Source organism: Pantoea sp. UBA6567, assembly GCF_002434165.1.
Classification (GTDB): domain Bacteria; phylum Pseudomonadota; class Gammaproteobacteria; order Enterobacterales; family Enterobacteriaceae; genus Pantoea; species Pantoea eucrina.
This window is the reverse complement of the sequence record NZ_DJJN01000006.1, coordinates 1,598,827-1,642,073: the sequence shown is the minus strand read 5'-3', so window position 1 is coordinate 1,642,073 and position 43,247 is coordinate 1,598,827. Positions and strand designations below refer to the sequence as shown.

Sequence of the window (43,247 nt, the reverse complement as noted above, 5' to 3'; positions counted from 1 at the left end):
GCTGACGATAAAGTCTGCGACGTGATCAGGCTGACTGATATCCAGTAGCGACAGCTGCTCCCTTCATCCTTTACTACCGCTTCTCATTCCGGAGCAGAGCCAATTCCCTTATCGGGCAAACTAATGTTTTACTACCCGCTTCGCGTTTTTTCTTCGCAAGGAAATGAGGTAAAGCATGACCCATCAGGAACATCAAAACAGCAGACCGCCTGTATCAGCAGCAGAGACGCGGCAACGGATCCGGGCAATTGTCGGGGCGTCGTCCGGTAACCTGGTCGAGTGGTTTGACTTTTACGTTTACTCTTTTTTCTCCCTCTATTTTGCTCATGTCTTTTTTCCGGCAGGTGATACCACCACACAGCTTCTGCAAACTGCCGGGGTATTCGCTGCAGGTTTTCTGATGCGGCCGATCGGCGGCTGGCTGTTTGGCTATATTGCCGATAAGCACGGACGTAAAACGTCTATGCTGATCTCGGTCTGCATGATGTGTCTGGGCTCTTTAGTCATTGCGTGTCTGCCAGACTATGGCGAAATTGGCATAGCCGCGCCGGTTATTCTGCTGCTGGCGCGTATGTTTCAGGGGCTGTCAGTGGGTGGCGAGTATGGCACCAGTGCAACCTATATGAGTGAAGTCGCGCTAGAAGGCCGCAAAGGGTTTTATGCTTCTTTTCAGTATGTGACGCTGATTGGCGGCCAGCTGATGGCGGTGTTAACCGTCGTGGTACTGCAGCAGCTACTGGATGATGAGGCGCTGCGCAGCTGGGGCTGGCGCATCCCGTTTTTCATCGGTGCCGGGCTGGCTATCGTCGCACTCTGGCTGCGACGCTCTCTGAATGAAACCTCTGAAAAGTCACATCGCGCGCATCGTGATGCGGGCAGCGTTATCGGGCTGTTGCGCAATCACTCACGCGCATTCTTTATGGTGCTGGGTTTTACCGCCGGCGGCTCGCTGAGTTTCTACACCTTTACCACCTATATGCAGAAGTATCTGGTCAATAGTGCCGGAATGGACGCGCGCAGTGCCAGCGGTCTGATGACGGGGGCGTTACTGGTCTTTATGGTGATCCAGCCTGTTATCGGTGCGCTATCAGATAAAATCGGACGGCGTGCTTCCATGATGATATTTGGCGCGGGCGCCGCAACCTGTACCGTACCTGTTCTGCTGCTGCTGCAGCATACTGAGAGTCACTGGGTCGCATTCCTGCTGGTTATGCTGGCGCTGATTATCACCAGTTTCTATACCGCCATCAGCGGGATCCTTAAGGCTGAGATGTTTCCGCCAGAGGTGCGTGCGCTGGGCGTAGGACTCTCTTATGCGGTGGCCAACGCGATTTTTGGCGGCTCAGCTGAATATGTCGCCCTGCTGATGAAAAGAGAAGGTATCGAAACCAGCTTCTTCTGGTATGTCTCAGCCATGGGCGCGCTCTCTTTCCTGGTCTCACTTATGCTGCATCGTAAGGGAAAAGGAATTGCGCTGTAGTCAGTGACGGATATTCCAGAGCATGATGCCGCTGGCAGCGCCGGCGGCATCCCATGCCAGGTCTTTCCAGCTCCAGCCGCTTCCTGCTGCACGGCTGTCATAGAGCTCTTTTGCCGCGCCAAAACTGAGTGAAAACATCAGGCCAAAAGCCATATTTTGGGCATTATCCTGCTGCTGATGACGGGAGATTTCGCTGCCGGCGGCGGCAAGCAGCGCTGAGGCAACATAGTGCTGCACTTTATCTTTACCGGTCCAGCGATCCTGCGCCTGATGCGCACATCCGCTACACAGCAATGCTATACAGAGGATGTACGCCCGCATGACTTTACAGCAGCCGGCTGATCAACCGATCGATGCGGATGCGCCGCAGTCGACGGATAAGCTTGCGCACTTTGGCAGGGTAGTCAGAGATACTTTCCAGCTCGCGAAAGTGAGTGACCACCGTCGTATGCTCGCGGATTAGCGTCAGCTCTTTCTCGCGCTGTTCCGCCAGCTGATTAAGCGGGTCGTGAATCAATACCGCGTTTTCCAGATCCAGACGCCACGCGCGCGGGTTGAGATTGTTGCCGGTGATCATCATCCACTCATCATCAACCCAGATGCCTTTCAGGTGATAGCTGTTTTCACCATCTTTCCACAGGCGTACCGTCAGCTGACCGTTATCAACATAGTACTGCAGGCGGCTGAGGAAGCGACGCAGGTTGATCTCATAAAGATAGGGCAGGGCGCCGATCACTTTGAAGGGTTCAGACGGCGGAATATAGAAATCGTTCGCCGTCTTATCACCGACAATAATCTCAACATCCTTGCCCTGACGCAGCAGATGGATCAGGTTACGCACCAGAATGGCAGGCAGATTAAAGTAGGGTGTGCAGAGCGTCAGCTTTTGCTCGGCGCAGGGCATCAGATGGAAAATAGTTTTGTTAAGTAAGCTGCGTTTGCCCAGACCCACCAGCGGCGTCACCGCCAGCGTATCGTTGCCGGCATCACCGGTAAAATGATAATGAAAACTGCGCAGCTCGCTGCGAAACTGACGCGTCTCGTTTTTGATTTCCGGGCTGGAAGGGCGCTCAGCCTGATCGAGGCGGTTGACCGCGTCAGACTGTTTCAGGTTTTCATCGATCCACTCATACATCGCATTCGTTAACTGTGGATTACGAATCAGCTGATAGCGATCGTAGCGGTACCGTTCATGCTGATGCAGATAGACATCATTCAGGCTGGCTCCGCTGTAAAGCAGCGTATCGTCGATGATAAAACCTTTGAGATGCAGGACGCCCAGCGCTTCCCGCGTATTAACCGGAATACCATAAACCGGAATAGCAATATCCGGATGCCGGGTAGCCATCTCGCAGTACCAGTCAGCATTGGTCAGGCCACGCGCTGCACCGATACGTCCACGCTGCGCACGATGCCAGTCTACCAGAATGGCGATATCCAGTTCCGGACGAGCCTGACGCGCCGCATACAGCGCCTCCATAATACTGCGGCCGCCATCATCATTTTCCAGATAGAGCGCAGCAATACAGATGCGTTTTTCTGCCGCTGCAATTTTTGCCAGCAGCGTTTCGCGAAACTCAGCGGGCGAAAAAAGCGTGGTCACATCCGACACAGATTGTGACAGTTTAGGCAGCTGTGCGAGGTGTTGTTGGTGTTTATTGCGTTTAAATTTAGACAACATCACAGTGCACTTCTTCTCTGTTCATTTGTATGGCCTTTTGCCATCAAATCATGATCCTAACGTCAAATAATAACATCAACTCACCTGTTGAGGAGGATTTTTACCGTTCTCTACAGGCGGCGTTACGACGTCAATCAACGGTAAATTAAGCGTGACAATGCCATCATCAAGCTGAATATTCACGCGAAAGTTAAGTTTGCGCGCCAGCGTAATCATGCCGCTATTGTGCGGCATGGTTATACCGTTCAATTGTTGCAGACCGTGATCGCGGGTATAGCGAATCATCTTCTCCAGCAGCCGTCGCCCCATACCCAGCCCTTTGAGATCGGAACGAACCAGCACTGAAAACTCCGCATCGACATTATCAGCGTCAGATATCGCGCGGGTAACGCCGATAATCTCCTCTTCAGCGCCTTCCCGCTGGCGTACCGCCACAATCGCCATTTCGCGGTCGTAATCTATCTGCGTCATATTGGCTAAATCATCGTGGGTGAATTCGCTGATTTCACTGAAATAGCGGTAGTAGAGATCCTCTTTAGTCACCTGCGCAATAAAAGCGCGCAGCTGCGGCTCATCCTCAGGCAGGATTGGGCGAAACAGGCAGTGCTGGCCATCTTTCAACTCAACCTGCTCCTCCAGATGCTGTGGGTAAGGGCGGATAACCAGCCGCGCCTCGCTGTCGCCGCTAAAAGGGGCCAGCTGCAGCGTGACGTCAATAAGGGTAAAAGTTTCTGCCGATGCCAGCAGCGGATGAATATCAAGCCGCTGGATCTCCGGACAATCCACCACCAGGTTTGATACCTGTACCAGCAGCTGGCTCAGCCCGGCGATATCGAGCGGATGCAGCGCGCTGCGGCTGCGGATCTTGCCGCTTTTTATCGCCTGAATCACCAGATAGCGCGCCAGCGTCATATTCAGCGGCGGCAGCGCTACGGCGGCCTGCTTATCAGGCTGCCATTCAGCCCCCCCTTCGCCGAGCAGGATAATCGGGCCAAACAGCGGATCCTGGTCTACCACTACGCGCAGCTCCTGAGCGCCAGCCCGGCTGGCCATACTCTGTACCAGCAGGCCATCGACGCGCGCCTGCGGATGCGTGCTGCGCACGCGCTCAAAAATAGCCTGTGCGGCCTGTTTCACCTCGGCAGCGCTGCGCAGATAGAGCATCACACCCTGTACCTCAGATTTATGGGCGATATCGGGCGAGCGCAGTTTGAGGGCGACCGGATAGCCCGTCTGCTCAGCAATAGTGACCGCTTCCTGACTGTCGCTTGCGATCCAGCCGGGCAGCGTTGTCAGACCATAAGCCTGCATAACAGGCTGCACCTCATGGGTATCCAGCGTGGTCACACCGCGGTCAAGTGCCTGCTGCAGCAGCTGATGCGCTTTAGCGCTGTTTTGCTGCAGCCCCGGTGGCAGCGCCGGCGTTTCCCGCAGCTGCTTCTGGTTACGGCGATACTCGACCTGATGCATAAACGCGGTCACGGTGCCTTCCGGGGTGCGCCAGGTCGGAATGCCGGCCTGGGTAAAGGCGCGCCGCGCCGCCTGGGATGAGGATTCACCGCACCAGTTAGTCAGCAGCGTGATCTGCCTGCCGCGCGGATGACGCGCGAGTGCAGCAATAATCTGCTCCGCCGTCTCGGTCGCTGGCGCAACCGCGCTGGGGGAGTGAATAATCATCAGGGCGTCAAAATCATGACTGTCGAGCAGCAGTTCAATGCAGGCAACGTAGCGGGCAGGTGTGGCGTCATCTTTTAAATCCAGCGGGTTTCCCCGGCCAGCGCCCTCCGGCAGTAGTGAGGCTACTCTCTGTCGCATCGCCTCATCCAGCGAAGCCAGCTTACCGCTGCGCGCATAGAGCGCATCCAGCGCCAGAGCAGCCGGCGCAGCGCCGTTGCTGACGATCATCAGGCGCTCGCCGCGCAGCGGACGCATGTGGCTGAGTGATTCAACCGCAGAGAAAAGTTCATGCGTATCCTGCACGCGCAGCAGGCCGGCGCGTTGTATTGCGGCATCCCAGGCGGCATCCAGGCCGCTCAGGGTGCCAATCATCGCCTGCGCCTCCCGGCTGCGTCCGCTTTTGATGACCAGAATAGGCTTATTGCGTGAGGCGCTGCGCGAGGCGGAGACAAAACGCCGGGCATCGCTCAGGTGTTCCAGGTAGAGCAGGATAGCGCTGGTTTTCGGGTCGCGTGCCAGAAAATCGAGCACGTCATCGACATCGATATCGAGGCTGTCGCCCAGCGCGATAAACCAGGAGAAGCCGAGATTCCGCTGCTGCGCCCAGTCGAGGATGGTATTTGAGACCGCGGCAGACTGTGAAACAAAAGCAATACGCCCTTTAGCGATGGGCACCGGCGAGAAGCTGGCATTCAGCCCCTGCCACGGGGCCAGCAGCCCAAGACTGTTAGGGCCGAGCAGGCGAATCTGCCACTGGCTGGCGCAGGTTTTCAGCGTCTCAAGCTGGCTGGCGGGTGAGGAGAGAATAATGCAGGCTCTGCAGCCTTTTTCGCCCAGCTGCTGCAGCAGCTCTGGATTGCGCTTTGCATGGGTGCAGATAATGGCCAGATCGGGAGCAAAAGGCAGACTGGCGATATCGGGCCATGCCAGCACGCCCTGTACCGCCTTATATTTTGGCGTAACCGGCAGCACCGGGCCGCTGAAGCCGCCCGCCAGCAGGTTGCGCATCAGAAAATAGCCGGCACGCCCCGGCGTTACCGAGGCGCCAATTACCGCAATCGATTTAGGTCTTAACAGCGCTTCCAGTCCACGTTGACTCATCATCCACTCCTGCTGTCGGGATTGGCATGATTGTAAACGCTTTTACGGCGAAAACCGATTTGCTGCTGTCAGGCTGCGAGCCAGCTTCAGTTTTCGCTGCTGTTTAACGCCTGCTGCGTATGAACCGGATGATGCGGTTTGCCTGCAAGGTAGGCGTGACGGAACCGTTCAAAGTGCTGCTGCAGGGCGCTGGCGGTCACGTTGTCACCTGCCTGAGCAAGCAGGGCCGCAGCGACCTCTGCCGTGCAGTGCTGTCCTTCGCCGTGCGCCTCCCGCAGGGTGTAGCGCGACGGGGTGTTCACGCTCAGCGACATCACCGGAAAATGGTCCAGCCACGGACTTTTACGAAACATTTTGCGCGCCTCAGACCAGGTGCCATCCAGCATAATAAACAGTGGCGGTTTACCGCTGACCGGCGGCGCAGTCAGCACCTCACGTCCGGGATCGGCATAAGAGGCGGGGAACACCACCACCGGCTGATAGTCGCTGCTCTGCACTGCTGCCAGCAGCGCCGGGTCAGGCTCTGTTCGCGACCAGCCGAAGGCGAGGGTATCCGGCAGCACATCGGCAATCAGGCGTCCGGTATTGCTGGGCTTCATGGGTTCAGTATCGAACATCACCAGGCAGAAGCGGCTGCGCGACTGCTGCGGCTGCAGCGTGGCACACAGGCAGTGCCTGTGCGGCAACAGACAGCGCTGACAGCGCACAACGCGATTACCGCGCGCGAGAAAGGGCCTCGTAGCGCGGGCCAGACGTTGCGCCCGTAAGCGCAGAACAGCATTTTCAGACATAGACAGGCAGGGCAGGAAAAACGTCAGTGTAATAGAAGGGGGAAAGCAAGGCCAGCAATCTGCTGGCCTTCAGTGACTACAGGGTTTCGTCGAGCCACTCATTAAACGGCGTTTTCGGCATCGCGCCATTCAGCATATCGACCATTTCGCCCCGTTTAAAAATCATGATGGTCGGGATCGTGCGGATACGAAAACGCGTGCTGAGCGCCTGCTCAGCTTCCGTATTGACTTTAATAAAACGCACTTTGCCGCTGCGTTCGGCCGCAACTTCTTTAAATACGGGCGCAAAGTTCACGCAGGGGCCGCACCACGGCGCCCAGAAGTCGATCACGACCGGCAGGTCATCCTGCAGATATTTATCCAGCGTAGCGGCCGTGGCATTAACCACCTCGCCGTTGAAAAGCGCTTCGCCGCAGCGACCGCACTTTGCACCGTCGGCCAGACGCGCTTCGGGAACGCGGTTAACTGCCTGACAGCCGGCGCATACAGTATTCATTGTCATCTCAAACCGGTCCTGTAAATCTGATGATAGAGTCGTATTATGAAAAGGCTGGATGCTATGCTCAATCTGGATTACCCAATAGGTTCAATAGTTGATAGCTAAGCGCTGGCACATCAGGTAATCTTCGCGCTCTCAATGCTGGAGGAACAGATGAACGACGAATTTAAAGGCAAAAGCGGCAAGGTAAAAGTGATGTATGTACGTGAAGAGGAGGGCGGCAGTAAGCCAAATCCGCGTACCGGCAAAGGCGGCCGTCCTGCTGCGCGCCAGGAAGATAATCGTCGCTCTGCTCCCCGCAGCAATCGCAACAATGACGAAAGCGATCGCGCGCGCGCGCCACGCAGCGGTGACGATTCCGGTCGCTCACGCAGCCGTGACGACGCTGGCCGCTCACGCGCGCCGCGCAGCAGCGATGATGCCGGACGCGGCCGCCGCACGGATCGTAATGACCGTAGCGAGCGCAGCAGCCGCCCTGAGCGTAACGACCGCGACGATCGCGGCTTCAGTGATTCGCCGTGGCGCACCGTATCCCGCCCGCCGGTTGCTGCTGCTGGCAGCCCGGCGGATGACGCCGCTGACGCGAAGCCGGTAATCGATTCCGAGCAGATCCGCCGTCAGCGTCAGGAAGAGACGCGCGTCTATGGCGAAAACGCCTGTCAGGCGCTCTTCCTGAGCCGTCCGGAGAGCATCGTGCGCGCCTGGTTTGTCCAGAGCGTTACGCCGCGCTTCCGCGAAACACTGCGCTGGCTGGCCGCAAACCGCAAAGCGTATCACGTGGTTGAGGAGGCTGAGCTGGCGAAAGCGTCCGGTACTGAACATCACGGCGGCGTCTGCTTTATTATCAAAAAGCGCAGCGGCATGGCGGTATCAGAGTGGCTGAAAAAGGCAGAGCACAAAGATTGCGTGCTGGCGCTGGAAGATGTGAGCAACCCACATAACCTGGGCGGCATTATGCGCAGCTGCGCGCATTTTGGTGTGAAGGGGCTGCTGGTGAACGACGCGTCGCAGCTGGAGTCGGGTGCCGCCGTACGTACTGCTGAAGGCGGCGCTGAGCACGTACAGGCGATCAACGGCGAAGATTTCGCTGCAAGCCTTGATGCGTTCCGCAAGGCGGGCTACACCATCGTGACCACGTCGAGCCATGAGGGCACGCCGCTGGCGCGCGCCGAACTGCCGGCGAAAATGGTACTGGTGCTGGGTCAGGAGCGGGAAGGGCTTTCAGACAGCACCTTCCGGCAGGGCGAACTCAACCTGTCGATTGGCGGAACCGGCAACGTCGAGAGCCTGAACGTCTCGGTAGCAACCGGTATTCTGCTGGCCGAATGGTGGCGTCAGAACGCATAAAAAAACGGGCCATAGCGGCCCGTTTTGCATGGTGGCGGCTAGTGTGCGCCACCCCCTCCGCCGCCTGCACCAAATGGCGGACGGGCAAACCATACCAGCACCAGCAGAATCACAAACACCCCCGCAGACGCCCAGAAAATCTCATTGGCTGAAATAATCAGGCCCTGATTAGTGATCTCCCGCGCAATCCACGCAGACGCCTGCTGGTGGCTCATGCCCATGCCTTCCAGCTGCGCATACATCTCCTGCGAATTCTGGTTGTAAGGATTGACGGATTCGCTCAGATAGCTGTGATGCATCGACTCGCGGTTGGTCCACAGGGTCGTGGTAATAGAGGTTCCGATCGATCCTGCCAGCGTACGCACAAAGTTAGAGAGGCTGGAGGCTGCGGCGAGGCGCTCCGGCGGCAGTCCCGACAGCGTAATGGTGGTCAGCGGCATAAAGAAACAGGCCACGGCAAAGCCCTGAATAAACTGCGGCCAGGCGGATGCGCCGAAGTCCATGCCGGGTTCAAAGGTGTAAGCGCGCCAGTAAAAACAGACGGCGTACATAATAAAGCTAAAGGTCACCAGCCGGCGCATATCGAGCTTGTGGGCGAACCGGCCAATAATGGGTGAGAGGATCACCGGAATAATCCCGACCGGGGCAGATGCCAGTCCGGCCCAGGTAGCGGTATAGCCGTAGACCTCCTGCAGCAGCTGCGGCAACAGCACAATGGAGCCGAAGTAGAGCATGTAGGCCAGACTTATCGACAGACAGCCAATGGTGAAGTTGCGCATTTTAAACAGCGACAGGTCAACGATCGGATGATCGTCCGTCAGCTCCCACACCAGCAGCACCGCCAGCGCCACCACGGCGACCACCGCCAGCACGATAATCTCTGTCGAGCTGAACCAGTCGAGCTCCTTACCGCGATCCAGCATCACCTGCAGCGCGCCGATGCCCACCACCAGCAGCACCAGACCGACAATATCGATCGGGCGGATCTCGGTTTTGGTTTCACGACCGCGCAGCGTCTGCAGCGTCAGCATCACTACCACGATGCCAATCGGCACGTTGATAAAGAAGATCCAGCCCCAGTGATAGTTATCGCTGATCCAGCCGCCCAGGATCGGGCCGCAGATTGGCGCAACGATCACCGTCATCGCCCACAGCGACAGGGCAATACTGCGTTTAGCCGGGGGATAGTTACTCAGCAGCAGGCTTTGCGATAGCGGGATCAGCGGACCGGCCACAATTCCCTGCAGAATACGGAAAAAGATCAGCATCTCCAGGCTTTCTGACATGCCACACGCCCAGGAGGCGAGCGCAAACAGAATGGTTGCCCAGGTGAAAAGCTTCACTTCACCGATGCGCTTTGCCAGCCAGCCGGTAATCGGAATCGAGATGGCGTTAGCCACCCCGAACGAGGTGATAACCCAGGTGCCCTGTGAATTCGACGCGCCCAGATTACCGGCAATGGTCGGGATCGCCACGTTGGCGATAGTTGAGTCGAGCACCTGCATAAATGTCGCCAGCGACAGGGCGATAGTCATCAGAACAAGTGGCGCGCCCTCAAGCGGTTTTTGTGCCATAACAGTCTCCGGCGGATCAGCCCGCGTTGGCACGAACGATAGCGGTAATCATCTGGTTGACCGGCGCAAGATCAATCGCCAGCGCGTTGCTCTCATAGGCGGCCTGCGGACGAACGGCGCCTGCCAGCACTGCACCCTCTTTGTTCTGCGTATCAACCTTCACCAGAGTCGAGAGTCCGATGCGCAGCGGATGCGCCGCCACTTCATCCGGGTTCAGTTCAATACGCACCGGCAGGCGCTGTACGACTTTGATCCAGTTGCCGGTAGCGTTTTGTGCGGGCAGCAGCGAGAAGGCGCTGCCGGTTCCCATATCGAGCCCCGCGACCTTGCCGTGATAGACCACATCATCACCATAGATATCGCTGACTACAGTTGCAGACTGGCCGATGCGGACGCCGGCAAGCTGCGTCTCTTTGAAGTTGGCATCTACCCACAGGTTGGTGGCGGGCACTACGGCCAGCAGCGGGGTGGTGGTGGAGATTTGCGAGCCTACCTGCACGCTGCGGCGTGAAACATAGCCATCAATCGGGCTGCGTATATCGGTACGCTGCAGATTAAGCCACGTGTCGCGCAGGGCAGCGGCGCTCTGCTGCACCGCAGGCTGATTTTCCAGACTGGTATTCAGGATCATCGCCTGGTTAGCGTTATATTGCTGCACAGCGACGTCAAGCTGCGCTTTCGCGGTCGCAACGGCATCGCGCGCGTGCTGCAGCTCTTCGCGGCCAATCAGATTGGAGGCACCCAGCGGTTCGCGGCGCTTCAGGTCGGCTTCTGCCTGCTCCAGTGCCGTCTGCTGCAGCTTGATCGTGGCCTGATACTGCCTGCCGTTGATCATCAGCTGGTGCGTCTGGCGGACGCTGGTGGCCAGCGCAGTTTGCGCTTTTTCAAAAGCCTGCTGCGCATCGGTTTTGTCCAGTGAGACCAGCACGTCACCTTTTTTGACGCGATCGGTATCATCAAACCATACTTTGTTAACGCTGCCGGAAACCTGCGCCATCACCTGCACCTGATTGCCTGCTACATAGGCATCATCAGTCTCCTGAAAATGACGCAGTACCAGATACCAGTAAGTCAGATAGCCAATACCGGCCACAATAAACACGACAGCCAGCAGGATCAGCGCAATTTTACGCTTCTTCTTCTTGTTTGCAGGCTGTTGCGGGCTTTGAGCTTCCGCTGTCGCACTCATGTCGTTCTCCACGTTTGCCATAAGTCGGGGTGTGCTGATCCATCAACACGGTAACCCGAATCGAAAAAGCCAGCGCAAAAGGCGCTGGCCAGATAAAGGAAAATTAAAATAGCGATTTCGGCAGGGGGTTGTGTCGCACTTCTTGCTATTAGCGAGAGAGTGAGGCGATAACCTGATCTTCGTCCATTTTGTCCAGACGGTTAAGCAGCTTGCGCGTGATGGCTTCCAGCTGCTCCTGCTCGGTGGCGCTCAGTGACGACCAGAGATACTGCAGGCTCTGGTGCTGGGGCGGCAGCAGCTGACGCAGAAACTCGTTGCCTTTTTCCGTCAGATGCAGATGCAGGCAGCGGCGATCGTTGTCGCTTTCACGGCGTTCGATCCAGCCGCGCTTTTCCAGTTCATCCGCAATGCGCGTGGCGTTGGTGCGTGAAGAGCCCAGTGCCGCACTCAGTTCTGATGGCTGAATGCTCTGGTTTTCCTGCGCATCCAGCGTGATCAGCGCCATAAATAAGGTTTCGTTAATTCCCTGTGCCTTGAGCATCTTGTTGCGATTATCCAGCAGCTTGCCCTGCATATGCATACACAGGCGGGTCAGGATAATTTCCTGCAGCGGAAAATCTTTATGACGATTTGCCCGGACGTTCAGCATCTGCTCAATGGGAGTAAACGAACTTTCCATCTAAAAAAACCTCTTGATTGCAACGTAGAAATATCACATTCAGCGCGCTAACCGCTTCGCTATGGGATAATTTCGAGAGTAAAAATAACTATGGTGAATAAGTACACTGCTAACGATATCAAACTCACCTGCTAATGGACAGCGCCGCTTACCGATTTACGCTGTTTTTCTTGCTCAGACAGGCTCTGCGCTGGCGTTACGCCACCAGATTATCAGATTAAGCAGCGTCGCCAGGGCACCCGCCGCGCAGACGCCATACCAGCCAAACAGATGAAAGGCGTTGGCCGAGATCACCGAGCCCAGCGCCCCGCCGGTGAAATAGCTGGTCATATAGCCGGACGTCAGGCGATTACGCGCTTCAGGCATAGTGCGATAGATAACGCTCTGGTTGGTGATATGTACGCCCTGAACCGCCAGATCCAGCAGCACAATACCGGCAATCAGCGCCAGCAGGCTGCTGCTGCCGAGTGCGGTAACGCCCCAGGAGATCAGCATGATCACCAGTCCGGCGCTGGTGGTGAGTTTTGCTTTGCCCCGGTCTGCCAGTCCGCCCGCCTGACGCGCCGCAAGCGCGCCTGCAGCTCCTGCCAGACCCAGCAGGCCGATCTCGCCCTCGCTGAAATTCCACGGCGGTGCAGCGAGTAGAAAGGCCATTGAAGTCCAGAGCATGCTGAAGTTTGCAAAACTCAGGCAGCCGGTCAGCGCCCGGGTACGTAACACCCGATCGGCGCTGAACAGGGAGAAAATTGAGCGCAGCAGCTGCAGGTAGTTAAGCGGCACGCGCTGCTGGTAGCGCGGCAGATAGCGCCACAGCGCCAGCGCCATCAGGATCATCAGCACGCTGGCGCACCAGTAAACGCTGCGCCATCCGGCAACCTGAGCCAGCGCGCCGGCAACGGTACGCGCCAGTAAAATGCCCAGCAGCAGGCCACTCATGACCGTACCTACCACTTTGCCACGCTTTTCCGGAGCAGCCAGCGTGGCCGCCAGCGGCACCAGAAGCTGTGCCACCACTGAGAAGAGACCGGTTACCACCGTACCCAGCAGCATCAGCGTCAGCGAAGAGGAGAGGGCGGTCAGCATCATGCCGCCCGCCGCCAGCAGGCTCATTGAAACAATCAGAGCACGCCGTTCCAGCATATCGCCCAGCGGCACCAGCAGCAGCAATCCGCAGGCGTAGCCAAGCTGCGCAGTGGTGACGATAAAGCCCGCTACGCTGACAGAGAGACCAAACTGATGCGCAATCGTATCGAGCAGCGGCTGCACGTAATAGTTACTGGCCACCGCCAGCCCTGTCGCGACTGACATCAGCGCGACTAATGGGGCACTGAGGCGTGCCGGGGATGAACTCATGAGCGGATACACAGTGAAATAATCATATGGGGATAATAGTAACCGAAAAAATTATTTCACAGTTGTGATAATTAACAGGACGTACCAGTACGTTATAGCGCACGCTGCGCTGACTTTTGCCGTGCGGGAAGAAGAAGATAGCACCACAGAGGCTCTCTTGTGGTGCGTAAAACAGACTGTGCGCCGCTAGAAATCCCAGTCCTCATCTTCCGTTTCCACGGCTTTGCCCATGACATAGGAGGAGCCGGAGCCGGAGAAGAAGTCGTGGTTTTCATCTGCGTTCGGCGACAATGCCGCCAGTATTGCCGGGTTGACTGCTGCTATCTCCGCCGGAAACAGCGCTTCATAGCCCAGATTCATCAGCGCTTTATTAGCGTTGTAGTGCAGAAAGGCTTTTACCTCTTCCGCCCAGCCCGATTCCCCATACAGCGCATCGGTATAAGCCAGTTCGTTTTCATACAGCTCCAGCAGCAGATCGATAGCGAACTGCTGCAGCGCTTCACGCCGCGCGGCATCGGCGTGCTGCAGCGCCTGCTGATATTTATAGCCAATATAGTAACCATGAACCGCCTCATCGCGGATGATCAGGCGGATCAGATCGGCGGTGTTAGTCAGCTTGCCCCGGCTGGACCAGTACATCGGCAACCAGAAGCCGGAATAAAACAGAAACGACTCCAGGAAAACGCTGGCGATCTTTTTCTTCAGCGGATCGTCCGCCTGATAGTGCGCCAGAATGATCTGCGCCTTTTTCTGCAGCGCGGCGTTCTCTTCGCTCCAGCGGTAGGCAGCGTCAACGTCTACCGTGTTGCATAGCGTGGAGAAAACCGAGCTGTAGGAGCGGGCGTGTACCGCCTCCATAAAGCTGATATTTGACAGCACCGCTTCTTCGTGCGGCGTGGCGGCGTCCGGCATCAGGCCCGGTGCGCCCACGACATTCTGAATCGTATCGAGCAGCGTCAGGCCGGTAAATACGCGGATAGTCAGCTGCTGCTGCGCCGGTGCCAGCGCCTGCCACGCAGGCAGATCGTTGGAAAGCGGCACTTTTTCCGGCAGCCAGAAATTACTGGTGAGACGGTTCCAGACCTCAAGATCTTTATCATCCTGCAGGCGATTCCAGTTAATGGCCTGAATAGCATTAAGTTTCATCATAACTTTACAGGGCGCAGGAGACGCAGCCCTCAACCTCCGTGCCTTGTAGCGCCATCTGACGCAGGCGAATGTAATAGAGCGTTTTAATGCCCTTTTTCCAGGCGTAAATCTGCGCTTTGTTGATATCGCGCGTGGTGACGTCGTCGCGGAAAAACAGCGTCAGCGACAATCCCTGATCGACATGCCGGGTTGCTTCCGCATAGGTATCGATAATCGCCTCAGGGCCAATCTGGTAGGCATCCTGATAAAATGCCTGGTTTTCATTGGTCATAAACGGCGCCGGATAATAGACGCGTCCGGTTTTACCCTCTTTACGGATCTCAATGCGCGACACAATCGGATGAATACTTGAGGTGGCGTGGTTGATGTAGGAGATAGAACCGGTTGGCGGGATCGCCTGCAGGTTCTGGTTAAACAGCCCGTGCTGCATCACCGCCGACCGCAGCGCCTGCCAGTCAGCCTGCGTCGGCAGGACAAGACCGGCATCGTCAAATAGCTGCGCAATGCGCGCGGTGCGCGGCTGCCAGCTGCACGTAATATATTTATCGAAGTACTCTCCGCTGGCGTAGTGCGACTGCTCAAACCCGTCAAAGCTGCGCTGACGCTCCCGGGCCAGCTGGTTTGAGGTACGCAGTGCGTGAAACGTGACGCAGTAAAAGTAGAGGTTGGTGAAATCCAGCGCCTCTTCTGAACCGTAGGCGATACCTTCCCGCGCCAGATAGCCGTGCAGATTCATCTGCCCGAGGCCAATGGCGTGTGAACGGCGATTGCCTTCGGCGACGGACGGCACCGACGCGATCTCACTCATCTCTGACACGGCGGTAAGCGCCCGCACGGCCACTGCCACGGTGCGGGGGAGGTCACGGGAATCCATCGCGTGTGCGATATTCAGCGAGCCGAGATTACAGGAGATATCTTTGCCCGTGCGCCGGTAGCTGAGATCCTCATTCAATTCGCTGGCGCTGTTAACCTGCAAGATCTCTGAACAGAGGTTGCTCATATTAATGCGCCCGGCAATCGGATTACTGCGGTTAACGCTATCCTCATACATGATGTAGGGATAACCCGACTCAAACTGAATCTCTGCCAGCGTCTGGAAAAAGTCGCGGGGATTGATATAGGTTTTGCGGATGCGATCGTCAGCCAGCATCGCGTCATAGTGCTCGCTGATGCTGATATCACCGAACGCTTTGCCATAGATGCGCTCAACGTCATAGGGCGAAAACAGCGCCATATCCCGGTTCTCTTTTGCCAGCTGAAAGGTGATATCCGGGATCGCTACGCCCAGCGAGAGCGTTTTAATACGGATCTTTTCATCTGCGTTTTCACGTTTGGTATCGAGGAAGCGTAAAATATCGGGATGATGGGCGTTCAGCCAGACCGCACCGGCACCCTGACGCGCGCCCAGCTGATTAGCGTAAGAGAACGCATCCTCCAGCATCTTCATGACCGGGATCACGCCCGATGACTGGTTTTCGATACGCTTGATCGGCGCCCCCGCTTCGCGCAGGTTAGACAGCAGAAACGCCACGCCGCCTCCGCGCTTAGAGAGCTGCAGGGCAGAGTTTACCGCCCGGCCAATCGACTCCATATTATCTTCAATACGCAGCAGGAAGCAGGAGACCAGCTCACCGCGCTGCTGCTTGCCGCAGTTCAGAAACGTGGGTGTGGCAGGCTGGAAGCGGCCGCTCAGGATCTCTGTCAGCAGCGCCCGCGCCTGCTGCTCATCGCCGCGCGCCAGCGTCAGCGCCACCATACAGGCGCGCTGGGTGAAGGTTTCCAGATAGCGTTTGCCATCAAAGGTTTTCAGCGTATAGCTGGTGTAAAACTTCCAAACACCGAGGAAGGTGTGAAAGCGGTGATCCTGCACATCCGCTTCGTCATGCAGCGCGCAGAGAAAGCGAAAGTCATACTGATTCAGGACGCTGGCTTCGTAGTAGCCTTCCTCAACCAGATAGCGCAGCCGCTCAGCGGCGGAGCTGAAGGTCAGCGTATTGGGCTGAACGTGCTGCAGGAAAAACTGCCGCGCCGCTTCGCGATCTTTTTCAAACTGAATATGACCCGCGGTGTCATACAGATTCAGCATCGCGTTCAGCGCGTGGTAATCGAGCTGCGTGCTGTTCAGGGTGTCTGCTGTTGCCAAAATTGGGTTACTCCTGCTTTAACCTGCGCAATGTCTTCCGGCGTGCCCATCATTTCAAAGCGATAGAGGCAGGGCACCTGACACTTACGCGCAATGATGTCGCCTGCCAGGCAGAAACCGCTGCCGAAATTGCGGTTGCCGGCGGCAATGACGCCACGAATGCCGCGACGATTTGCGCTGTCGTTAAGAAACTGAATCACCTGGCGCGGGACGGCACCCTGCACGCCGCCGCCGCCATAGCTCGGCACCACCAGAATATAGGGGTGGTCAACCTGCAGCCGCTGGTTAGCCTCTGCAGGAATGCGGTGCGCCGGCAGCGCCAGGCGGGTAATAAACCTGTGGGTGTTTTCTGACCGGCTGGAAAAATAGACCAGCGGATACATGGCGCTATTCACTTACCGCAGCGGAGTGCCGCAGCGCAGCAATTTTATCCGGACGGAAACCGCTCCAGCTGTCATCCGGCGTCATGACAACCGGCACCTGGCGGTATCCCAGCGCTTTAATTTCTCCGAGCGCTTCCGGCTCAGTATCAAGGTTGATGAGCTGGTACGTCATACCACAGCGGTCCAGCGCGTTTTTAGTGGTATCACACTGGACACAGTTACTCTTGGTGTAAATAATAATGCTCATGATTCGCATTTCCTTTTCGTGACAGGAAGATAGCTGCTGCTGCCAGGCGCAACCGGGCATAAATCAATATGTAGCGTCTTTTTGATAATTAGATACTAGATGTGGTGCTTATGGCGGTCAACCCGATAACTGAAGGGGTATTGCTCTGGCAGTGAGACAACTCAGGCAGGCTGCGCTTTTTGCAATGGAAAAAATTTTTCTGATGGCTGAAAGGCAAAAAAAAAGCCCTGCATCAGCAGGGCTTTTTCATAATCATGTGCCGGTTAGCGGCGGGACACCAGCAGTGCACCCAGAACCAGACCCACAGCGGCACCCAGTCCTACGCCATGCCACGGTTTATCGCGTACGTAGGCGTCAACCTGATAGCCGGCATCGCGCGCTGCCTGTGATACGCCATTGTTGCCGTTGATTTTCGCGCGGGTCTGCTTCAGCAATTTTTGCGCCTTATCGCGCGCGCTGTCGACTTCATCTTTGGCATCGCTGCCATAAGACTTGAGCAACGCTTCCAGCGAATCAGCCAGATCGTTTACATCCTGATTGATATCAATGTCATCGTTTTTAGTGGTTCGATTAAACATTTTTCGCTCCCTTTGATTTAAAACGTAATACTAAGTGTAGACGATACGCGATCAAACGCAGCGCTATGCCAGGCTTTAGGGAAAATCCGAATGTCTGTACCATAGGTCTGTTGTAAGGTTGCGGGGCTGTGAGAAGAGAGGAGCAAGCATGTATTTACGTCCGGATGAGGTTGCGCGCGTACTGGAGAAAGCAGGATTCGAAATGGATGTTCTGACGCCAAAAACCTATGGTTACCGCCGTGGTGAAAACTACGTCTATGTTAACCGTGAGGCGCGTCTGGGACGCACGGCACTGGTGATCCATCCTACGCTGAAAGAGAAAAGCCAGCACTTTGCTGAGCCCGCCTCAGAGATGAAAACCTGCGATCACTACACGCAATTCCCTCTCTACCTGATGGGTAATTCACAGGAACACTACGGTATTCCCCACGGTTTCAGTTCCCGCGTCGCGCTGGAGCGCTATCTGCAGGGCGTGTTTGGCGCCTGATTTCCCGCCCCGTTAACGCGGGGCGCTTCCGGCCTGCACCCTTTCCGGTTTCTGCCACGTTGCAAAACGCAGCGCGGATGCGTATAACTCTGTATCCATATAGAAGTTTAGACGTCCATATGGATTATCAGCATGCAAAGCGCGAATACCCCTCCGCAGGAAAGTTTTAAACGCACGATGAAAGTGCGGCACCTGGTGATGCTGTCGCTGGGTGGCGTCATCGGCACCGGCCTGTTTTTCAATACCGGCTATATCATCTCAACCACTGGTGCAGCGGGCACGCTGCTGGCCTATCTGATTGGCGCGCTGGTGGTCTGGCTGGTGATGGCCTGCCTGGGCGAGCTGGCGGTAGCGATGCCGGAAACCGGCGCGTTTCACGTCTATGCCGCACGTTATCTGAGCCCGGCCACGGGCTATACCGTCGCCTGGCTCTACTGGCTCACCTGGACCGTGGCGCTGGGGTCGAGCCTGACCGCGGCCGGTTTCTGTATGCAGTACTGGTTCCCGACGGTGCCGGTCTGGCTCTGGTGCCTGGTGTTCTGCCTGGCTATCTATCTGCTGAATATCATCTCGACGCGCTTTTTTGCCGAAGGTGAGTTCTGGTTCTCAGTCATTAAAGTGGTCACCATCATCGCCTTTATTGTGCTGGGCGGCGCCGCGATGTTTGGCTTTATCCCGCTGAAAGATGGCTCTGCCGCGCCTGGCCTGCATAACCTGACGGCGTCAGGCTGGCTACCGCACGGCACGCTGCCGATTCTGATGACCATGGTGGCGGTAAACTTTGCGTTTTCCGGTACTGAACTGATTGGGATTGCAGCAGGGGAGACCGAGGATCCGCAGAAAGCGCTGCCGCTGGCTATCCGTACTACCGTCGCGCGCCTGATTATCTTTTTTGTCGGCACGGTGTTTGTGCTGGCGGCACTTATCCCGATGGACCAGGCGGGCATCGTTAAAAGCCCGTTTGTTCTGGTGTTTGAAAAAATCGGTATTCCCTGGTCGGCTGACATCTTCAATTTTGTGATTCTCACGGCGATCCTCTCCGCCGCTAACTCCGGCCTCTATGCTTCCGGACGCATGCTCTGGTCACTGGCGAATGAAAATACGCTGCCGCGCTGTTTTGCGCGCGTGAACCGGCGCGGCATTCCGGTGCTGGCGATCACCATCAGCATGCTGGGTGGCCTGCTGGCGCTCTTCTCCAGCGTAATCGCGCCGGATACGGTATTTGTGGCGCTGTCGGCCATCTCCGGTTTTGCCGTGGTAGCCGTCTGGCTCAGCATCTGCGCCTCGCACTACGTTTTCCGCCGGCGCTACGTGCGTGCCGGCAAGGATATCAGACAGCTCGCTTACCGCGCGCCATTCTATCCGGTGGTGCCGGTACTGGGGTTTGTGCTCTGCCTGCTGGCGTGCGTGGGCCTGGCCTTCGATCCGTCGCAGCGCATTGCGCTCTGGTGTGGTATTCCGTTTGTACTGCTCTGTTATGCTGCTTACTATGTTACCCGGCGACGTAAACCCCTTAAGACGCAGGAGAGCAACCATGCCGCATAACCCGATTGCTGAAGCACTCACCCAGACCCGTCCGCTGATCCTTGATGGCGCACTGGCCACCGAGCTGGAGGCGCGCGGCTGCGATCTGGCAGATTCCCTCTGGTCAGCAAAAGTGCTGATGGAGCAGCCGGAACTGATTTATGCCGTGCACCGCGACTACTTTGCTGCCGGCGCGCAGGTAGCGATCACCGCCAGCTATCAGGCCACACCGCGCGGTTTTGCCGCGCGTGGCCTGGAGAGCGGCAAGGCGGGCGAGCTGATTCGCCTGAGCGTAACGCTGGCGCAGCGTGCGCGCGATGATTATCGCGCCGCTTCCGGCACCACGGCACCGCTGCTGGTCGCTGGTTCAGTGGGGCCGTGGGGCGCCTATCTGGCAAACGGGGCCGAATATCGCGGCGATTACGCGCTGCCGCCGGAAGAGATGAAAGATTTCCACCGGCCGCGTGTGGCGGCGCTGCTGGAGGCGGGTGTCGATCTGCTGGCGTGTGAAACGCTGCCGTCGTTTGGTGAAGCGCAGGCGCTGATCGCGCTGCTGGCTGAATTTCCGCAAAGCAGCGCGTGGTTTTCGTTTACGCTGCGTGATGCAGAGCATATCAGCGACGGCACGCCGCTTGAGAGCGTGATGAAGGTGATTAACGCGGCACCGCAGGTGGTGGCGGTGGGGATCAACTGTATCGCGCTGGAGAGCGTCACGCCGGCGCTGCGGACGCTGCAGGCGCTGACGCAGAAGCCGCTGCTGGTCTACCCTAACTCGGGCGAGCAGTATGATGCAGAGAGTAAAAGCTGGCACTCGGCACCCTCTGGCTGCACGCTGCAGGAGAAGTTCAGCGAATGGCAGCAGGCGGGTGCGCAGCTGATTGGCGGCTGCTGCCGGACGTCGCCTGAGGATATCCGGGCAATTGCTGCCTGTTGTCAACGCTGAATAAGCACAAAAAAAGCACACTGATAGCGCGATTGTCGTCAGTGAAAAGCCAGAGAGCACGGTTTACACTGTGCTCTCTGACTCTGATGCGGATCTGCTATGAACCTGCGACACACTCTTCCCGCCTGCGCGCTGCTGCTAAGCGGCTGCGCCACTATTGTCGGTACAGACATGCAGCCGGTAAAAATTGACTCCATTCCGCAAGGCGCTCGCTTTACGGTACAGGATGAGACCGGGCGCGCGGTGGCGCAGGGCTACACGCCCCAGACCGTAGACCTGGCAAAATCAAACGGCAGTTACTTCGGCAAAAAACATTATCAGGTCATGCTGGAAAGCCCGGGCTATGTCCCGCTGACGCTGCCCATTGAGGCGAGTGCCAATCTCTGGTACGTGCTGGGAAATATTCCGCTGCTCGGCTTCCCGGGCTGGCTGTTAGTCGATCCGTTCTATGGCGGGATGTATACCCTGAAGCCGGATCATCCGCAGCCGGTACTGAACGTAACAGGCGCGCGCGGCCGCTAGCCCCCGCGGGTTCGTGGGGGGCGCATTCATGCGCTCCTGGCAGATTCCCGGCAACGTCGGCCAGGGCGCCATTAATGGCGTCCCTACGAAGGGTTCAGGTGCCGTAGGGGGCGCATTAATGCGCCCCTGCAAACCTGTAACATTCGCTGCTTACTGGGCGGTGGGCTTGACCATGGCGTTGCCGGGTTTATGCTGGGCGAGATACTGCTGCTGAAAAATACACATGCGGATGGTGTTACGGTATTCACCGTTGATAAAAAATTCATGCTTCAGCACGCCTTCGACTTCGAAGCCCAGCTTACTGTAGATATGAATCGCTTTCTCATTCTCCTGATCAACAATCAGATAGAGCTTGTAGAGATTCAGCACGGAAAAACCGTAATCCATTGCCAGCCGCGCCGCCTTGCTGGCTAAGCCTTTCCCCTGATGCCCCGGCGCGATGATGATCTGAAACTCCGCGCGGCGGTGCACATGGTTAATCTCCACCAGCTCGACCAGTCCCGCTTTTTCCTCTTCATACTCGACCACAAAGCGTCGTTCGGTCTGATCGTGAATATGCTTGTCATAGAGGTCGGAGAGCTCAACAAACGCCTCATAAGGCTCTTCAAACCAGTAGCGCATCACGCTGGCATTATTATCCAGCTGATGAACAAAATGCAGATCTTCCCGTTCCAGAGGACGTAATTTCACTGTCATAACAGTTCCTGAATTTTTAGTGGAGTGCGCCTGAATACGAGGTGCGCATAAATGCGCACCCTGCAGATGTGATGCAGGCATATGCGACCCGGGACCCGTGCGCCGTTAGCCCACGATCCGTCCCTGCGCCATATGCGCCGCGCGGTCGCACATATGATCGATAACGTCCGGATCGTGGCTGACCAGCACCATGGTCAGCCCGTCGTTCTGTTTAAGATCGTTCAGCAGGTTAAGGATCTCCGCCTGGACTGACATATCCAGCGCCGATGTCGGTTCATCCAGCAGCAGAATTTTAGGTTCCAGCAGCAGCGCGCGCACAATCGCCACGCGCTGGCGCTGTCCGCCCGAGAGCTGATGCGGATAGCGGTTCGCCAGCGCCGGATCGAGACCGACATGACGAAAACCTGCGTCGATGCGGTCATCGATATTATCGCGCTTTAACAACTTCAGCGGCTCCGCCAGCGTGCGGCGCAGGCGATGGCGCGGATGCAGCGAGGCATACGGATCCTGAAACACCATCTGCACATCGCGTCGCAGCTGGCCGGTAAAGGCTTTGCCCGGCTGGACTGCCGTCTGCGCCAGCGTCATCTCGCCCTGCCAGTGCGGATTCAGACCGGCCAGCACCCACAGCAGCGATGATTTGCCGCAGCCGGATGGGCCGACCAGGCCAAAACACTCACCGGCAGCGACCTGCAGGGAGACGTCGTGCACCACGGTACGCAGCTCATAGCCATGCTTATGGGCAACGCTCAGGTTTGATAACTCAATCATTCTCTCTCTCCAGCGCAGCGCGATCCAGCACCGGCAGACGTTCGCCGTGCGTCGCCTTACCGGGACGACAGGCCCACAGCGTGCGGGTATAGGGGTGGGTAGCATGAGAGAGCTGTGAAGCAGGCAGCGTATCAAGCAGCCGGCCCTTATACATCACCATTACCCGTTCGCAATGTTCTGAGACCTGCTGCAGATCGTGACTGATCAGCAGCAGCCCCATATTACGCTGCTCAACCAGCCGGCGGATCAGCGCCAGCACCTGATCGCGCATGGCGTGATCGAGCGCGGAGGTTGGCTCGTCGGCAATCAGCAGTTCCGGATCGGTGATCAGCGCAATCGCCAGCATCACGCGCTGCCCCATGCCGCCGGAGAGCTGGTGCGGATAGCGCTTCATCAGCTGGCGCGGTTCGGGCAGGCCAACGGCGGCCAGCATCTCACACACTTTTTCGCGTCGCTCAGCACGGCTCAGCTTGCGGTGCAAAATCAGCGGCTCTTCCACCTGCCAGCCGATGGTGCGCATCGGGTTAAGCGCATATTTCGGGTCCTGCATCACCATCGCCACTTTACCGCCGCGCAGCGTGATCCAGTCACGCTCCTGCAGACGCTGAGCATCAGCACCGGCAATCTGCAGACGTTCAGCCTGCAGCTGCAGGGAAGGGGAGAGCAGGCCCATCAGCGAGCGTGCGGTGAGCGATTTACCGGAGCCGGATTCACCGACCAGCGCTACGCGTTCGCGGCCAATCTGAAAGCTGATGTTATCCACCAGCAGTGAGTCACCGCTGCGGATGCTCAGCCCGCGGGCATCAATCAATAACTCATTTGGCATGGCGGGTATCCAGTCGATCGCGCAGGCCGTCGCCTGTCAGGTTAAACGCCAGGCTGGCGAACAGAATCGCAGCGCCGGGCGCAGCCGCCACCCACCACTGATCGAAAATAACTTTACTCCCTTCGGCAACCATCGAGCCCCACTCGGCAGTAGGGGGCTGTACGCCCATACCGAGGAAGCCGAGACCGGCAGCGGAGAGAATAATACCGCCGAGGCTGAGTGCAGCACGCACGACGGCAGTCGGCAGGCAGAGCGGCAGAATATGGCCGAACATCAGCCGCAGGCCGGTGATACCCTGCATGCGCGCGGCGGCAAGGTAGTCGCTGCGGCGCAGCGCCAGCGTCTCTGCACGCGCCTGGCGGGCAAACGGCGGCCAGCTGGTCAGCGCCAGCGCCAGCGCGCCGTTCATCAGGCCCGGACCGAGCATGGCGACCAGCGCCAGCGCAATCACCAGGTTTGGCAGCGACAGGAAGATATCGGTAATGCGCATCAGCACGCGCTCGGTCCAGCCGCCGACGTAACCGGCGGTAATACCAACCAGTAATCCCACCGGGATCGTCAGCACCAGGATCAGCGACACCAGCAGCAGCGTCGGACGTGCGCCGTAAATCACGCGCGACAACAGATCGCGGCCAAAGCCGTCGGTGCCAAACCAGTGCAGCGCTGAGGGCGGCAGCAGGCGCTGGTTAATGGTCTGCACATTCGGATCGAACGGGGCCAGCCAGGGTGCCAGCAGCGCCATCGCAATCAGAATGACCACCAGCGTCAGGCCGATGGAGAGAGAGGTCACGCGCGCCCGACGACGACGCGGACGCACGCTTTCCAGTTCGTGAAGTTGTTGAGTCATCGGGTTCTCGGATCGGTTAACCAGGTCAGGGCGTCAGCCACGGCGTTAAGCAGAATAAAGCAGCCGCCAATCAGCAGCGTGGCGCCAAGGATAGCCGGCACATCCGCTGAGAACAGGGCGTTGGTCATATAGCGGCCTACGCCCGGCCACGCGAATACGGTTTCTGTCAGCACCGAGCCTTCCAGCAGCGTGGCATAGGAGAGCGCAATGACGGTGATCAGCGTACCGGTGACGTTGGGCAGGATATGACGCAGCAGGATGCGCGTGCGGCCTGCGCCTTTTGCGCGTGCCAGTACCACATACTCTTTGCTGCTCTCTTCAAGCAGTGCCGCACGCAGCAGGCGGGTAATGCCCGCCATCGCCAGCAGGCCGAGGATCACGACCGGCAGCCAGAGATGCGCAATCGCATTACGGAACATCTCCGGATCGCCGGAGAGCCAGCTGTCGATCAGCACAAAGCCGGTTTTGGGTTCCAGCGTATAGACCCAGATATCATCCAGCTGGCCCGGTCCGGCTGACCAGTGCAGAATCGCGTAGAACAGCAGCAGGCCCAGCAGCCCGAGCCAGAACACCGGCACCGAATAGCCCAGCAGCGAAATAAAACGCGCCACGTTGTCGATAACACTGCCTGGCTTCCACGCCGCCAGCAGCGCCAGCGCCACGCCAGACACGGCGGCAAAGATCATCGCGCAGGTGGCCAGCTCAATTGTGGCCGGGAAGGTACGCAGCAGGTCAGCGCTCACCGGCTGATTCGTCAGATGAGAGAGACCTAAATCGCCGCGCGCGAGGTGGCTGATATAGCGCCAGAACTGTACCAGCACCGGCTGGTCAAGTCCGAGATCGTGCCGCACCTGCGCGTAGGTCGCTTCGCTGGCGTGATCGCCGGCAATCTGCTGCACCGGATCGACCGGTGAGAGGTGCGACAGCATAAAGGTAAACGCCAGCAGCCCGAGCAGCGTCACCAGCAGCGAGAGCAGGCTGGTGACAAGGCGGCTGCCGCGCTGCCAGAGTGACCGGGCGAACCCGGTCTGTGAAGCAGATACGGACATTATTTAGAGACCTGCGCGTAATAGACCATATCGGGGTTAATACCCTGCACATAGCCTTTCAGATTGTCGCGCAGCGCAACCAGATTACGCGCCTGCAGGCCAATCACGTACGGGGAGTTTTTCAGCACTTCGCGCTGCATCGCCTGGTACAGCTCTGCGCGTTTGTTGCTGTCCGCTTCCGCTGTGGCAGCCAGCGTCTGCTTGCTCAGCTCCGGAATGTGCCAGTCAGAGCGGTAGGCGATGGTTTTGCTGCCATCTTCCGGGTTATAGGCAAATGAGGCGGCGTTGGTGTTGGGATCGAAATAATCGGCACCCCAGGCGTTCAGTGTCGCTTCAAACTGATGCGCTTTAACGCGCGTTGAGACTTCAGAGCTGAGGCCCGGCTGCACCTCAACTTTTACGCCACCCTTAGCAAAGCTGCCCTGCAGCGCCTGAGCGATATCAAGATAAGGCGGCTGGTTGCTGGTGGAGAGGGTAAAGCTCACATTGGTCAGGCCCGCTTTCTTCAGAATCGCTCTGGCTTTTTCCGGATCGTAGCTGTATGGCGTTTCATTCAGCGCGCCTAAGAAGCCTTTTGGCAGGAAGGTCTGATGCACTTCAAACTGCCCTTTCAGCAGGTTATCGGCAATGCCTTTATAATCAAACAGGTAGCGTGCCGCTTCCCACAGCGCCGGGTTTTTCAGCACCGGATCTTTGCCGACGTTAAACTGAATGTAATAGAGCGACGCCATCGGGATCGCGTCAGTTTTGACGCCCGCCTTGCCTTTCAGCGCGGCAATCTGGTCAGCGCCCAGGTTACGTGCGATATCCACATCACCCTGTTCCAGCAACAGGCGGCGCGCCGCAGGCTCCGGTACGTTTTTGATCAGGATATTTTTCAGCTTCGGCGCGCCGGCAGGGGAAGAGGGGTTTGCCGTCAGCAGAACCGCTTCATGCAGCACAACTTTACGGATCTGATATGGGCCGCTGCCGGCAGAGTGAGTGCCCAGCCACGCATGACCGAAATCACCGTTTTTCGCATTAGCCTGCGCTGTTTTTTCATCGATAATAGAAGAGACCGGTGCTGAGAGCAGGCTCAGCACATAGGCCGGGCTGACGTTAGCGTTCCAGCTGATCTGTACGTGCTGGTCATCCACCTTTTTCAGGAAGCTATCAACGTTATCTTTATTCCAGCCGAGCTGCGTCAGAATAAAAGAGGGATCAAGATTGAGTTTAACCACGCGACCCAGTGAAAAGATCACATCTTCCGGGCGCAGCGGGTTGCCGCTGGCAAAGGTCGCATCTTTACGCAGCTCAAACGTCAGGCTGCGGTTATCGCTGCCCGGCTGCCATGAGGTCGCCAGCGTCGGTTTCAGGTCGGTCGGGTTTTGCGGATCGGACTGAACCAGGCGCTGATAGATGTTGGTGAATGACTGTACCGTGGTGAGTTCAAAGCCCTGCGCCGGATCGAAGCTGTCAGCATCATCGGTAGACTGTGCAATCACCAGCGTATCTTTGGGTGTGACAGCGTGCGCAGAGAAGGCGGCCACCAGCGACAGCGCCAGCAGTGAGGGAATAATTGTTTTCATGTTGTTTCCTTGCCTTAAAAAAGTAACGCGAGTTTACGAGAGCGTACCAGTGAAGAATAGTCTATTTATGGCTATGCATATGCTTTTAGGTTCTAAGCCCGGCGGTTCTGTTATAAGGGTTATGGCCGCTAATAACCAGCATAGTACGCATCAGATACGCTTTTTCAGAAATGTTTCAGCCCCGGCTTTTCTCCCGATGAATGAAACGACTGTCGCAGATTGTGAATAGCTTGCTCAACCAAACGGCAACAACATTTAGATAAAACGCTCATGCGCTATATTCATCTTTACTTCATTTAGCGAGTAAATATAATAACGGCAATTAATTATCTGGAGGATCCTGTTGAACAGTCAACCTTATCGATGGCGATATAAGGCAAGCTGACGCACGGATTTTTTTCCTGCTGCTTGCCACTCTGGCGGCGGCACCTTCTGCATTTCTGCAGAATGCTCCCGTACACGCAATGCTGATAAAAAATACAGGCTCACGGGAGTCATTATGTCTATGATATACAACGCACTATTTCCACCGCCCCGATGCGCACGCTGATCCTCAGCGTGCACCTGTCTGCTGCGCGTTAAACCTGACTCCAGATTTTCAGTCAGGCACTGCGCTACACAAATTAAATGGATCACTTTTATCTGGTGCAGGATCGTCACGCTTTTTATTAATTAAAAGCGTGTAATCTTTTTGCCCGATAATTGCGGGTTCAGCGTGCTGATTATTTATCAGGTTCTCTCTGTTATATGCGCCAGGCGCAGGATAGCGTTTGCCTGAATAACACCATCGGGGTGTCACATGAACAATATGAAATATAAGCTGCAGCGGAATAACCGGAAAACGGATCTGCGGTCACCGCTTTACCGCATTGAACAGGAAGCGGGCCTGACCGCAGATGAAACGCTGGCACGACTGGACAGTCAGGCGTCAGGCCTGACCGAAGACGAGGCCGCTGCACGTCTGTGCCACTATGGCCCTAACGAAGCCCGGCACACCAAAGCACCACCGGTGCTGCTGCAGCTGCTGCAGGCGTTCAGCAATCCGTTTATTTATGTGCTGGTGGCGCTGGCCGCCGTGAGTTTTTTTACTGACTACTGGCTGCCGCGGCGGCAGGGCGAAGAGACCGACCTGACCGGTATCGCTATTATCGTCACCATGGTCATGCTGAGCGGACTGCTGCGTTTCTGGCAGGAGTTTCGTACGAACAGAGCGGCTCAGGCGCTGAAATCGATGGTGCGTACTACCGCAACGGTCGTGCGGCGCACCTCGCTGCAGGCGTCGCCGGTTCGCAGGGAAGTGGATATAGCGGATCTGGTGCCGGGTGACATTATCTGCCTTTCTGCGGGCGATCTGGTGCCGGCCGATATCCGCCTGCTGGAGTCGCGCGATCTGTTTGTCAGCCAGGCGATCCTGACCGGTGAGTCGCTGCCGGTGGAAAAATATGATGTTACCAGCCATCTCTCCGGTAAAACGGCTGAGGCGCGTGAACCGGGCGCGTCGCTGCTGGAGTCAGGCAGTCTCTGCCTGATGGGCACCAGCGTGGCCAGCGGCAGCGCAAAAGGCGTGGTCGTCGCCACCGGCAGCGATACCTATTTCGGCAGTCTGGCAAAATCGCTTACCGGTAAACGCAGTCAGACGGCGTTTGATCGCGGGGTAAATAGCGTCAGCTGGCTGCTGATCCGCTTTATGCTGGTGATGGTGCCGGTGGTATTGCTGCTTAACGGCCTCACCAAAGGCGACTGGCTGGAAGCCGCGTTATTCGCGCTGGCGGTCGCGGTAGGCCTGACGCCAGAGATGCTGCCGATGATCGTCAGCGCTAATCTGGCAAAGGGGGCTATCGCCATGTCGCGGCGCAAGGTGATCGTTAAACGCCTGAACGCGATTCAGAACCTGGGTGCGATGGATGTGCTGTGTACGGACAAAACCGGCACGCTGACGCAGGACAACATTACGCTGGCACAGCACGTTGACTGCGCCGGTGTGGAGAACAGCCGCGTGCTGATGCTGAGCTGGCTGAACAGCCTTTATCAGAGCAGTACCGCTAACCCGATAGATCGCGCCATTCTGCACTATGGCGGCGCGCGTCTGGGCAGTGCGGTCAGCGACGCATGGAGCAAAATCGATGAGCTGCCGTTTGATTTTATCCGGCGGCGCGTATCGGTCGTGGTATATAATCGCCGGCTTAACCAGCAGCTGCTGATCTGCAAAGGGGCCGTTGAAGAGATGCTCAGCGTTGCAGTCGCAGAGCGCGAAGGCAGGCTGATCCAGCCGCTGGATGAGGCCCGGCGTGCGGAACTGCTGGCGCTGGCGCATGAATATAATCAGCAGGGATTCCGCGTGCTGCTGGTGGCGAGCCGCGTACTGGATGAGCCGGGTCTTCAGCAGGCGCTGAACGTCGCGGATGAGCAGAACCTGATTATAGAAGGGCTGCTGACGTTTCTCGATCCGCCCAAAGCCAGCGCGGCACCGGCTGTCAGCGCGCTGCGCGATAACGGCGTTGCGGTAAAAGTCCTGACCGGCGATAACCCGGTGGTAACCGCACGTATCTGTGCCGAGGTGGGCATCGACAGCGGAGCCATCGTAACCGGTGAACAGCTGGCGCAGATGAGCGATGAGCAGCTGGCCTGTACCGTCCGGGAGAGTGCGGTGTTTGCCAGACTCACGCCGCTGCAAAAGTCGCGCATTGTCACGGCGCTGCAGCAGCAGGGGCATACCGTGGGCTTTCTGGGTGACGGCATTAATGATGCCCCGGCGCTGCGCGCTGCCGATGTCGGGATCTCCGTAGACAGCGCGGCGGATATTGCCAAAGAGTCTTCCGATATCATTCTGCTGGAGAAAGATCTGCTGGTGCTGGAGGAGGGGATCATCAAAGGTCGCGAAACCTTTGGCAATATCATCAAGTACCTGAACATGACCGCCAGCTCTAACTTTGGCAACGTATTTTCGGTGCTGGTGGCCAGCGCGTTTATTCCGTTTCTGCCGATGCTGGCGATCCACCTGCTGATTCAGAATCTGATGTATGACATCTCGCAGCTGGCGATGCCGTGGGACAAACTGGACAAAGAGTTTCTGCAGAAGCCGCGTAAGTGGGACGCGCGCAATATTAAGCGGTTTATGCTGTGGATCGGGCCGACCTCCTCCCTGTTTGACATCACCACCTTTGCGCTGATGTGGTATGTGTTTGCTGCCAATACGCCAGAGATGCAGTCGCTGTTTCAGTCGGGCTGGTTCGTTGAGGGGCTGCTGTCGCAGACGCTGGTGGTGCATATGCTGCGCACCCGCAAAATTCCGTTTATTCAGAGCCGCGCTGCGCTGCCGGTCATGCTGGCATCCGCCTGCGTCATGATCGCCGGGATGCTGCTGCCGTTCTCATCGCTGGGGGCCAGCGTCGGGCTGACGCCGCTGCCGTGGTCCTACTTTCCGTGGCTGGTGGCGACCCTGTCCGGTTACTGCCTGGTGGCGCAGGGCATGAAGACCTTCTACATCAAACGTTTTGGTCAGTGGTTCTGATCTGCAGGAGGAGCGATGAAAAAGCCGGAGCTGACAAAGGTGGTCTGCCACCTGGTGTTAATGATGACGGTCATTACCGTGCTAACGTTAGTGTTACGTTAGTTCATCGCGGGCAGCATACGCTGCCCGTTTCGCTATCTGTCCGGGAGAATGGTATGAGCCAGTCACAACGCGTGTTGGTTATTGGTGCTTCAAAAGGGATCGGGCTTGCGGTGGTACAGCAGTTTTTACAGGCGGGCTGGGACGTTACCGCCACCTTCCGCCGCACGGCGGTCTCATACCAGCACGATCGGCTGCGCTGGCTGGCGCTGGATATCACCGACGGCGCGGCGCGTACGGCGCTGCTGCAGCAGTTGCAGGGTGAGCAGTTTGATGCGGTGCTGATCAACGCCGGCATCTTTGGCCCGGATGCGCAGCAGCTGCAGCAGGCAGAAGATGCGGAGCTGAGCGAGCTGTTTATCACCAACGCGGTAGCACCGGTGCGGCTGGCGGAAAGCCTGCTGCCGCTGCTGCGTGATAAGCAGAGCGTGGTCGGGATCACCACGTCACAGCTGGCGAGCCTGAATGAAAACCGCGTCGCCGCGATGCCGCTCTACTCGGCCAGCAAGGCGGCACTCAATATGCTGAGCCGCGCGCTGGCAAAAGAGATGCGGCCGCAGGGGGCGACGCTGCTGTCGCTGCATCCGGGCTGGGTGAAAACCGATATGGGTGGCGAGAACGCCGATATCACAGTGGAAGAGAGCGCGGCAGGACTGGTTACCCAGCTGCAGCGCTATCGCGGCGAGGGTGGTCATCACTACCTTGATTACAAAGGTGACGCGCTCGCCTGGTGAGGTTCTGAGCCGTATTACGCGTCGTCAGGCGCGTAATACTGCACCCCAATCTCAATGCGCTCGCGACCGCCGGCCACGCGGTGACGGTTGGTATCGCGCAGTGAATAGATGCAGCCGCAATACTCCTGCTGATAGAAGCGCTCGCGCTTGCTGATCTCAATCATGCGCGACGAGCCGCCGCCTTTACGCCAGTTAAACTCCCAGTAGAGCATATCCGGATAGTGCGCCGCCGCCCGCACGCCGCAGTCGTTGATCTGCTTCATATCTTTCCAGCGTGAAATCCCGAGCGAACTGGTGATCACCGGAAAGCCGTGCTCGTGCGCGTAAAGCGCGGTGCGTTCAAAGCGCATATCAAAACACATGGTGCAGCGTACGCCGCGTTCCGGCTCCCACTCCATGCCGCGCGCGCGCTCAAACCAGTTATCTTTATCGTAGTCAGCATCCACAAACGGCACGCCAAACTGCTCAGCAAAGCGGATATTCTCCTCTTTGCGCAGCTCATACTCTTTCAGCGGATGGATATTCGGGTTGTAAAAGAAAATGGTGTAGTCGATGCCGGACGCGAGCATCGCTTCCATCACTTCGCCGGAGCAGGGCGCACAGCAGGAGTGCAGCAGCACTTTATTGTGTCCGCCGGGCAGCGGCAGCGGCTGACGTGTGAAGGTTTCAGACATAAGTACCATTAAGCTTGCAGAGAATAGGCGTAGTGTAGGGAGTTACGGCGCCGGATGCAAAATGCGGCCGCGGAAAAACAAAAAGGCCGCAGGGCGGCCTTTTTATCACAGCAGTGCAGCTTACTCGCTGACTTTCTGTTTCAGATCGCTGGCACCTTCTTTGGTTTTGTTCCAGCCTTTCTGTGCGCCTTCTTTGGTCGCATCCCAGCCTTTCTCAGTGCCTTCTTTGGTCTTGTTCCAGGTTTTCTGGGTGCCTTCACTGGCTTTGCTGGTCATGCTGTCGCGCTCGCCCTGTGCCGCGTGCTTCGCTTTAAGACGCTGCTCTTCGCCCTGATGCTGCGCCTGATGCAGTTTCTCTTTCGCGGTGTTAGCGCCAGCCTGAGCGTTAGCGACCGTATCGTCAGTTGCGTGTGTGGTAGCCGCAAACGCGGAAGAAGCCAGCAGGAAAGCAGATACAGCAATAATGGTCTTTTTCATCATAGTCCCTCATTTAACGTATTTGGTGATATGAGCGTAGTTAAGAGTGGCACACTGAGCAACGTTGCGCTCCAGGATAAAACTGTAAGTGAATGAAAATTCCCTGAGAGGGAAATGTCAGCTGTAAAACAGCCGCAGGGCTTCGCTGAGCAGGGGCGGGTTGAGAGATGGCGAATGCGGGTTTTGGGCGGATCTATTGTTTGGATGGGCGGGTTAGTCGTATAAGGGATGGGTCGGTGAAGAAAATGAAAGTGTTGTACGGGTAAGTCCGGATTAGTAAGCAGCAGGGGCAAAAAGGCCGTGGGGATTGTGTTGTGGGGGTTTTGGGGGCTACTGCGGCTGGCGGAATCTGAATAAGTATCGCAAGATTATGTATTTACGCGTTTTTATATAATTCAACTTTGTTGCGTGTACCTAAACGTGTACCAATTATTGGATCTCATACTCCGGAACGGCTTCGCTAGGATACCGAATGCTCGGAGCTAAATCCAAAATAAAATGATTTTAGGTAAAAGTGTTCACACTGTTCACTTTTGATTTTTGTTCATCAAATTCATTGTCTTAGGTGGTGAATGCTTTGATGTCAATTGTACACGAGTGTTCATTTTGCATGATCACCTTAGATGGGATTTTGACCATTTAAGACGCCGCGGAGGAGAATATTATCAGGCGCTGTATATAGACAATGTCAGCTCTGTGCCAAGCCCAGAGATTACTACCTTTAGATTGTGTTAATCGATGTGGTGCAGGTTAACAGAGGTGATTAAAGCTCCATATGCCTAAACTGCGGCCAGTTCGCTGGTGCCAATAAGACTGGTTAGGTGTGATTAGTCAGGAAATGTTGTTTATGCCTACAGGGAATTCTATAAGTTGCTGATAGGTGGAAACGGCAGAGGATAAGACCCATCGAAGTGAGCCTGCTAGCTTAATATTAAAGCGATCTTTATCAATAGCTTATGTTTGTGGTTAAATAACCATCTTAGGATGAATCCGATACGAGCTTATCAATGATTGATAGTGATCACCCCGGCAAATTAATTTGGCATGTTGCATGTGACGAATCAGGCATTGACGGCCAAAGGTTCTACGGCTTTGGCAGTCTATGGATGAAGTATCAGCGACGTGGGGACTTTGCTCGCATAGTTAGGGATTTGCGCGATAAGCATGGGTTCTATGAAGAGATTAAGTGGCAAAAAGCCCATTCCAAGCGGTATGCCGAATTTTACATTGAACTTATTGATTTGTTTTTCAAGGTTCCATGGTTAGCATTTCACTGTATCGTAATTGAAAAATCTATGGTGAATAAGCGATATCATAATGGCGATTATGATATCGCTAGAAGGAAACACTTCACGAAGCTGCTAACCACAAAAATAAGCAGCGTAATATCAGCCCATCCTGAGAGAGAAAGTTACTTTAGGATTGAGGTTGACCCAATAGCCTCTCGTTACAAGAAGGCTGATGAAGAATTTAATGTAATTGCTAACAATATACTTAAGAATAAATTTGGTAGGCCTGAAATTATTGCTAGCGTTGTGACTAAGGACTCAAAGTCATCTGAGAACATTCAAATAGCAGATTTTTTTCTTGGTGCAGTAATGTGTGCGTATCAGGGTAAAGCTTCCTCTGAGGCAAAAATTGCTATCTCAAATAAGGTTGCTTCATACCTTGGCTGGGACAATTTGCAAAACGATACATGGCATACTGAGCGAAAGTTTAACATCTGGTATTTCTATGACCCAACGAGAGGTCCAAGAGATATAGACACAAAATCAGTTCGATTGAGATATCCACTGCCAAAAAAATAGTGGAGCCGACCTCACAGCCGGCGCGGTTGGAGTACCAGACCAATTATCGAGTCGAAGTTACCAACTTGGCGGTTTTCTTTTGGGAGCCGCCTCTTCATTCCCAAAACTTGATATGAAGATCATACATCCTTTTTACAGATCGTCAATAAACCTGATAGTAAAAGTGAAAAATGACTGTCTCAATACTCTCTTTTTGCCTGCTTCACCTGATGGAATACTAAGACACTTGGCAGCTGTCAGAAGGATGCAGACGTGGGGAGCTTTCTCCATTAATAGGTATTCTTACAATTGGTTCACGCAGAGTGATGTTAACAATGACAGTTAATCATTCATTACGGCGCCTGCCATACCTGCATGTTCGCTTAATTTTAACATAGGACATTACAGTTACATATGACATATCTAATGTTACACGTAACCCAAGGCGGGGATTAGGGCATCATATAATGAAAATATTATATATAATCATTGCAATGGGTGATAACATGCTATTGAATTTAAAGTGAAGTCGTCCTTAATGCTTGTTAGTAATGAATGTTGCATGATATCACTAGTGATACATAGCTTAAAATGCTCTGATTATTCAGAGGCAATTTTCAATTAAACATAAATGAATGAGTTAAAGATGGATTTTAAGGTGCTGCCTGCGGGTAGTTCGTCCTCTATTAATCAATCAAACTGTGCATATCTAATCACTGACAATTGGGATGACTGGTTTGAATTTTCCACAATGTATACATTAATTTATGTAAGTTCAAACCACGAAAAACACGTTATTGGCTCTACTAAAATCGGCCAGTTTAATATGGAAAAGGGTCAAAGTAGACCAAACATCCCTGATGCCTTCGAAAAGCTTGATGAGAAATTTTTCTCTGTAGGTCAAGATGACAGCTTTTACGAAGTGTTGAACGAACTTGGCGAAGATGTACGAAATAAAATTTTGTCATCACTTAATGATATTGCTCTAGATGAGGATATTTATAACAAAGCAATTAATGAGCGAGTGACTAGTATCTCTCTTCTGAGGTCTGTCAGTCATACATCTATTAAAGGACAGTTCCGTCGACTCGCTAAAGGGGGGGCTAGGCTTTCAAAATATACATTTTCTTATAATTCTCCAGTGATGAAGGGTACTGACTCTGACAAAATTACACTAAGCTTCGAAGTAGTGCCAGAGAGTAATCCCCCAACAAATATTCATGTACTAATTGGGCGAAATGGTGTTGGGAAAACGCACTTGATGAATAATATGATTAGTTCATTAATTGACGAGAATACAACACCAACAAAAGTTGGTGAGTTCTCATCTCAAGATCAGTTAGCTGGTGAAATTTTTTCTAACGTAGTATCAGTTACTTTCAGCGCTTTTGATGAAACTGAACCTTTATCAGAAAAAAAAGACAAATCTACGGGAATACAGTTTTCATACGTAGGTCTTAAAAGAGTTAGAAAAACCGGTGAGAAAAATCTTCCGCCTAAGAGTCCTGTAATTCTAAAAAATGAATTTGTAAAAAGTATGCTTTCTTGCAGGGCTGGAGGGAAAGTTGAACGTTGGAGGCGGGCTGTAGATAAATTGGAATCAGATCCAGTATTTGCTGATATTAATGTAGCGTCAATATTAAACATACAAGACGATGATGACTTCAAAGATATTGCCGGGAGAATATTTAAGAACTTGAGTTCAGGGCATAAAATTGTATTGCTAACTATCACTAGGCTTGTTGAGACAATGGAGGAAAGAAGCTTGGTTTTTTTAGACGAACCAGAAGCTCACCTCCATCCACCATTATTATCAGCTTTTATAAGATCTCTTTCTGATTTGTTAGTTAATAGGAATGCAGTTTCTATAATAGCTACTCATTCTCCTGTAGTTCTCCAAGAAGTTCCCCGAAGCTGTACTTGGAAATTATGGCGTAGTGGCTATTTGTCTAAAGTGGAAAGATTAGAAATAGAATCTTTTGGTGAAAATGTTGGAATACTCACAAGGGAGGTTTTTGGACTAGAAAACACCGACTCAGGATTCCATAACCTACTTGATGATGCTGTAAATAAACTCGGGAACTATGATTCAGCTTTAGAGTATTTTAATGGTCAGCTTGGAGTTGAAGCTAAAGGCATTTTACGGGCTTTGTTTTCAATTAAAGGCAACCAATCATGAAAAAGCTTTTAAAGCCAAATGATAGTGCGCTGGACGTATTTACTGCATGTATTGATAAAATCCGTGATGCTAATTTAAAAGCGAGACTTATAGCATGCTCTCAAGAAGTGTATGATTCCTCTGAAGAATTTAATTTGAAAGCATCAAGTGCACAGCTACATACAATTTTGCCCAAAGACAATGTTGCTGCTGTTGTAACAGTAAAAGAGATGAAGGATGTGTATACGAATAGAATGGCTAAAAAATTAGCGCCCGGCCGTATCTATTATGACAAGTTAATGTCACTTCCTGCACATGGTAGATGTCCCCTATGTTCTCAAAGAGTGGTCTCAACATTAGATCATCACTTGCCAAAAGCACATTTTCCATCACTAGCTGTTTCTCCTATTAATCTTATTCCTGCGTGTCAAGATTGTAATAAAATTAAGAGTGAAGATAAACCAAAATGCTCTGAGGAAGAAACTTTACATCCATATTATGATGATGTTGAGGGTTTTATTTGGATAAAAGCGAAAATAAATGAATCTATACCTGTAACAATAGAGTTTTACGTAGATCCGCCTCAAGGGTGCTCTGTAATTCTTGCCAATCGGATTAAATACCACTTTAAAGCATTTAGGTTGGCTGCTCTTTATGCATCACACGCAGCTGAAGAGTTGGCAAGCATTGAGTATATTGTAAGGAGAGTTTACGATAAAGGTGGTAGTGTTGATTTGAAAAATTATTTATCAGAAATTGCAGCAGGAAAAAAATCAGTAAGCTTAAACTCTTGGCAATCTGCGTTATATAGTTGCCTATCAGAAAATGACTGGTTCTGTGAAGTTAGATTTAGATTGTAGGGGGATTTTACAAGTTAATATCAGTTAAAACTACATGATGGGATTTATTTACTACCAACAAACTCATTAAGTCTGCTCTTTTCTATTAAATGAAATTCATTAATGCACTAAGTAAAAACCGGCTCTAAGCCGGTTTATGTGGAAAAATGTTATCAGGCGCTACATGCTGGCAACCAATCTGCCTCGCTGTCTTCATGCAACGTAAGATTAGTTTGTATGCCGTTATTCGTTCGGCGTTTGAGTAGCACGCGCTCATACTCTTTCAGCGTCTGCGGTACTGCCTGCCCAAAGGCTGTCAGGCTGAGCGGGTGCTGATGGCCGCGCGATTCCATAAACGATAGGTAAGCGTGATAGAGATAGCGCTTCGGATTAATCGGGCGAATGTTGGCGTTGCCAATAAACAGCCCGTTCGGTGTACTCAACGGCATCAAGTAGCCACAGAAATCGACCAGCGGGTCGGCCTGTCGCTTTATCTCCAGCGCTTCGCCGGATGACTGTTGAGCCTGCAACAGTTCGCGCGCTTCATCATGTGAGGCGAAGCGCTGCATTAAATGACGAACAATGACGGCCAGCTCGTTATTGATTTTATCGAGTAGCTGCGGGTCGCGCTCTTTTGCCGGTATCACTTCCGGGAAGGTCAGGATTACACGACGACGTGACACGCCGCCGCTGCGATCGCTGAAACGCATCGGATTGTTATTAACCGCCAGAATCACCGCCGGAATATGGGTTGAATAGGCGTCGCGATATTTAGGATCGATGGCTACTGCATCGCCGCCGGTAATCGCCTTATTTCCCGCGCCGTCGCCGCTCCATTTCTCCTGATCGGGCAGAATAATCAGCGAGAATCCGGCCACGCTGGAGCGTTCGCGCGATGATTCCAGCGTGTCGATGGTGGCTGACGTAATGTTATCTCAGCTGAGAGTAAGGTTATCTTAATCACAGCATTACTGATGTTCGTCCGAAGCGGATACACGCTTTTGGCCCGCACCATAGCATCCACCGAATGCATACTGCTGACTCACAGACTCAGGCGGAACCAGCCAGAAAGCTACAGACACAAAAAAGCCCGCAGGGCTTGCGCCGTGCGGGCTTTCAGGACTTCATCATGTGACTCTGGTAATCACCGATGGAGAATTTTGGTGGAGCTGGCGGGAGTTGAACCCGCGTCCGAAATTACTACACCGTCGGTACTACATGCTTAGTCAGTCTTTACATTCGCCTGGCAGCTGCGGACAGACACGCCACTGACAGACTAGCCTGATTAGTTTTAACGCTTCAACCCCAGGCAGGGCATCCACGCGATCTCTTTTGGGTTTGACCTCTCTTGATCCCCGTCCTAAGAGCGGAGGCTAGGGAGAGAGGGCTCTAAGCAGGTTATTAAGCTGCTAGTGCGTAGTTTTCGTCGTTTGCGACTATTTTTTTGCGGCTTTTTACGAGGCAAACCGCCCCTCGGCATGCACCTTGGGTTTCGCGAATCCCGTCGAATCCAGAATCAGCCCCAAGTTTTAAAACTGTAGCGCAAATCTATAAAAAAATCCAGTGCTTAACGGCTGGCGCTCTTCATAATTCGTGCTTTGTCCATCTTCCACTCGCGATCTTTAATGTCAGAACGCTTGTCGTGCTCTTTCTTACCGCGTGCGACGCCGATTTTGAGCTTGGCCCAGGCGTTTTTCCAGTAGAGCGAAAGCGGTATGATGGTGTAACCGTCGCGGTTAACGCTGCCAAACAGTGAAGAGAGCTCGCGCTCTTTCAGCAGCAGCTTACGGGTGCGTGTCGGATCGCACACCACGTGCGTTGAAGCACCGATCAGCGGCTGGAACGTAGCGCCAAACAGAAACGCTTCGCCGTCGCGCAGCATGATATAGCTTTCGCTGATATTGGCTTTACCGGCGCGCAGTGCTTTAACTTCCCATCCCTGTAACGACAGACCCGCTTCGAACTCCTCTTCGACGAAGTATTCGTGGCGCGCGCGTTTGTTGAGGGCAATGGTGGCTGAACCGGGTTTGTGAGCTTTTTTCTTTGTCATAGTGCGGCGTAGTCTACATTACTCAGTTTGTGGGCGCATCCCCATGTCCTGCGGGGCGGTAAAAAACATCCTATTTTAGCACAGCTGGCAAAAGCATGAATTTTTGTTTAATGGCCTAAAATGGTACAATTCAATGGTTTTGTGACCAACAGGAACCCTTATGGCTCAGATTAGCCGCTCAGCGCTGGTCCCCTATAGCGCTGCACAGATGTACCAGCTTGTGAATGACGTGGATGCCTATCCTGAATTTCTTCCCGGCTGCACCGGCAGTCGCGTGCTGGATAACAGCGGTCATCAGATGACCGCTGCGGTCGATGTCTCAAAGGCGGGCATCAGTAAAACCTTTACCACGCGCAATACGCTGACTGACAACCAGAGCATTCATATGCAGCTGGTTGATGGCCCGTTCCGTAAGCTGACCGGCGGCTGGAAATTTATCTCGCTGGGTGATGACGCCTGCAAGGTTGAGCTGAGCCTCGATTTTGAGTTCACCAATATGCTGGTTGAGATGGCATTCGGGCGCGTGTTTAAAGAGCTGGCAAACAGCATGGTGCAGGCGTTTACCCAGCGTGCCAAAGAGGTCTATCGTGACTAAGATCCGGGTGGAAGTGGTCTATGCGCTGCCGGATAAGCAGTATCTGCGCGAGGTTACGCTGGAGCAGGGTGCTACGGTAGAAAAGGCGATAGAGGCATCGGGACTGCTGCAGCTGCGCCGGGATATCGATCTGTCACAGAATAAAACCGGGATCTTCAGCCGGCCGGTTAAGCTTGGCGATAGGGTTGAAGAGGGTGATCGGGTTGAGATCTACCGGCCGCTGATTGCCGATCCGAAAGAGCTGCGCCGCCAGCGTGCTGAGCGTGCCGCCACAAAAAAATAGCTGACGTTAAGCATTAAAAAAGGCGCCCCGGGCGCCTTTTTTACTGTCATCAGCTTAACTGTCTTTCTGGCCAGTGAGCCGCGGCTTGTTATCAATGTTCGTCAGGACACCGCTGCGATCGAATGTCAGCGTCAGCGTTTGCTGCTTCACGCGCTCGTGACCAGGTTCCTGACGGAAAATGTAATACCAGACGTTGCTGCCAAAGGGATCGTGCATCATCGGGGTGCCCAGGGTATAGGCTACCTGCTGCTGCGTCATGCCGGTATGGATCTTGGCGACATCGTTGGCGGCCAGGTAATTCCCCTGATTAATATCCGGACGATAAACAACGCGCTCCAGCGTGGAGCATCCGGCGGTTGTCATCAACATTACCACTGCCGCAGCAGTCAGCGTCTTAAAGCGCATCTGTACATTCCTTTTTTCGGGCCAAACGCCTTTCAGCAGGCAGTTTTGTTGCCATTACATTCTGAACTCTGCACGCGGCAGGCTTTTATTATGGCGATATCACTGCCGATGATAATAGACCTTTTCCCGGTTGGGAACCTTTACAGAGCATGCATATGACCATCAGGCCGGAAAAAAGTGCGGTCTCAGGCTGCTAAAAGTTCTTTGGCGTTCGCCAGGGTGTTACGCGTGACTTCGCTGCCGCCCAGCAGACGTGCCAGCTCCTGCAGGCGTGCGCGCTTATCCAGCGGCTGCATATGCGTTTCCGTCATCGCGCCGTCGGTCTCTTTGCTGACAAAGAAGTGCTGATGACCGCAGCCTGCAACCTGCGGCAGGTGCGTCACACACATGACCTGCGTCGATTCACCCAGCTGACGCAGCATCTTGCCTACGACAGCTGCAGTAGGCCCGCTGATACCGACATCTACTTCGTCGAAAATCATGGCCGGGGTTTCCATCTTCTGCGCGGTGATCACCTGAATAGCGAGCGCGATACGCGACAGCTCACCGCCTGAGGCGACTTTACCCAGCGGCTGCAGCGGCTGGCCAGGGTTAGTTGTCACCCGGAAATCGATGCGGCTGGCACCTTCGGCCGTCAGCTGATCGGGATTAAACTCCAGCACAATCGCAAACTGCCCGTGCGGCATCGCCAGGGTACGCATGCTTTGCGTAATGAGATCGCACAGTTCATGAGCAGATTTTTCACGCTGATGATGCAGCGTTTCAGCGCAGGTGATAGCGGCTTTGTGATGCATCACTACGTCGTGCTGCAGGCTCTCCTGATCGCTCTCCTGCTGCGACAGCAGCTCCGCCTCTTCCAGCAGCTGCTGATGCAGGGCCGGCAGCGCTTCAGGCGCAACGTGATGCTTGCGCGCCAGCGCAATCTGCCGCGACAGCCGCTGCTCCAGCTCGTAAAGGCGATTGGGGTCAAGATCGAGACGTTCGCAGTAGTGACGCAGTTCGTCGCTGGCTTCGCTCAGCTGAATCGCCGCTTCTTCCAGCAGGTTAAACACGCCGCTGACTTTATCATCCAGCGAGACCAGTTCGCTGAGCATGTTGCGGGCGCTGTAGAGCAGGCTCTGCAGGTTGGTATCTTCACCGTCGGCAAGAATATGCAGCGCCTGCTGGCTGGTAGAGAGCAGCTGTCCGCTGTTAGCGAGACGCTTGTACTCTTCGTCAATCTGCTCATACTCTCCCGCCTGCGGGGCAAACTCGTTCAGCTCTTTCAGCTGATACTGCAGCAGCTCGCGGCGCGCTTCACGCTCCTGCGACTGCTGCTGATGCTGCGCCAGCACACGGCAGCTGTGATGCCAGCGCTGGTAGTGCTGACGCATCTCCGTCAGCAGCCCGTCATGCGCCGCGTAAGCATCAAGCAGATGCTTCTGATGATCGGTTTTCAGCAGCAGCTGATGCGCGTGCTGACCGTGGATCTGAATCAGCAGCTGGCCCAGCTCGCGCAGCTGTGAGAGCGGTACGGCCGTGCCGTTGATGAAGCCGCGCGAGCGACCATCCGCGCTGATAACACGGCGCAGCAGGCACTCATTACCGTCATCCAGCTGATTATCAACCAGCCAGCGCTGCGCTGACGGCGATAATTTCAGCTGAAAGCGGGCACAGATATCAGCCCGGCTTGCGCCCTGACGCACCATATCCGCTTCCGCCCGTCCGCCGAGGCAGAGGCCCAGCGCATCAATGGCAATAGATTTACCTGCGCCGGTCTCACCGGTGATCGCTGTCATACCGCGATGAAAGTCGATCTCAAGCTCACGAACGATTGCGAAGTTACTGATGGTCAGTTGTGCCAGCATACAATCACCTGTATAGAAAAACAGATATGGTTTTTCGTACAGTATAAACTGGTTTTTTAACCAGTAAAGTAGCCAGCACTGATTTCTAGAACAATTTTTTCGACCAGCCGAGTTTTGAGCTTAATGTATTGAAGTAGTTATAGTTTTTAGGATGGATAAGATTAAGGTGGCTGCTGCTGCGCCGGATCAGCACATCTTCACCCTCCTGAATCGGCAGGGCAATCTGGCTGTCACAGCTGATCTCCAGATCGCTGCGCAGCGAGGAGAAACGCAGGCGAATGGTACTGTTGCTGTTGATAACCAGCGGGCGCGACGACAGCGTGTGCGGGAACATCGGCACCAGCACAATCGCATCAAGCGAAGGGGTAAGAATAGGTCCGCCTGCGGAGAGCGAGTAGGCGGTGGAGCCGGTAGGGGTGGAGATAATCAGGCCATCTGAACGCTGAGAAAAGGCGAACACTTCGTCAATATAGACCTCAAACTCAATCATATGCGCCACTTTGCCAGGATGGAGCACCACTTCATTGATGGCGCTGCCAATGCGCGGTGAGCAGGTATCGCGGCAGACCTGCGCCTCAAGCAGAAAGCGACTCTCCACAAAGTAGTCGCCCTGAAGAACATCATCCAGCTGCTGCTGCGCGTTATCCGGATCGAGGTCGGTCAGGAAGCCCAGATTGCCACGGT

Annotated in this window: 39 protein-coding genes, 1 other RNA gene and 1 pseudogene (1 of these 41 running past the window's edge); 13 read left to right on the top strand and 28 right to left on the bottom strand. The window is 54.9% G+C overall.

What is annotated here, in order from left to right:
• The first annotated feature begins 175 nt into the window (after positions 1–175).
• Positions 176–1,480: an MFS family transporter gene (locus tag B4M48_RS13795; RefSeq protein ID WP_039379786.1), complete on the top strand. Its 1,305-nt coding sequence runs from the start codon at positions 176–178 to the stop codon at positions 1,478–1,480.
• Here the strand turns inward: B4M48_RS13795 and B4M48_RS13790 are convergent, their stop codons facing one another.
• The 5 genes from B4M48_RS13790 to trxC form a co-directional block, all read right to left on the bottom strand.
• Entirely contained in the window at positions 1,481–1,801 is a 321-nt protein-coding gene (locus B4M48_RS13790; protein WP_039379784.1) for a YfiM family lipoprotein, read from the bottom strand.
• Between the two features lie 4 nt (positions 1,802–1,805).
• Entirely contained in the window at positions 1,806–3,161 is a 1,356-nt protein-coding gene (pssA, locus tag B4M48_RS13785; RefSeq protein ID WP_071668497.1) for a CDP-diacylglycerol--serine O-phosphatidyltransferase, read from the bottom strand.
• Positions 3,162–3,236: 75 nt separating this feature from the next.
• A complete protein-coding gene (locus B4M48_RS13775) occupies positions 3,237–5,939 on the bottom strand; it encodes a bifunctional acetate--CoA ligase family protein/GNAT family N-acetyltransferase (RefSeq protein ID WP_039379780.1) in 2,703 nt (900 codons plus the stop codon).
• Positions 5,940–6,025: 86 nt separating this feature from the next.
• Positions 6,026–6,730 carry a tRNA-uridine aminocarboxypropyltransferase gene (locus tag B4M48_RS13770; RefSeq protein WP_071668498.1) on the bottom strand — a complete coding sequence of 235 codons (705 nt, stop codon included), beginning with the start codon at positions 6,728–6,730 and terminating at the stop codon, positions 6,026–6,028.
• 76 nt (positions 6,731–6,806) lie between these two features.
• Positions 6,807–7,226 carry a thioredoxin TrxC gene (gene trxC, locus B4M48_RS13765; RefSeq protein WP_039385620.1) on the bottom strand — a complete coding sequence of 140 codons (420 nt, stop codon included), beginning with the start codon at positions 7,224–7,226 and terminating at the stop codon, positions 6,807–6,809.
• 156 nt (positions 7,227–7,382) lie between these two features.
• Here trxC and B4M48_RS13760 point away from each other — a divergent pair, with 156 nt between their 5' ends.
• Entirely contained in the window at positions 7,383–8,576 is a 1,194-nt protein-coding gene (locus B4M48_RS13760; protein ID WP_039385619.1) for a tRNA/rRNA methyltransferase, read from the top strand.
• Between the two features lie 38 nt (positions 8,577–8,614).
• On the opposite strand, the gene emrB is transcribed toward B4M48_RS13760, so the two are convergent.
• From emrB to B4M48_RS13715, 9 genes are all read right to left on the bottom strand, one after another.
• Positions 8,615–10,150, bottom strand: coding sequence for a multidrug efflux MFS transporter permease subunit EmrB (emrB, locus tag B4M48_RS13755; RefSeq protein ID WP_039379775.1), 1,536 nt, complete (start codon positions 10,148–10,150; stop codon positions 8,615–8,617).
• 16 nt (positions 10,151–10,166) lie between these two features.
• Entirely contained in the window at positions 10,167–11,339 is a 1,173-nt protein-coding gene (gene emrA, locus B4M48_RS13750) for a multidrug efflux MFS transporter periplasmic adaptor subunit EmrA (protein ID WP_071668499.1), read from the bottom strand.
• A gap of 148 nt (positions 11,340–11,487) precedes the next feature.
• A complete protein-coding gene (gene mprA / locus B4M48_RS13745) occupies positions 11,488–12,018 on the bottom strand; it encodes a transcriptional repressor MprA (protein WP_039379772.1) in 531 nt (176 codons plus the stop codon).
• Positions 12,019–12,192: 174 nt separating this feature from the next.
• Positions 12,193–13,371, bottom strand: a complete 1,179-nt coding sequence (locus tag B4M48_RS13740) for an MFS transporter (protein ID WP_283340729.1) — start codon at positions 13,369–13,371, stop codon at positions 12,193–12,195.
• A gap of 186 nt (positions 13,372–13,557) precedes the next feature.
• Positions 13,558–14,517: a class 1b ribonucleoside-diphosphate reductase subunit beta gene (gene nrdF / locus B4M48_RS13735; RefSeq protein WP_414692693.1), complete on the bottom strand. Its 960-nt coding sequence runs from the start codon at positions 14,515–14,517 to the stop codon at positions 13,558–13,560.
• A 7-nt stretch (positions 14,518–14,524) separates the two neighbouring features.
• Complete coding sequence (gene nrdE / locus B4M48_RS13730; protein ID WP_288656938.1) at positions 14,525–16,663, bottom strand: class 1b ribonucleoside-diphosphate reductase subunit alpha; 2,139 nt, start codon at positions 16,661–16,663, stop codon at positions 14,525–14,527.
• Complete coding sequence (gene nrdI, locus B4M48_RS13725) at positions 16,642–17,046, bottom strand: class Ib ribonucleoside-diphosphate reductase assembly flavoprotein NrdI (protein WP_039379768.1); 405 nt, start codon at positions 17,044–17,046, stop codon at positions 16,642–16,644. Before nrdI ends, nrdE begins: the two co-directional genes overlap by 22 nt.
• Positions 17,047–17,050: 4 nt before the next feature.
• The gene (gene nrdH / locus B4M48_RS13720) at positions 17,051–17,293 is read right to left on the bottom strand and encodes a glutaredoxin-like protein NrdH (RefSeq protein ID WP_071668503.1); all 243 of its coding nucleotides are present in this window, start codon (positions 17,291–17,293) and stop codon (positions 17,051–17,053) included.
• Between the two features lie 263 nt (positions 17,294–17,556).
• Entirely contained in the window at positions 17,557–17,871 is a 315-nt protein-coding gene (locus B4M48_RS13715; protein WP_071668504.1) for a DUF883 family protein, read from the bottom strand.
• A 148-nt stretch (positions 17,872–18,019) separates the two neighbouring features.
• Here B4M48_RS13715 and B4M48_RS13710 point away from each other — a divergent pair, with 148 nt between their 5' ends.
• From B4M48_RS13710 to B4M48_RS13695, 4 genes are all read left to right on the top strand, one after another.
• On the top strand, positions 18,020–18,358 hold the full coding sequence (locus B4M48_RS13710; protein ID WP_065648627.1) for a DUF2002 family protein: 339 nt from the start codon (positions 18,020–18,022) through the stop codon (positions 18,356–18,358).
• Between the two features lie 132 nt (positions 18,359–18,490).
• Entirely contained in the window at positions 18,491–19,903 is a 1,413-nt protein-coding gene (gene mmuP, locus B4M48_RS13705) for an S-methylmethionine permease (RefSeq protein ID WP_288656934.1), read from the top strand.
• Positions 19,893–20,825, top strand: coding sequence for a homocysteine S-methyltransferase (gene mmuM / locus B4M48_RS13700; RefSeq protein ID WP_288656932.1), 933 nt, complete (start codon positions 19,893–19,895; stop codon positions 20,823–20,825). The genes mmuP and mmuM overlap by 11 nt, the downstream gene beginning before the upstream one ends.
• 99 nt (positions 20,826–20,924) lie before the next feature.
• Entirely contained in the window at positions 20,925–21,347 is a 423-nt protein-coding gene (locus B4M48_RS13695; protein WP_039379756.1) for a hypothetical protein, read from the top strand.
• A 150-nt stretch (positions 21,348–21,497) separates the two neighbouring features.
• Here the strand turns inward: B4M48_RS13695 and speG are convergent, their stop codons facing one another.
• The 6 genes from speG to B4M48_RS13665 form a co-directional block, all read right to left on the bottom strand.
• The gene (gene speG, locus B4M48_RS13690) at positions 21,498–22,043 is read right to left on the bottom strand and encodes a spermidine N1-acetyltransferase (protein ID WP_039379754.1); all 546 of its coding nucleotides are present in this window, start codon (positions 22,041–22,043) and stop codon (positions 21,498–21,500) included.
• A gap of 105 nt (positions 22,044–22,148) precedes the next feature.
• Positions 22,149–22,814, bottom strand: coding sequence for an ABC transporter ATP-binding protein (locus tag B4M48_RS13685; RefSeq protein WP_039379752.1), 666 nt, complete (start codon positions 22,812–22,814; stop codon positions 22,149–22,151).
• Positions 22,807–23,640 carry an ABC transporter ATP-binding protein gene (locus tag B4M48_RS13680; RefSeq protein WP_283340726.1) on the bottom strand — a complete coding sequence of 278 codons (834 nt, stop codon included), beginning with the start codon at positions 23,638–23,640 and terminating at the stop codon, positions 22,807–22,809. Before B4M48_RS13680 ends, B4M48_RS13685 begins: the two co-directional genes overlap by 8 nt.
• The gene (locus tag B4M48_RS13675; RefSeq protein ID WP_166714083.1) at positions 23,630–24,487 is read right to left on the bottom strand and encodes an ABC transporter permease; all 858 of its coding nucleotides are present in this window, start codon (positions 24,485–24,487) and stop codon (positions 23,630–23,632) included. The genes B4M48_RS13680 and B4M48_RS13675 overlap by 11 nt, the downstream gene beginning before the upstream one ends.
• Positions 24,484–25,536, bottom strand: coding sequence for an ABC transporter permease (locus tag B4M48_RS13670; protein ID WP_071668508.1), 1,053 nt, complete (start codon positions 25,534–25,536; stop codon positions 24,484–24,486). Before B4M48_RS13670 ends, B4M48_RS13675 begins: the two co-directional genes overlap by 4 nt.
• A complete protein-coding gene (locus B4M48_RS13665; protein ID WP_283340725.1) occupies positions 25,536–27,104 on the bottom strand; it encodes an ABC transporter substrate-binding protein in 1,569 nt (522 codons plus the stop codon). Before B4M48_RS13665 ends, B4M48_RS13670 begins: the two co-directional genes overlap by 1 nt.
• Before the next feature lie 799 nt (positions 27,105–27,903).
• On the opposite strand from B4M48_RS13665, the gene mgtA reads away from it, so the two are divergent.
• Both mgtA and B4M48_RS13655 read left to right on the top strand, forming a co-directional pair.
• Positions 27,904–30,615, top strand: a complete 2,712-nt coding sequence (gene mgtA / locus B4M48_RS13660) for a magnesium-translocating P-type ATPase (protein WP_250341242.1) — start codon at positions 27,904–27,906, stop codon at positions 30,613–30,615.
• A 155-nt stretch (positions 30,616–30,770) separates the two neighbouring features.
• Positions 30,771–31,448, top strand: coding sequence for an SDR family oxidoreductase (locus B4M48_RS13655; protein WP_288656926.1), 678 nt, complete (start codon positions 30,771–30,773; stop codon positions 31,446–31,448).
• Between the two features lie 14 nt (positions 31,449–31,462).
• Here B4M48_RS13655 and B4M48_RS13650 read toward each other — a convergent pair whose 3' ends face one another.
• Both B4M48_RS13650 and B4M48_RS13645 read right to left on the bottom strand, forming a co-directional pair.
• Positions 31,463–32,122, bottom strand: coding sequence for an epoxyqueuosine reductase QueH (locus B4M48_RS13650; RefSeq protein WP_065648639.1), 660 nt, complete (start codon positions 32,120–32,122; stop codon positions 31,463–31,465).
• Positions 32,123–32,242: 120 nt separating this feature from the next.
• Positions 32,243–32,599 carry a hypothetical protein gene (locus tag B4M48_RS13645; RefSeq protein ID WP_039379739.1) on the bottom strand — a complete coding sequence of 119 codons (357 nt, stop codon included), beginning with the start codon at positions 32,597–32,599 and terminating at the stop codon, positions 32,243–32,245.
• 1,007 nt (positions 32,600–33,606) lie between these two features.
• Here B4M48_RS13645 and B4M48_RS13640 point away from each other — a divergent pair.
• From B4M48_RS13640 to B4M48_RS13630, 3 genes are all read left to right on the top strand, one after another.
• Complete coding sequence (locus tag B4M48_RS13640; RefSeq protein ID WP_288656924.1) at positions 33,607–34,407, top strand: DUF3800 domain-containing protein; 801 nt, start codon at positions 33,607–33,609, stop codon at positions 34,405–34,407.
• 625 nt (positions 34,408–35,032) lie between these two features.
• On the top strand, positions 35,033–36,565 hold the full coding sequence (locus B4M48_RS13635; protein ID WP_288656922.1) for an AAA family ATPase: 1,533 nt from the start codon (positions 35,033–35,035) through the stop codon (positions 36,563–36,565).
• Positions 36,562–37,404, top strand: a complete 843-nt coding sequence (locus B4M48_RS13630) for an HNH endonuclease (protein WP_288656920.1) — start codon at positions 36,562–36,564, stop codon at positions 37,402–37,404. The genes B4M48_RS13635 and B4M48_RS13630 overlap by 4 nt, the downstream gene beginning before the upstream one ends.
• A gap of 152 nt (positions 37,405–37,556) precedes the next feature.
• On the opposite strand, the pseudogene B4M48_RS13625 reads toward B4M48_RS13630, so the two are convergent.
• The 3 genes and pseudogenes from B4M48_RS13625 to smpB all read right to left on the bottom strand — a co-directional run.
• A pseudogene (locus B4M48_RS13625) lies at positions 37,557–38,318 on the bottom strand (primase-like DNA-binding domain-containing protein); the annotation flags it as partial.
• A gap of 226 nt (positions 38,319–38,544) precedes the next feature.
• Positions 38,545–38,907, bottom strand: a transfer-messenger RNA (tmRNA) gene (gene ssrA / locus B4M48_RS13620).
• A gap of 43 nt (positions 38,908–38,950) precedes the next feature.
• The gene (gene smpB / locus B4M48_RS13615; protein WP_039379735.1) at positions 38,951–39,433 is read right to left on the bottom strand and encodes an SsrA-binding protein SmpB; all 483 of its coding nucleotides are present in this window, start codon (positions 39,431–39,433) and stop codon (positions 38,951–38,953) included.
• Positions 39,434–39,593: 160 nt separating this feature from the next.
• Between smpB and B4M48_RS13610 the strand changes: the two genes are divergently transcribed.
• A complete protein-coding gene (locus tag B4M48_RS13610; protein WP_039379733.1) occupies positions 39,594–40,028 on the top strand; it encodes a type II toxin-antitoxin system RatA family toxin in 435 nt (144 codons plus the stop codon).
• A complete protein-coding gene (locus tag B4M48_RS13605; RefSeq protein ID WP_166714077.1) occupies positions 40,021–40,311 on the top strand; it encodes an RnfH family protein in 291 nt (96 codons plus the stop codon). The genes B4M48_RS13610 and B4M48_RS13605 overlap by 8 nt, the downstream gene beginning before the upstream one ends.
• Positions 40,312–40,365: 54 nt before the next feature.
• On the opposite strand, the gene bamE is transcribed toward B4M48_RS13605, so the two are convergent.
• The 3 genes from bamE to nadK all read right to left on the bottom strand — a co-directional run.
• Entirely contained in the window at positions 40,366–40,716 is a 351-nt protein-coding gene (gene bamE / locus B4M48_RS13600; RefSeq protein ID WP_071667878.1) for an outer membrane protein assembly factor BamE, read from the bottom strand.
• Positions 40,717–40,901: 185 nt separating this feature from the next.
• Positions 40,902–42,563: a DNA repair protein RecN gene (gene recN, locus B4M48_RS13595; protein WP_288656918.1), complete on the bottom strand. Its 1,662-nt coding sequence runs from the start codon at positions 42,561–42,563 to the stop codon at positions 40,902–40,904.
• Positions 42,564–42,648: 85 nt separating this feature from the next.
• A protein-coding gene (nadK, locus tag B4M48_RS13590; RefSeq protein WP_039379723.1) for an NAD(+) kinase crosses the window boundary here: on the bottom strand, positions 42,649–43,247 show its 3' portion. The gene runs 280 nt beyond the window's last position; 599 of the gene's 879 nt are visible here — the last part of the coding sequence; the start codon falls outside the window, past its right edge — the gene reads right to left on this strand; it ends in the stop codon at positions 42,649–42,651.

Bases quoted from the DNA above. Each gene is read 5' to 3' on its own strand.
- B4M48_RS13790 (WP_039379784.1), bottom strand. From the start codon at position 1,801: ATGCGGGCGTACATCCTCTGTATAGCATTGCTGTGTAGCGGATGTGCG.
- B4M48_RS13760 (WP_039385619.1), top strand. From the start codon at position 7,383: ATGAACGACGAATTTAAAGGCAAAAGCGGCAAGGTAAAAGTGATGTAT.
- smpB (WP_039379735.1), bottom strand. From the start codon at position 39,433: ATGACAAAGAAAAAAGCTCACAAACCCGGTTCAGCCACCATTGCCCTC.
- mprA (WP_039379772.1), bottom strand. From the start codon at position 12,018: ATGGAAAGTTCGTTTACTCCCATTGAGCAGATGCTGAACGTCCGGGCA.
- mmuP (WP_288656934.1), top strand. From the start codon at position 18,491: ATGCAAAGCGCGAATACCCCTCCGCAGGAAAGTTTTAAACGCACGATG.
- B4M48_RS13675 (WP_166714083.1), bottom strand. From the start codon at position 24,487: ATGACTCAACAACTTCACGAACTGGAAAGCGTGCGTCCGCGTCGTCGT.
- nrdF (WP_414692693.1), bottom strand. From the start codon at position 14,517: ATGAAACTTAATGCTATTCAGGCCATTAACTGGAATCGCCTGCAGGAT.
- emrB (WP_039379775.1), bottom strand. From the start codon at position 10,150: ATGGCACAAAAACCGCTTGAGGGCGCGCCACTTGTTCTGATGACTATC.
- B4M48_RS13680 (WP_283340726.1), bottom strand. From the start codon at position 23,640: ATGCCAAATGAGTTATTGATTGATGCCCGCGGGCTGAGCATCCGCAGC.
- B4M48_RS13650 (WP_065648639.1), bottom strand. From the start codon at position 32,122: ATGTCTGAAACCTTCACACGTCAGCCGCTGCCGCTGCCCGGCGGACAC.
- B4M48_RS13685 (WP_039379752.1), bottom strand. From the start codon at position 22,814: ATGATTGAGTTATCAAACCTGAGCGTTGCCCATAAGCATGGCTATGAG.
- B4M48_RS13630 (WP_288656920.1), top strand. From the start codon at position 36,562: ATGAAAAAGCTTTTAAAGCCAAATGATAGTGCGCTGGACGTATTTACT.
- B4M48_RS13775 (WP_039379780.1), bottom strand. From the start codon at position 5,939: ATGAGTCAACGTGGACTGGAAGCGCTGTTAAGACCTAAATCGATTGCG.
- emrA (WP_071668499.1), bottom strand. From the start codon at position 11,339: ATGAGTGCGACAGCGGAAGCTCAAAGCCCGCAACAGCCTGCAAACAAG.
- B4M48_RS13740 (WP_283340729.1), bottom strand. From the start codon at position 13,371: ATGAGTTCATCCCCGGCACGCCTCAGTGCCCCATTAGTCGCGCTGATG.
- speG (WP_039379754.1), bottom strand. From the start codon at position 22,043: ATGACAGTGAAATTACGTCCTCTGGAACGGGAAGATCTGCATTTTGTT.
- B4M48_RS13665 (WP_283340725.1), bottom strand. From the start codon at position 27,104: ATGAAAACAATTATTCCCTCACTGCTGGCGCTGTCGCTGGTGGCCGCC.
- B4M48_RS13695 (WP_039379756.1), top strand. From the start codon at position 20,925: ATGAACCTGCGACACACTCTTCCCGCCTGCGCGCTGCTGCTAAGCGGC.
- B4M48_RS13655 (WP_288656926.1), top strand. From the start codon at position 30,771: ATGAGCCAGTCACAACGCGTGTTGGTTATTGGTGCTTCAAAAGGGATC.
- mgtA (WP_250341242.1), top strand. From the start codon at position 27,904: ATGAACAATATGAAATATAAGCTGCAGCGGAATAACCGGAAAACGGAT.
- B4M48_RS13710 (WP_065648627.1), top strand. From the start codon at position 18,020: ATGTATTTACGTCCGGATGAGGTTGCGCGCGTACTGGAGAAAGCAGGA.
- trxC (WP_039385620.1), bottom strand. From the start codon at position 7,226: ATGAATACTGTATGCGCCGGCTGTCAGGCAGTTAACCGCGTTCCCGAA.
- B4M48_RS13640 (WP_288656924.1), top strand. From the start codon at position 33,607: ATGATTGATAGTGATCACCCCGGCAAATTAATTTGGCATGTTGCATGT.
- recN (WP_288656918.1), bottom strand. From the start codon at position 42,563: ATGCTGGCACAACTGACCATCAGTAACTTCGCAATCGTTCGTGAGCTT.
- B4M48_RS13645 (WP_039379739.1), bottom strand. From the start codon at position 32,599: ATGAAAAAGACCATTATTGCTGTATCTGCTTTCCTGCTGGCTTCTTCC.
- B4M48_RS13670 (WP_071668508.1), bottom strand. From the start codon at position 25,536: ATGTCCGTATCTGCTTCACAGACCGGGTTCGCCCGGTCACTCTGGCAG.
- B4M48_RS13610 (WP_039379733.1), top strand. From the start codon at position 39,594: ATGGCTCAGATTAGCCGCTCAGCGCTGGTCCCCTATAGCGCTGCACAG.
- nrdI (WP_039379768.1), bottom strand. From the start codon at position 17,046: ATGTATCCGCTGGTCTATTTTTCCAGCCGGTCAGAAAACACCCACAGG.
- pssA (WP_071668497.1), bottom strand. From the start codon at position 3,161: ATGTTGTCTAAATTTAAACGCAATAAACACCAACAACACCTCGCACAG.
- B4M48_RS13715 (WP_071668504.1), bottom strand. From the start codon at position 17,871: ATGTTTAATCGAACCACTAAAAACGATGACATTGATATCAATCAGGAT.
- mmuM (WP_288656932.1), top strand. From the start codon at position 19,893: ATGCCGCATAACCCGATTGCTGAAGCACTCACCCAGACCCGTCCGCTG.
- B4M48_RS13795 (WP_039379786.1), top strand. From the start codon at position 176: ATGACCCATCAGGAACATCAAAACAGCAGACCGCCTGTATCAGCAGCA.
- bamE (WP_071667878.1), bottom strand. From the start codon at position 40,716: ATGCGCTTTAAGACGCTGACTGCTGCGGCAGTGGTAATGTTGATGACA.
- B4M48_RS13770 (WP_071668498.1), bottom strand. From the start codon at position 6,730: ATGTCTGAAAATGCTGTTCTGCGCTTACGGGCGCAACGTCTGGCCCGC.
- nrdH (WP_071668503.1), bottom strand. From the start codon at position 17,293: ATGAGCATTATTATTTACACCAAGAGTAACTGTGTCCAGTGTGATACC.
- B4M48_RS13635 (WP_288656922.1), top strand. From the start codon at position 35,033: ATGGATTTTAAGGTGCTGCCTGCGGGTAGTTCGTCCTCTATTAATCAA.